Origin of the sequence: Halomonas sp. 5021, assembly GCF_036663435.1 — a bacterium.
GTDB classification, from domain to species: Bacteria; Pseudomonadota; Gammaproteobacteria; order Pseudomonadales; family Halomonadaceae; genus Vreelandella; species Vreelandella janggokensis.
The window spans coordinates 1-57164 of sequence record NZ_JAXOVU010000016.1; the positions used below are offsets into that span (position 1 = coordinate 1).

Below are 57164 nucleotides of genomic sequence, written 5' to 3' on the forward strand. Positions count from 1 at the left end.
ATCCATGCGGTAATGAATCCTAGGCAGTTGACGATGGCCGTATTATCGCTGATTTCGGAGACTTATTCAGAGTCTCCCTAGCTTCGGCCGCGTTGCTGTTTGAAATCGCCCGGGCCGACTACGATACAAGCGACGCCGAGCTAACAGCGCTGCGGGAAATGCTGCTTCAGCGCTACCAGCTCAGTGAAGCCGATGTTGACGAGCTGATGGCTATGGCGCGGGACGAAGTGGAAGACGCGGTCGACCACTACCAGTTTGTCAGCCTGATCAAGGATCACTACGGCTACGACCAGCGCTGCGAACTGGTGGCGTTGATGTGGCAACTGGCCTGGGCCGACGGTAGCGTCGATGCTCTTGAAGAACACCGTATTCGGCGCCTGGCGGATCTGCTTCACGTCAGCCACAGCGATTTTATTCGCACCAAACTATTAACCGAAGAGCGTACAAACCAGAATGGGTGATCGTCGCGAAGGCTCGACTTTAATGGATCTAATTGCGTCGTTGGAGCGCATGGAGCAGGACGCTCAGCGAGTCAGCGTTGACGATGTGGTGCATGCCGTGGGGCGTCGCTCCTTTGGTCCCCTGTTATTGGTGACGGGGCTGATCACGCTGGCACCGATCATTGGCGATATTCCCGGCATGCCCACGTTGATGGCGCTGCTGGTGCTGCTGGTATCGGTGCAGTTGCTGGCCGGGCGAGAGACCTTCTGGCTACCCAACTGGATGCTCAAGCGCTCGATTTCACGCCATAAGTTCGATAAAGGCATTTATTATCTAAAAAAGCCCGCCCGCTGGATTGATGGGTTGCTGCGGATTCGCCTGCCGTGGTTAACCGGCTATATTGGCATCCGCGTGACGGCCTTTGTGTGCCTGTTGATTGCTCTGGCTATGCCCCCCATGGAGTTTATTCCCTTTTCTGCCAACGGCGCCGGGCTGGCGCTGTCGCTGCTGGGCCTCGGGTTAGTCGCGCGGGATGGCGCTGCATTGGTGCTGGGGTTTGCGCTGTTTGGCATCACCTGCACACTCATTCTCGTTGGCCTGCTTTAATTTTTGCGCTAACAACAAGGAACCGACCATGATCGATACCCCGCCGACGCCACCCAAACCGCCCGAACAGCAAGGTCGCTGGGAGCGGCGAGTCGAAACCGCACTATGGAACTCCCGGTTTCTGGTCATGCTGGCCGTGGTGCCGAGTCTGATCGGCGCGGTCATGCTGTTCGCGGTGGGCACGGTCGATATCTTCAAGGTCGTGATGCGCACGCTGCACTACTATTTCGTGGACAGCAGCGTCGATATCCATGAAAGCCTGGTGCCCGATATCATTATCGCCGTGGATATCTATTTGATCGCCATCGTGTTGATGATATTCGGGTTAGGCATCTATCGGCTGTTTGTATCGCGTATTGACCAGGCGGAAGCGCGCTATCCTCATCATCCGTTCAACGTCGCATCGCTCGATCAGCTAAAGGATAAAATCGCCCGCGTGGTGATTCTCGCGGTGATTATTGAGTTTTTCCGCGCTGTGGTGGATATCCGCTTCGCCACCCCGCTGGAGGCGATCTACCTGGCGCTTTCAGTACTCGCCCTGGCCGCTGCGCTCTACCTGATGAGCCTGGGACACAAAAAGGAATAGTCGACTTACCCGTGCGTTAATAGATCTGCCACCATGGCATTCAGGCGTTCCTGAAACTGCCCGCCGGGCGAGGGCGGCGTTGGGTCAGCTGTCATGACGATGGTTAACGCCCGCTCGGGGACCACAAACAGCGCCTGACCGCCGAAGCCGCGGCCGTAATAGACGTCTTCGCCGCCCAACTGGGTGATAAACCAGCCATAGCCGTAACCGTCGCCCGTCCAGCGCGAGGTGCCCCGCGGCGTCCAAGAGCGCTCGACCCAGCCTTCCGGCAGTACACGCTGTTCGTTGCCGTTGCCATCAACGACGACACCGTCGTTGCGATACAGCTCGCCGATTGCCACCAGCGCACGCGGCGAGAGCTGCATATCGTTACCGCCGAAGTAGATCCCCTGAGGGTCCTGCAGCCAGGGGGGAATGGCAATATTCAGTGGCTCCGCCAACAGCCGCTGGGCCAATGTATAGGTGGACTCACCGCTGGTGTAGGTCAGTGCGGCAGACAACAGATGACTGGAACCCGTGGAATACAGCATGCGCCCGCCGGGGCGGTCGACAAATGGCCGTGTCAGCGCATCGGCTACCCAGTTGGGGCTGGCCACCCAGGCGCCGTAATTCTGGCCGGATGTGCGCTCAAGCCCTGCCTGTAAAGACAGCAAATGACTCACAGTGATATCGGCAACCTCGGGGTCCGCCCCTTCAGGCACATGGTTGCCGAGCAGCGACACCAGCGTCTGATCGGTGGATTCGATAATCCCCTCTTCGATAGCAGCTCCCACCAGCGCCGCCAGTACAGTTTTCGAGAGCGACTTGATGTTCGCGGGCGCGTCAACCCCAGGGCCACCCTGATGGTGCTCGTGAATGATCCGACCCTGGTGGGCCACCACGATGCTGTGCAAGCGTGAATAACCGCGGGCGTCGTCGCTCAGGTTGCTGAGCGCATCAGCCTTGGGCGGTGAGGGAGACGTCGGTTGGGCATTAAGGGCGGAGGGGATAAACGTGGCAGCGAAAAAAACGGCGGACATCAACAAGCGCATGGTGAAACCTCGGCAAACAGGTCACTGTTTGAACCCGACGCTATGCAAGGGTTCCAGCCCGTCCAGATAAATGAGGGGGTAGCCAACCTCTTGAATACGCAAAACCCGGGAAGGCCTGCTAGTCTGAACGGGCCAGCAATAGATTGCTTTTTAACCACGCAATTCGCAAGGAGTGCATTTATGAGAAATATTATCTACATCATCGGACTGGTAGTGGTCGTGCTGTTTATCCTGTCTTTTCTCGGTATCCGCTAATCAATTGCTTTTAGTTTCAGGGCTCGTTCAGGCGCAGTCCGCTGCGCCTTCCCCGAACATATCAAACATCAATTCGCGCCCCATGGGAGTCAATACAAACCGCCCCTGATCGTTGCGGGTCGCTGCCTGGCTGGTTTCCAACACCTGCTGGCAGGTGGTCCAGTCCGGCGCGTTCTGGCTAAGCAACTGCAGTTCCTTGCTGCTCAGGCCGCGCTTGGTCAGGGTGATGGTTTCAAGCACATGACCGTTGTCGTAAAGCATCTCGGCCACGACGGCCAAACACTGGCGTAAACTGCGCTGAACGTGATTGGCAGTGGACATGTCGCTGGGCATTTCCTTCTCCTGATGCGTTAGCCGGGCAGCACTGAGCGTCTGAAAACGCATGTTCAACGCTCTGTTCTCAATGTCGAGCTGCTGCAGTGCATTATAAACGAAAGTCGATATTAGACCAACGTCTATCCCATGTTTTTCCTGCCACGCCCCGTCATCAAAGCCTGAGCGACGTGATAAGCTCGTTATAAATTTCGCCACCCGTATTGATGAGTGAGTTAACGCGGCATGCATATCAGTGTTTTTGGAACCGGTTACGTAGGATTAGTCGCAGGCGCCTGCCTGGCCGATGTCGGCCATCAAGTCACCTGCATGGACGTCAACGCCGAGCGGATCGCCCAGTTGAATGCCGGTGAAGTGCCCATCTTCGAGCCGGGCCTCAGCAATATCGTGGCGCACAATGTCGACGCCGGGCGGCTCAGCTTTACCACCGACGCCGAGCAAGCCGTGCGCGATGGTGAGCTGGTGTTTATCGCCGTGGGCACCCCGCCGGATGAAGACGGTAGCGCTGATCTCCGCTACGTACTGGATGTCGCGCGTACCATCGGTCAGCACATGAATGATTACAAGCTTGTGATCGACAAATCCACCGTGCCGGTGGGTACCGCCGAGAAGGTGCAGGCGGCAATCAGCGAAACCCTCGCTGCCCGTGGCGTCGATGTGCCCTTTGATGTGTGCTCCAACCCTGAGTTCATGAAAGAAGGCGCCGCAATTGAGGACTTTACCCGCGGCGCACGAATTATCGTCGGGACTGAAAGTGAGCGGGTAAAAGAGCGCATGCACGAATGCTACGCGCCCTATAACCGTAACCACGAAAAACTGATGTTCATGAGCGTGCGCGCAGCGGAGCTGACCAAATACGCCGCCAACGCCATGCTGGCCACCAAGATAAGCTTCATGAACGAAATGGCCAATCTTGCCGAGCGCCTCGACGTGGATATCGAAGACGTGCGCCGGGGTATCGGCAGCGACCCGCGTATTGGCTATCACTTTATTTACCCTGGTTGCGGCTATGGCGGCTCGTGCTTTCCCAAAGATGTGCAGGCCCTGGAACGCATCGCCCGCCAGTTGGGCTATACGCCTGCGCTGCTCAGTGCGGTGGAAACGGTCAACCTGCAGCAAAAACAGACGCTGTTCACCAAACTGCAAACATCACTGGGTAATGTGGCGGGTAAAACCATCGCCGTGTGGGGGCTTGCCTTCAAACCCAATACCGACGATATGCGTGAAGCGCCCAGTCGCACGCTGATGGAAGCGCTCTGGCAGGCAGGCGCCAAGGTGCAGGCCTTCGATCCTGAAGCCATGGCTGAATGTCGCCGGATTTATGGCGAGCGCGACGACTTGCTGCTCGCCGGCGACCGCATCCAGGCAGTGAAAGGCGCGGATGCCCTGGTGATCTGCACCGAATGGAAAGCATTTCGCAGCGTCGATCTGGAATGGCTGGCCAGCCAGCTAAACGATAAAGTGGTAGTCGATGGACGCAACCTGTTTACACCAAGCGCCGCCCAGGCAGCGGGGCTTACGTATCGGGGGGTGGGGCGATAGCGTGCACTCGCACACGCTTGGTTACATTTTGGTACTTAAAAATTGACTAGAATGTTCAAGGTTGTGCTTTATCGGCCGAGTCACCAAGTAATCAGTAATGAAATAAACATATTTAACGTTAGCAACACGGTAGCCCAGCCAGGTGTAGTGGATGGGCGTAAATGAAACGGTTGCTTCACTCGTTTAAAAAAAGGCGGTTAGCGTATGGGTGCTATTTCTTCTCTCGGTATAGGGTCAGGGTTGGACCTGAACGGCTTGCTCGATCAGCTTGAAGACGCTGAACGCGAAAAGCTTGTCCCGATTGAGCAACAAGTAGAAACCGAAAATACCAAAATATCGGCCTATGGGCAGTTGGAGAGTGCGCTTTCCGAGTTCCAGGACTCGGCGAGTGCACTTGCTGACGGTTCCCTCTTCGAGAGCCTGTCGACCAATGTCAGTGGCGAATCAGTGGGCGCTGCCGCCGATGAAACGGCCATGCCCGGCAGTTACAACATTACCGTGGATACCTTGGCCACGCGGGGTACGTTGGCCTCCGAGGGTGTAGACGATGCGGAAGCGGCAATTACCACGGCTGCTCAGGATATAACGTTCGCCTTTGGCGACGGCAGTGAAACGACGGTTGCCATCGCCGCCGACAGTTCGATGGAAGATATCCGCGATGCCATCAACGCGGATGAAAACGCGGGGGTCAATGCCACTATCATCAACGATGGTACCCAAGACCGGCTGGCACTAAGCTCTCGGGAAGCCGGGGCGGATGCGTCTATCAGTAACTTCACGTTTAGCGATGCCGCCCCGTTCGCTGCTGATACAGCAAATACATTGCAGGATGGCACCGACGCTGCTTTAAACGTCAACGGCATCGATATCACCAGCCCGACCAATCAGGTCGAGGGTGCGATTCAAGGCGTTACGCTGAACCTGCAAAGCGAGGGCGATAGCACCGTTGCGGTAGAGCAGGACACTCTTGCCGTGCGTGAAGCCGTCACGTCGTTTGTCGATTCGTATAACGCGCTGAAAGAGTCAACAGGCGAGCTGACCAACTTCAATCAGGAGACCGGGCAGGCTGGACCACTCAATGGTGACAGCACGGTTCGTACCGTTGAGTCTCGCATGCGCAGCGTGCTGAGTGGCGATGTGGCGCAAGAGGGCGATGGCTTCTCGATGCTTAGCCAGGTCGGCATTTCGCTTGAGGTTGACGGTACGCTTTCGCTGGATACTGACAAGCTAAATGACGTCGTCGCTAACGACCAACAAGCGCTATCTGAATTCTTCGCGGGCAGTGGCGATAATCCGGGGCTGGCGGGTCAGGTGAATACCGCTGTGGAGCAGATGCTGAGCTCCAATGGTACCGTCACTGGCTCGATCAGCGGCAGTGAAAGCCGTATTGAATCGCTCGAGCGTCGCTACACCAGCATGGAGCAGTCCATCGGCCAGACCATCGACCGCTATCGCACCCAGTTTGGTCAATTGGATGGCATGATCGCCGAAATGAACCAGACTAGTAACTACTTGACTCAGCAGTTTGATTCACTGGATGCTCAGTTGGGTCGCTAACACGCCGTCAATACAGCAAGTTGCATTTGAAAAGCCTGCTTCGTGCAGGTTTTTTGTGGATTGAGGCCACCATAAATACCTAAATCAATAAAAAAGCGCTAAAGTTGCGCTCACTTTGACCGATAATATTTTTATTAAAATTTTGCGTTGACGTGGTGTGAGTAGCCCGCAGTGCAATGGATAGGTTTAGCCTTTTACTGAGGACTCCCAGTATGGCAACGATTACCTCTCTCGGTATTGGCTCAGGCCTAGACCTCAACAGCCTGTTGGACCAGTTGAACGATGCCGAGCGCGGCAAGCTCGCACCGATTGTCCGCCAGCAGGAACAGCAGGAAGCCAAGATTTCCGCCTACGGCAAAATTCAATCGTCCATGGATAAATTCCAGGATGCGGTTGATGCGCTGAATGATCCCAAACTCTACCAGAGCCTTTCGGCCAACGTGCGCGGTGACGAGGTTTCGGCCACCACCAGCGCGGATGCCATGCCCGGTAGCTACCGGGTAGAGGTTACTGCGCTTGCCACCGCCGGGACGCTGGCCTCTCAACGACTGATCGATACTGAAAGCGATGCCCCTCTCGATATGGGTGGTGCCACCCAGCTACGGCTCGATTTTGCAGGCCAGGAAAGCGTTAACATCGACGTAGCCGCGGGCAGCAGCCTGGAAGACATTCGTGATGCGATTAACGCCCACGATGACGCGGGTGTCAGCGCCAGCGTTATTTTTGATGGCGAAGGCTACCGCCTGGCCCTTAGCTCCAGCGAAACAGGCTTGGACACTTCGGTAACCGGCTTCAGCTTTGTGGATGCGGGGGGTGCCGCCGTTGCCACGCCACCATTCGCCAGCGATACCGCACAAAGTGGCCAGGATGCTGCGCTGACGGTTAATGGCATTGCAATTACTAGCCCCAGCAATACGATTGAAGACGCCATTCAAGGCGTGACGCTGAATCTGGGGGAGTTAAGCCTGGGAACAGGCGAAACCGCCAGCAGCACTGTAATGGTTGAACGTAACACGCTAAAAGTGCGCGAAGCGATTGGCGATTTTGTTAAAGCCTTCAATGATGTAAAAAGCACCATCGGCACCGCGACCAATTTTAACAGCGAGACAGGTGTAGCGGCGGATTTGGTCGGCGATAGCACCGTACGTACCATTGAAAACCGAATGCGTAGTGTGCTGACCAGTGGCGTGGCGGGCGGAGAGCTTGCCACGCTCACTCAGCTAGGCATTACCATGCAGAGCGACGGTATTCTGAAAATGGAAGATGCCGCCGTTAGTGACTTAGCCAAAAACAGCCCGGATGCCCTGAGCGACTTCTTTACCGGTGTGGAAGGCAACGATGCCTCTCAAGGTCTGGCCAGCAGCCTGAGCACGACGCTTGAGCAACTGATGAGCAAAAACGGTACTCTGGGTGGTGCGATCAACGGCGCAGAAAACCGCATCGATAGTTTGGGTGAGCGTTACGAGCGTATGGAGAATACCATTGAGCAAACTATTTCCCGCTACCGCACCCAGTTCGGCCAGTTGGATGCCATGATTGCTCAGATGAATAGTACCAGTTCCTACCTCACGCAACAGTTTGACGCCCTGGACGCTCAGCTAGGCCGAGATTAATCCCGTCACTAGCCATTCAGCAAAGGCGTTACCCGCAGGGCCGAAAGGCCCTGTTTGCGTCTCAATATGGCAGCAAGCGGCAAGCTTACGTTTGTTAACATTTTTCTGGCGTATTTTGGTATTTTTTTAGCATTAACCCTAAAGGTTCTCCCCGCCGTGCCGTTAATTAAAATAACGGCACACACAGTGGCCGAAAAGCGGGCCTTCTAGGCCAGTGTCCAAGCAAGGAGAATCACACCATGTCAGTGATCAATACCAACATCACCTCAATGATCGGCCAGCAGAACCTGCGTGAATCGCAAAATGGCCTACAGACCTCAATGGAGCGTTTGAGTTCTGGCTTGCGTATCAACAGTGCCAAGGATGATGCGGCGGGTCAGGCAATCGCCAACCGTATGACTTCTCAGATCACCGGTCTGGGGCAGGCACAGCGTAACGCTAATGATGGTATCTCCATCGCGCAAACTGCTGAAGGTGGTCTTGACCAGATCAATAATAACTTGCAGCGTATCCGTGAGCTGAGCGTTCAGGCGCAGAACGGTACCAACTCCGCTTCTGATATTGACTCCATTCAGCAGGAAGTAAACCAGCGTCTTTCAGAAATTGACCGTATCGCTAAAGAAACTGATTTTAACGGTACACGAGTACTAGATCAGAGTGCCCAAACTAATATCAGTATTCAGGTGGGCTCTGAAGATAATCAGACCATTGATGTTACCATTAACTCTCAGAATGGTTGGAACTTGCAGGCCGCAAACGGAACTACTGCAGCAGGTACTTTAGCGCAAGTGGGTGGTGAAAACCGTACAACAGATGCTGAAGGTTTCGACGTACTCTCTTCAGCAGCTGCAACGACTTCAGTTGACGCTAGTAATTTGGGCACTTTGTTTACTGGTGCAGATACTTCAACTGGTAATAGCTTCACAGACATCGACACTGCCTTCACAAACAGTGCAGAACTTGTGGAATACACCCAAGATAATGGCGATACAGCTTATGCGCTAAGGGACGACACTGCTGGTACTGCCGAAGGCGCATACGCGGTCACCTTTGAAAGTGATGGTTCTGTCAATATCGGTGAGCAATTGTCTGGTGGCAATCTAGCCCTAGCCTATGATTCTACCACTACACTAACCACTGCAGCAGAAACAGTATCCGTTATTGATGGCGGAAGTGATGCTCTAGACACACTTGATAATGCACTTGCTGCGGTTGACGAGCAACGTAGTCAATTGGGTGCTGTCCAGAATCGCTTTGAAGATGCCATCACTAACCTGAGTACCAACGAGACTAACCTCTCTGCTGCCCGTTCACGTATCGAGGATGCTGACTATGCATCTGAAGTGGCCGACATGACCAAAAACCAGATCTTGCAGCAGGCAGGTACTTCTGTACTGGCCCAGGCCAATCAGATTCCGCAGAACGTTTTGTCTCTGCTGGGTTAATTGGTTAGCCAATGGGATGATGGATCGATATATAACGGGGCTGCAGTGCCCCGTTTTTTATGAGATAAACCGGCAAGCGTTATAGGCTGAAGTGATCCAATGAGTCAAAAAAGCATCTCTGCTCGCGAGGTGATGTACGATTTAATCCCCAGGCTCAACGCTCTGGAAAGGCAGATTAACAACACCCTTGAAGCCATGATCACGGCAAGCCAATCACCTGATGACAAGCATCGAAACGAAAACCTGAAAATAGAGTTCGAGTTAGAGCTAACAATGATTCGTATGAATCTGCAACACTTGCTAAACCGCTACCAATCCGAATTGGAATCAGTCATCAGTGACGAGCGACAAGATGGCATGCTTGCTCTGGATAAACACGAAACCGTTGCGGTGGACAGTGCCAAGGCGTTATATGACCGCGTGCAGCGTTTACAGCAAGGCCAATAACGCAAGCAAGCCTTCCATGAGCCCAGATGAACACGAACGCGTCGCGGAGAAGTTGGAAGCATTGATTCGCGATACCCAAGCGACAATTGAGCTTGCCGAATCCCACGGCTTGTACCAAATATTCCCCGAAGACTTTCAAGCCCTGCTAGACATTGTTGATTCCGCCATAAAGCAGCAGCGCGAGCATACCCGCGCGATGTTGGGCTAGCGTCGCCGCCGCGTTTTCTCCCCAGGCGGATACAACGTTTATTGAATGCAACATTTCTCGGCACCGTGTGCTAAAGACCACCGGATCGAAGCCGATAGTAGAAAGACAGGACACAGCAACATTCTGCCAGGGTTGGCTATCACCATAATAAAGATGACAACTCAAAGGCTGATGCGATGCTGGAAAAACTCCATAAGATCAATGTGAAATACACCCTGGCGTTTATCCTGGTGGCCCTGTCGCTGCTGGGCGTCGTGGTGGTCGATAGCCTGCTTGTCCAGTCGATGCGTGAACGCATGACGGCGTTCAGTGGCTCCTTTAACCCGGCCGTTTCAGCGGTGCTCAATGCGGACCGCGACCTCTACCAGGCACGGGTGGCCGAACTTGAAGTACTGCGTGAAGCGCCGGGCAGTGAGGGGGCAAGCGCTCAGTACGACGATTACCGCGAAAATGCCGAGCAGGCGTATGACCGGATGCATGACTTCCTGGGGCTACTGGAGGCGTATCCACAGGTAAACGAGGGGCTTGAGCCGTTCGAGGATCGTTACGCGGCATGGGAGGCGGCGTCTCAGCGTGTTTTCGACCTGCATGCAGACGGCGAGCTTGACGCCGCTGAGGCGCAACTGGAAGGCGACTCGTTAGCGGCCTTTAATTCGTTGCGGGAGCTTTACAACATTGCCGGGGAAAGCGCCGATGCGCGTGGCCTGGCGCTGGAGCAAGAAACACTGGCGGCAGTGGCCGTTCAGCAGCGTTGGGTAATGGGTTTCACGGCATTGGTGTTATTGGCCACGCTGGTGATTGCCTTGATGGGGCCGAACCTGATGTCCCGGGCGCTTCGCCAGGTCAGCGGGCGCATTCGCGATATTACCGAGGGGGAGGGCGATCTTACCGCGCGTATTGATAGCCAGCGGCGCGACGAGATTGGTGAGCTGGCACGGGAGTTCGATGGCTTTATCGCGCGCATGGATACAAGCTTCCAGGCGGTGCGCGACGGTGCCCGCAATGTCAATGTGGCGTCGGACGAGATTGCCTCCGGCAGCGAGGACCTTGCGTCCAGAACCGAGGAGCAGGCGTCTGCCCTGCAAGAGACGGCGTCCAGCATGGAAGAGATGTCTTCGATCGTGCGTCAGAACAGTGAGTCGGCCAGCAATGCCGATACGCTTTCCAGTCAAGCCGCCGAAAAAGCCGAGAAAGGCGTCAAAGAGGTTCAGCACTCGGTGGAGTTGATGCGTGAACTCGAGACCAGTTCGCGCAAGGTGGGCGAAATTGTCGAAGTCATCGACTCGATTGCCTTTCAGACTAACATTCTGGCGCTCAATGCCTCGGTCGAGGCGGCGCGCGCGGGTGAGCATGGCCGCGGTTTTGCGGTGGTGGCCAGCGAGGTGCGCAATCTCGCCAGTCGCAGCGCGGATTCCTCCAAAAAGATTCGTGAGATGATAACGGATATCAGCCAGCGTATCGCCAGCGGTGCCGAGCAAGCGGTACGCAGCGGCGAGGGGATTCAGGATACGGTAGAGGCCATCCGCCAGGTGTCAGGGCTGATGAACGAGATTTCACTGGCCGTGCGCGAGCAGGAGTCCGGCATTCAGCAAGTGGGTACGGCGCTGACGCAGATGGACTCCGCCACGCAGCAGAACGTCACGCTGGTATCGCAAACCAGCGGCTCGGCTGCGTCGCTTCAGCAGGAAGCCAACCGTCTCACCCGCCTGGTGGATGCGTTCAAGCTCAGTGGTGATGCCACAGGCACTGCGTCGCCGTCACTACCTAAGCCGCCTGCCTCTCAGCAGGCGCCCCAACGCAACACGAAAAGAAACGAACCTGAGTGGGAAGCTTTTTAGATGAACTGTCGAAGACGTTCCCTGCCATCACAAAAGATTATTGGGGAATAAAAAACAGCTTTTATATTCTTTTATTCGCTGTTGATGCAAGGGTAAGATAACGTCATTAGTGCTTTTAGCTATCCAACAGGAATTACCACCATGCGACTGACACGCAAACTGACGATTACCCTTGCCACACTCTCACTGAGCATTGCCAGTGGCGTGTTTGCCGCCATGACCCAGGCCGATACGCTCCGCGTTGGCATGTCGGGCGGTTACTTCCCCTTTACCTTTGTGGAGCAGGACGAGCTCAAGGGCTTTGAGGTAGATGTCATGAACGCCGTTGGCGAGATTACTGGTGATGACATCGAGTTCGTGACGGCTAGCTTCTCGGGTCTGGCGGGCATGCTGGAGTCGGGGCGTATTGATACGATCGCCAACCAGATCACCATTACCCCAGAGCGTGAAGCCAAGTATGTGTTCACGGAACCCTATGTGTATGACGGTGCACAGGTAGTGGTAAAGGCTGGGAATGACACTATTGAAGGTGTCGAAGATTTATCCGGCAAAAGCGTGGCGGTGAACCTGGGGTCTAACTATGAGCAACTGCTGCGTGAACAGCCCAATGCCGATGAAATCGATATTCGCACCTATGAGTCCAACATTGAACAGGATGTGGCCTTGGGGCGGGTAGAGGCATTTGTGATGGATCGCGTGAGTGCGACCCAGGTCATCAAGGAGAAAGGCCTGCCTTTAGAGCTGGCGGGCCAGCCTTTCTCGACCATCCAGAATGCGTTGCCGTTTCGTGATGACGAAGCGGGCCGTGCGCAACGCGACCGGGTTGGCGATGCCCTGGCAGAGCTACGCGAGAGCGGTGAGCTGCGCAAGATATCGGAAAAGTGGTTTGATACTGATATCACTCAGCCGTAACGGCCGGGTGACTCCGTTTTACGCGGCCGTGGCATTGCCACGGCCGTTTGCTTATAAGCGATATTGCTATGCTTGACCTTGAGTATATGTGGGGATTGCTGCCGGTTCTGCTGCGCTATCTGCCGCTCACACTTCAAATGGCGACCATTGCCATGCTGTTTGCCTTGGTGTTGGCGTGTCTGCTGGCGGTGATTCGCGTGTCGAAAGTGCCGTTTTTAAATGGGCTTTCGCTGCTGTTTATCTCGTTTTTCCGCGGTACACCGCTGCTGGTTCAGCTGTTTCTTTTCTACTATGGCTTGCCGCAGCTGTTTAGTTCGTTGATCGCGATTACCGGCGTGGCTGCCGCCGTGTTGGGGCTGACACTGCACTTCTCGGCCTATATGGCCGAGTCGATTCGCGCGGCGATTGTGGGCATTGATCGCAGCCAGACCGAAGCCGCGCTTTCCATCGGCATGACCCAGTCACAACTGATGCGCCGCATTATTCTGCCCCAGGCAACCCGTGTGGCGACGCCGACGTTGATGAATTACTTCATTGACATGATCAAGGCGACCTCACTGGCCTTTACGCTGGGGGTGACAGAATTGATGGGCGCCACGCAAAAAGAAGCGTCGGGCAGCTTTCTCTATTTAGAGGCGTTTTTACTGGTCGCAGTGATCTACTGGGTCATTGTGGAAATGCTGTCCTGGGGGCAGCGTCGGTTAGAAAGCTATCTTAATAAGGCCTACCAACGATGATTTCGCTGCAAGGGATTACCAAGCGCTTTGGAGCACATACCGTCTTCCAGGACATTGACCTGAGCCTCGCGCAGGGCGAGATTATCGTGATTATCGGCCCTTCCGGAACGGGCAAGTCAACGCTGCTGCGCTGTATTAACTTCCTGGAAAAACCGGATGCCGGGCATTTGCAGGTGGGCGATTTAAACGTTGATACCCAACGCGCCAGCCGGGCCGATATTCTGGCGCTGCGTCGCCGCACGGCGTTTGTCTTCCAGAACTACGGCCTTTTTGCCAATAAGACCGCGCTGGATAATATCAGTGAGGGGATGATCGTGGTGGACAAGCTGCCGAAAACCAAGGCGCACGCGCGGGCCAGAGAAATACTGGAGCGCATCGGCCTGGCTGATAAGGCGGATGCTTACCCCGCGTCGCTGTCAGGCGGCCAGCAGCAACGCGTGGGCATTGGCCGAGCCATGGCGGCTAACGCTGACGTGATCCTGTTCGATGAACCCACGTCGTCGCTAGATCCTCAGTGGGTAGAGGAAGTTTTGAGCCTGATGAAGCAGTTGGCGGTTGAGCGCCAGACGATGATCGTGGTCACCCATGAAATGCAGTTCGCCCGGGAGGTAGCCGACCGGGTTGTGTTCATGGACGAGGGCGGTATCGTCGAGCAGGCTCCACCCGAGGAACTGTTTACCGCGCCAAGGGATGAACGGACGCGCCACTTTCTGCGCAAGATTTTGGCGCCCATGGGACAGTCAGCGCCGTAAGGCGGCTGCGCTATCGTGCCGAGTGACTACTGCTAGCAAGGCCGCATTCTGCGTGATAGACTATGCCATCCTCTCAGACAAGACCCGTGAGCGGGCAGCTGAATTGAACTGCTCGCTACACTATTTTGGTCGGCTTATTGCACAAAATTTGTCGCCAAAACAATTGGTTGTTACGGAAGCGTCGCATTGGCCGTCTCGGCTCGCGACGAACACATAGTTAATCCGTTGCCCTTTAGTGGCAACCTTATTCTCCAAGGAGATACCAGTGGCGAACAGCAAGCAAGCTCGCAAGCGCGCCCGCCAGGCCGAGAACCGTCGTGTCCTGAAAGCCAGCCAACGCAGCATGGTCCGTACCTATATTAAGCGCGTACTCAAAGCGGTTAAGACTGGCGACCATGGCAAGGCGATGGAAGAGTTCAAGGTGGCGCAGCCGGTCATCGACCGCATCGCTGATAAAGACGTCCTTTCCAAGAAGAAAGCCGCACGTCTGAAAAGCCGCTTGAACAAGCGTATTAAAGCACTGGCGGCGTAAGCCGGCAGGCGCCTTAAAAAAACCGGCTGCGGCCGGTTTTTTTGTGTCTGTGGATTGCCAAGGGAAGGATAGCGAAGGCGATGACCACGAATTCGCAGCAGGAAGGTCAGGAGCAGCCCCCGGGAAGAGGGTTGATGCGCTCGGGGTTGATTGTCAGTGCCATGACCATGCTGTCGCGGGTCATGGGGCTTGCGCGCGACGTGGTGGTGGCGGCGCTACTGGGCGCGGGGGACGGGGCCGATGCGTTTTTCGTGGCCTTCAAGATTCCCAATTTTCTGCGCCGTCTGTTTGCCGAAGGTGCGTTCAACCAGGCCTTTGTGCCGGTGCTTTCCGAGTACTCGACCCAGCGCAACAAGCAGGAAATTCGCGAGCTGCTCAATGCCGTGGCGGGCAGTTTGACCGCGATTCTGGCGCTGATTACCGCGCTTGCGATGCTGGGTGCGCCCTGGTTGATCTGGTTGTTTGCACCGGGATTTGGGCGCGACCCGGAAAAGCTCGCCATGACCGCGGACATGCTGCGCTTGACCTTTCCGTATTTGCTGCTGATTTCGCTTACCGCCTTTGCCGGTAGCGTGCTGAACACCTGGAACCGTTTTGCGGTCCCGGCATTTACCCCGGTGCTGTTGAACCTGTCGCTGATCGGCGCGGCCTTGTTGCTCACGCCCTTGATGCAAGAACCCGCCATGGCACTGGCATGGGGGGTTTTGATCGCCGGGGTGGCGCAACTGGTGTTTCAGGTGCCGTTTTTGCTGCGCCTGGGGCTGATGCCCACCCCATGGCCCAACTTGGCCCATGACGGCGTCCGGCGAATATTGAAGCTCATGGGGCCGGCGCTGTTTGGCGTGTCGGTATCGCAGATCAACCTGCTGCTGGATACCGTGCTGGCCTCGCTGTTGGCCGCGGGTAGCGTGTCGTGGTTGTATTATTCCGATAGGCTGGTGGAGCTCCCGCTGGGTGTGTTTGGCGTGGCGATTGGCACGGTGATCTTGCCCGCGCTTTCCAAGCGCCATGCTGACCAGTCAAACGCGCACTTTGCCGCCATGCTCGACTGGGCAATCCGCATGGTGCTGCTGCTGGGGCTGCCCGCCGCGCTGGCGCTGGTGGTATTGGCGGAGCCGCTATTGATCACGCTGTTCCATTACGGCGCGATGACCGATACCGATATCCAGATGGCGGCGATGAGCCTGCGCGCCTACGCCGTTGGGCTGGTGGCCTTTATGCTGATCAAGGTATTGGCGCCGGGCTTTTTTGCCCGCCAGAACACCAAGACCCCAGTGAAGGTGGCCATCTTTGCCATGGTCGCCAATATGGCCTTCAACCTGATGCTGGTTTGGTCGCTGGCCCACGCCGGGTTAGCGTTGGCCACGGCGCTGTCGGCGTTCCTGAATGCCGGGCTGCTCGGTTACCTGCTGCGCAAGGAAGGCGTGCTGGTGTTTCAGCCGGGCTGGGGGCGCTTTGCGGTGCAGCTTTTAGGCGGTTGCGCGTTGATGAGTATTGCGCTGTACGCCATTGCCCCCGAGTGGACAACCTGGCTTGCCATGAGCCTGTGGCAGCGGGTCGCCTGGGTGTCGGGGCTGGTGGCGCTGGGCGCAGGGCTTTACTTTGCCTGGCTGGGCGCGCTGGGGTTGCGGGTGCGGCATTTGAAAATGCGCGCCTGACGCTGCACGACAGCGGCCAGGTTCGTTATAATCGGTGGCTTTGCTGCCTGCTTCTTGAGCGGGTGAGCGGGCTAGCAACGGCTGAGGTGCCATGCGGGTCATTCGAGGTTTGCACAATTTAACGGCGTCTTCGCGGGGCTGCGTGGCGACCATCGGTAATTTCGATGGGGTACACCGCGGCCATCAGGCGATCTTGCAGCAATGCCGCGAGCACGCCGCGCGCTTGGGCGGCCCACTGACCGTGGTGGTGTTTGAACCCCAGCCGCGCGAGTTTTTTGCCGGTGACCAGGCGCCGCCCCGGCTGACGCGGCTGCGTGAAAAGGTCCGCCTGCTGGGGCACCACGGTGCCGAGCAGGTGCTGTGCCTGCCGTTTAACGATGCGCTGCGCAGCCTCACCGGGCGTGAGTTTATTGACCAGGTACTGATCGACGGGCTGAACGTAAAGCACCTGGTGGTCGGCGACGACTTTCGCTTCGGCTGCGACCGGCGCGGCGACTTTACCCTGCTGGAGGAGGTGGGCCGCGAACAGGGCTTCGGCGTTGAGCATACCCGCACCTTTACGGTAGACGACGAGCGCGTTTCCAGCTCGCGGGTGCGTACACTGCTGGCCAGCGGCAACTTCACCGCCGCCGCCCGCCTGCTGGGTCGCCCCTATTCGGTGGACGGTCGGGTGGTGCGTGACCAGCAACTGGGCCGCACCATTGGCGTACCCACTGCCAATCTGCCGATGTTGCCCCAGCCGCTCACGCTGCGCGGGGTTTACGCCGTTGTTGGCGAGCTGGAAAACGGCGAGCGCCATTTGGGCGTGGCCAATGTCGGCTTTCGGCCCACGGTGGGTGCCACGCGGCCGACCCTGGAGGTTCACCTGTTCGACTTCTCAGGTGATCTGTATGGCCAGCGCATGACGGTGGTGCCCTGTGCGAGGCTGCGGGGCGAGGTCAAGTTTGACGATATCGAGGCGCTGAAAGCGCAGATTGGGCGCGATCAGCGTCAGGCGCGGCGCTACTTTGCGACCGCCGCTGCTGGCAACAACGCAACATTCCCGCTGGCCTCGGCCCCGCTCGGGCGAGAGACCGCATCTTCTGATTCCTCCTTGGCGGGCGATTCCGCCGAAGATAACGACGGCTGACCGGACTATGGATTATAAGCACACGCTAAACTTGCCAGAAACCGACTTTCCCATGCGCGGCATGCTGCCCAAGCAGGAGCCAGGGCGGGTGTCGACATGGCAGGATATGAACCTCTATCAGCGCCTGCGCGAAGAACGCGCGGGGGCGCCGCTGTTCGTGCTCCACGATGGCCCTCCCTACGCCAACGGCAGCATTCATATCGGCCACGCCGTCAACAAGATCCTTAAAGATATTATCGTCAAGTCGAAGAACCTGGCAGGCTTTGACGCGCCCTATGTGCCGGGCTGGGACTGCCACGGTCTGCCCATTGAGCACAAGGTGGAAACTACCCACGGCAAGCACCTGGCACCTGATCACGCCCGCGAGCTTTGCCGCGAGTATGCCGGGGCGCAGATTGAAACCCAGCTGACCGACTTTGTGCGTCTGGGCGTGATCGGTGATTGGGATCACCCCTACCGCTCGATGGATTTCGCCAACGAAGCGGGCGAAATGCGCGCGCTGGCGGAGATGGTCGACGCGGGCTATGTGTTCAAGGGCTTGAAGCCGGTGAACTGGTGCTTTGACTGTGGCTCGGCACTGGCTGAAGCGGAAGTCGAGTACGCCGACAAGAAGTCGGATGCCATCGACGTCGCCTTCCCCGTGGAAGACGCTGACAAGCTGGCGGCAGCCTTTGGCTTGAACGCGCTGCCCAAGCCCGCCGCGGTGGTGATCTGGACCACCACCCCCTGGACCATCCCCGCCAACCAGGCGTTGAACGTCCATCCCGAGTTCACCTACGCGCTGGTCGATACCGGCGAGCGCCTGTTGCTGCTGGTGGAAGATCTGGTCGAAAGCTGCCTGGAGCGCTATGCCCTAACCGGCGAGGTGGTTGCCACCGCCAAGGGCGCGGCGCTGGATCTGATCAATTTCCGTCACCCGTTCTATGACCGCCTGTCGCCGGTGTACCTTGCCGATTACGTCGAGGCGGAAGTCGGCAGCACGGGTATTGTCCACTCCGCACCGTCCTACGGCATGGATGACTTCATTACCTGCCGCGAGCACGGTATGGAATTTGACGACATGCTCAACCCGGTGCAGGGCAACGGCGTTTATGCGGACGACCTGCCGTTCTTCGGCGGCCAGATGATCTGGAAGGCCAATCCGCATATCGTCGAAAAGTTGCGCGAGGTGAACGCGCTGATGGCCCACACGCCGATCACCCACAGCTACATGCACTGCTGGCGGCATAAAACGCCGGTGATCTACCGTGCCACCGCCCAGTGGTTTGTGGGCATGGATATCAAGGGCAAAGACGGCAAAACCCTGCGCGAGCGTGCCCTGGAAGGTATTGAAGCGACCAGGTTTACCCCTGCCTGGGGCCAGGCGCGCCTGCACAGCATGATCGCCAATCGCCCGGACTGGTGTATTTCCCGCCAGCGCAACTGGGGCGTGCCGATTCCGTTCTTCCTGCACAAGCAGACCGGCGAGCTGCACCCGCACACCGTTGAGCTGATGGAAGAAGCGGCCAAGCGCGTCGAGCAGGAAGGTATCGATGCCTGGTTCAAGCTCGACCCGGCGGAGCTGCTGGGTGCCGAAGCCGCTGATTACGACAAGGTGACCGACACGCTGGACGTATGGTTCGACTCTGGCACCACCCACCGCCACGTGCTGCGTGGATCGCATCCTCACGGCCATGAAAGCGGCCCGCGGGCGGATCTGTATCTGGAAGGTTCCGACCAGCACCGTGGCTGGTTCCATTCGTCGCTGCTGACCGGTTCAGCCATTGACGGCCACGCGCCGTATCGCCAGTTGCTGACCCACGGCTTCACCGTGGATGCCCAGGGCCGCAAGATGTCCAAGTCGATTGGCAACGTGGTCGTTCCGCAAACGGTCATGGATAAGCTGGGCGCTGACATTCTGCGCCTCTGGGTAGCTTCGACCGATTACTCCGGCGAAATGGCGGTCTCGGACGAAATTCTCAAGCGTACCGCGGACGTCTACCGGCGTATTCGCAACACTGCGCGCTTCCTGCTTTCCAACCTCAACGGCTTTGACCCGGCGACGGATAAGGTGGCTTTTGGTGACATGCTGGCCTTGGATCAGTGGGTAGTTGATCGCGCCGCGCAGTTGCAGGGGCGTATCGACACCGCCTATGACGAGTACCGTTTCCTGGATGTCTACCAGCAGGTGCATGGTTTCTGTGCCCGTGAGCTGGGCGGCTTCTATCTGGATGTGATCAAGGATCGCCAGTACACCACACAGGTTGATTCGCTGGCCCGGCGCAGCGCGCAAACCGCGCTTTACCACGTGGTGGAAGCGCTATCTCGCTGGGTCGCGCCGATCCTGTCGTTCACTGCCGAAGAGATTTTTGAGCACATTCCCGGTGAGCGTGGCGACAGCGTCCTGCTGGAAACCTATTACACCGGCCTTGAAACGCTGGATGATAACGCCGCGATGGGGCGTGATTTCTGGGAGCAGGTGCTGGAGGTCAAGCACGCAGTGAACAAGTGCCTGGAAGATGCCCGTAATGCCAAGGTGATCAAGGGAAGCTTGGCCGCCGAGGTGACGCTTTACGTGAGCGACGAGCTCAACGCGACGCTGACCAAGCTGGGCGATGAACTGCGCTTTGTGATGCTGACCAGTGAGGTAACGCTTAAACCGCTGGCTGAGGCCCAGAATGCTGAAACCACCGAGCTTGAAAGTCTGAAGGTGGCGGTGGCGCAAAGCGAGAACACCAAGTGCGAGCGCTGCTGGCACCATCGCCCCGACGTAGGTACTCATGCGGCGTATCCCGATTTATGCGGCCGCTGTATCAGCAACCTTCCCGAAGGCAGCGGCGAGATTCGTTACTATGCCTAACGCGACCAACACGCGTCCACAGCGGCCGCCGATGCACCGGCCGCTGCGCTGGCTGTGGCTGGCGGCAGCGGTGGTCGTGCTGGACCTGGCGACCAAGTATCTGGCCAGCAGTTTGTTGAGCTACGCCCAGCCGGTGGAAGTGCTGCCGTTTTTCAACCTTACGCTGTTGCATAACCCAGGGGCGGCGTTCAGCTTTTTGGCTGACCATCCCGGCTGGCAGCGCTGGTTCTTTGCGATTATCGCGATTGGCGCAAGCATCGGGCTGAGCATTTGGCTGTCGCGGATCAAGGCCGATGAAAAGCTGCTGGCCGTGGCGCTGCCGCTGATTATCGGCGGGGCGTTGGGCAATCTCTTTGATCGGCTGGTCCACGGCTATGTGGTCGACTTTCTGTCTTTTCACGCGGCGGGCTGGTACTACCCGGCATTTAACGTGGCGGATATCGGCATTACCCTGGGGGCTGCCGGGCTAATCTGGGAGTCGGTGGTGGGCGAGCGGCGACGCAAAAAAGCCCAGCAGTCCTAACCTCCCTTCAAAAGCGAGTAACGCAATGAGCGACTATTTAATTGACGACGGTATGGAAGTGTCCTTGCACTTCACGCTCAAGCTGGAAGACGGCACGGTGGTCGACTCGACCAAAGAGAAAGTGCCCGCTACCTTTCAGTATGGCGATGGCAATCTGCCGCCCGGCTTTGAGCACCCGATCAAGGGCATGGCCGCGGGGCAAGAGGGCAGTTTCGAGATTACCCCTGAACATGCGTTTGGCCAGCACAACCCACAGAATATTCAAACGCTGAAGCGTGACGACTTCGGTGATGAAACACCCGAGATTGGTATGGTGATGTCTTTTGCCGATAAAGCGGGAACGGAATTGCCTGGCGTGGTCAAAACCATCGAGGGCGACCGGATCGAGGTCGACTTTAATCATCCTCTTGCGGGGCGTACCCTTACATTTGAGGTGGAAGTGCTCGACGTGAAGCCGGTCACGACGCACTGAGAGACCACCTACTGACAGGCGACGATATTTATCCAACGGTGCTCAGCATCAAGGCGCGACTTATGCAATCACAGCAGCAAACACACCCTATCGAGATCAAACTGGCCAACCCGCGCGGTTTTTGCGCAGGGGTCGACCGTGCAATCGATATCGTCAACCGGGCGCTGGATGTGTTTGGGCCACCGATCTATGTCCGCCACGAAGTGGTCCATAACCGCTTTGTGGTGGAAACACTGCGCGAGCGCGGCGCGGTGTTCGTCGAGGAACTGCACGAAGTGCCCGATGACGTGATCGTGATTTTCTCTGCCCACGGGGTCTCTCGTGCGGTACAGCAGGAAGCCGAAGAGCGCGGCTTGAAAGTCTTTGACGCCACCTGCCCGCTGGTCACCAAAGTGCATCTTGAAGTGCTGCGCTACGCCAAGCGCGGCCAGGAATGCATCCTGATCGGCCATCAGGGTCACCCGGAAGTCGAGGGCACCATGGGGCGTTACGATACGGCCAGAGGCGGGCACATTTACCTGGTGGAAGACGAGCATGATGTGGCTAAGCTGGACGTTAAAGACCCGACTCAGTTGGCCTTCGTGACGCAAACCACCCTGTCGATGGATGACACCGCCAAGGTCATCGATGCGCTGCGCGATAAATTCCCCGAGATTCAGGGGCCACGCAAGGACGACATCTGCTACGCCACGCAGAATCGTCAGGATGCCGTGCGTGAACTGGCCGCCGATAGCGATCTATTGCTGGTGGTGGGTAGTCCTAACAGCTCCAACTCGAATCGCCTTCGCGAGCTTTCCGAGCGTATGGGCACGCCTGCTTACCTGATCGACAACGCCGAGCAGATCGAGCCCCAGTGGTTGAATGGCATCAACCGCATCGGCGTAACGGCCGGGGCGAGCGCGCCGGAAGTGCTGGTCAAGGGCGTCATCGAACGCCTGCAGACCATGGGGGCCACCGCGCCCCAGGAACTGCTTGGCCGCGAAGAAACGATCACCTTCTCGATGCCTCGGGAGCTGCGCGAGCAGGTGATCGCCAGCGGCTAATTCCTAGAAGCTAATCTAAGGCTACGTAATGCAAAGCGTATGGGTTTGCGACATACTGAAATGGTATGAGCCAACCAATACAGGAGCAACGCCGCGTGCATTACGTTTCTCATCCGCCCTCGTTACGCCACGGCCAGCGCGGCTTTACCCTTATTGAATTAATGATTGTGCTGGCCATCATCGGGATCGTGGCGGCCATTGCCTACCCCAGCTATACCCGCTACGCGCAAAAATCGCTGCGCACCGACGCCCACGCCGGGCTCATGCAGGCATCGTCTGAGTTGGAGCAGTGTTACACGCGCACTTATGCCTATGCCGCTAGCTGTCTGGAAACGACACAGTCACCTGAGCAAAACTATACCATTGGTTTTTCCAGTGAGGATGGAGACGGCGGTTATACGTTGACGGCAACGGCCAGGAATGGCCAGGATGATGGCTGCGATGCGCCGTTGACCCTGAATGCCAAGGGCACGCAAGCACCCGATGAGTGCTGGTAGGACGATGCCTCAACGCGGTTTTACCCTCATTGAACTGATGACCGTGCTGGTCATCGCGGCGTTGTTGATGCTTCTCGCGGCGCCTGCCTTTTCCACGTTTATGGCTCGCCAACAGCTGGCTGGTGATGTTAACCAGATGCAATCGGTGCTGACCTTTGCCCGCAGCGAAGCGATCAAGCAGCGTCAGCCCATCACGGTGGAATTTTCCCCGCCCAACGAACTCAACGCTGCGCGCCGCCCTGACGCATGCAACGACGCCCCGTGGTGTTACTGGGCCGAAAGTGCTCAAGGCGGCGGAGAGGCGAACGTCATGCGCGTAGGGCAAACCGACAATATTACCCAGCCCGAAGGCAGATTCTCTTTAGTGTTTGAAAGCCTGGGCGATGCAGATATCAGCGACTGCGATGACGTTGATGGCCAGTGCGAGATTACGCTCTCGGAAGACAATCTCGACCCGGTGACGCTCACCGTTCGCGTAACAGGCAGCCTGCATAAGGAGGCCGCTCAATGATGCAGCGTGGCTTCAGTCTGGTAGAAGCGCTGATTGCACTGCTGGTGTTGTCGTTGGGTCTGGTGGGCGTCGCTGCCATGCAGTTAAAAGCGTTGCAAAGCGCGACCCAAGGTTATCAGCGCTCCGTAGCCAGCGTTGCCGCCGTCGATGCTCAGGAGCGGCTTTGGGGGCGGTTGGCAATGCTTGAGCCTAGCGAAACCTGTGCGGATATCAACGTTGATGCAGTCGAACAGGCATGGGCAAACCACTGGTTCCAGAATAACGATAACACCCCTTTGCGTAATGTGATTAAAAGCGACAGCCACATTACCAACGGCAACGGTGAAGATAGGTGCCGATTTACGGTGATCCTGGCGCTAAGTGAAGACGATAATGACCAGTTCGATTACACCTTCCGCCTTCCCGAGCTTGAGGTGCAATGATGCAACAGCGCCAACGCGGGTTCACGCTTGTAGAGCTGATGGTCGCCATGGTGATCGGCACCATCATCATACTGGGTGCGGGGCAGCTGTTTCTGACCACTTTTCAAACCTTTCAAAACGTCGACAAGATCAGCCGAAAGCAGGAAAACCTGGTATTTATCGCCCAGCGCGTCACTAGCGAGATTCGTCAGTATGGACCTGGGCGCTACACGCTTGAATGCGAGTCAGAGCTAGTCCAGGAAAAAGATCAGTGCACCTGCACCGTGGCGGATACCGAAGAAGGGAACCAGCCGCTGGTCAGTTTCCGCAAAGACCTTTCCAGTGACGATTTGTCGGATTGTTCTGTGGAAGAGCACGAGTTGGGAGAGCCTGTACCGGATAACGGCGCGCTTTATCGTGTGTCACTACCAATTGAAAATAACGGTGAACCGATTGTTTTTCATATTATGAATCGGCCTGAAGTTTATAAGTGGTTTGCAGAGGCGCCGGTGAGCCAAGAAGGCAAGGGGGATGTTGTGATTGCCGGTGGTGCGTTAAGTGGAGCAGACAATATTCTTGTTGCTGAATCAACGGCTAATTCAAACCTGGGGTTGGCTAGTGTGCCTTCTCCACAACAGGGCGCTTCGCATGATTTCTATACGGATTACATCAATGCGTTTAGTAAGCTGGAAAACGTTGTGGCCACATGTAGAGCGGACGAAATAATGAATTCATCTCGTGACGCTTTTTACTGTAACGGTAATATAAATAATTTAAATGTAGCTAAGCTAAGTGGGAAAGTGATCGTAGCTGAAAATGGTATTTCAATGTCGCAAAATAATAACGAATCAGTATTTGATGTTGCGATTGTCGCAGGTGGGGTAGTTAATTTTAATGGAAGTGGTAATTCCGATGCTCTATTTAGAGGCCTCATATGGAGCGGTGGAAGCGCCAATATAAGTGTTTCAGGCGTTAGTTTTGTCGGAAGCATTATTTCTAGTGGCTCGGTTGCATTTAATAATGTTAGCGGTATTAATGCAGATTTTAGTGTTTGGGATTTGCTTTCGATCTATGGCTACGAATTTTCAATGCGTCGACAGCTAGAGCGACTGTCTGAAAATATAAATTTTGGTGACGAATGAAGCTTTTATGTCAAAAACAAAATGGCGCTGCTTTGATAATTGTAATGGCATTGCTGACTGGAGCTAGCTTGCTAGGGCTGACTGCTATGCAGACTGCAGTAGTTGGTGAGTACATGTCAGGTAACTATCGAGCAGTTGTGCAAGCTAATATGAATGCTGAATCTGCTTACTCACACGTTGTCAATGAAGGTATAGGGGCGATTATTTGGGGGGATGAATATGAGAGAGAAGCAATAGAAGAAATGAAATGGGAGCAGATCAATCAGCTTGGGGAAGTCGTTGACCGGTGTGCGACAGAAGAATCGGAGTGTTTTTATTTTCCTTTGGTTGTGGATGGTCGCAATTGCTTGGTAGCTTTCGGGGCTTTATATAATGACCGAGAAGAACGTGTCGCTGTCAGTGACCCTTACTTCATGTTTCTAGAATAAGTATTTTTAAGTAATCTTGAGGTTGTTTATTTTATCAATACTGGCGCTTGCCTTGATATTGGTGATAAAACTAAACCACGTTTGTCGCATCCCTATGATTATGCACGTATCATATTGCTATGTACGTTCAATGATGAGCCCAAAAACCATGAGTCAGTCACCCAAAACCCGTGTTCTTACCGGTATCACCACGTCCGGGACGCCCCATCTGGGCAACTACGTCGGGGCGATCAAACCCGCCATTGAGGCGAGCCAGGACCCCAACGTACAGTCGTTCTACTTTCTGGCCGACTACCACTCGCTGATCAAGTGCCAGGACCCCAAGCGCGTGCAGCAGTCGCGACTGGAAATTGCCGCGACCTGGCTGGCGCTGGGACTGGATACCGACAACGCCATTTTCTATCGCCAATCGGATATTCCGGAAATCCCTGAGCTTACCTGGATGCTTTCCTGCGTGTGTGCCAAGGGACTGATGAACCGTGCCCATGCCTACAAGGCCGCTGTGGCCGAGAACGAAGAAGCGGGCAACCAGGATCCGGATAAAGGCATCACCATGGGGCTGTTCGGCTACCCCGTGTTGATGGCGGCGGATATCCTGATGTTCAACGCCAACAAGGTACCGGTCGGGCGCGACCAGATCCAGCATATCGAGATGGCGCGGGATATCGCGGGTCGTTTCAACCATCTGTACAAAGGCGACTATTTCACGCTGCCCAATGCGGTGGTGGACGAAAAGAGCCAGGTGCTCGGTGGGCTGGACGGACGCAAGATGTCCAAGAGTTACAACAACACCATTCCGCTCTTTGTCGCCGAGAAAAAGCTGCAGAAGCTGATGCGCAAGATCAAGACCAACTCGCTGGAACCTGGCGAGCCTAAAGACCCGGATGCCTGCACGCTGTTCCAGATCTACGCCGCCTTTGCCTCAACCGAGGAAACAGCGACCATGCGCCAGCAGTATGCCGACGGCATTGGCTGGGGGGATGCCAAGAACCAGGTGTTTGAGTATCTCAACGCCCACCTGGAAAAACCCCGCGAGCGCTATAACGCACTCATGGAAGACCCGGGTCACATTGAAGCGGTTCTGCAGAAAGGGGCTGAAAGAGCGCGGGAAGAAACGGCGGTGACCATGGATAGACTGCGAGCCGCCGTGGGGCTCGGCCGTTTCAACTAGAACGAGGTGATGACGTGCGCCTGCAACGCGATAAAAGCTTACTGCTGATGGTCGATTTTCAAGCTGGTTTAGTGCCGGTGATTGATGGCGGTAGCCAGGCCATTGCCGAGGCCCATTGGCTGTATGGCGTGGCGGATGCGCTTGAAGTCCCCGTATGGCTGACCGAACAGATGCCTGAAAAGCTGGGCGGCACGGCACCGGCGCTGCTGGAAGCGCGGCAAGCGCCAACGATTTGGCAGAAGCAGCACTTCGGGGCGATGGAAGAGACGGCGTTTCGTGAAGCGCTGAGCGCCTCGGGCAGGCAGCAGGTGGTTCTGTGTGGCACCGAGGCGCATATCTGTGTCCTGCAAACGGCGATGGGGCTGCTGGACGAAGGCTATGCGGTCTATTGGCTGACGGAAGCAACGGCCAGCCGCCGGGTCGAGGAGGCCGTCTTGGCGCGCGAGCGGGCCTGCGCCCTGGGGGCGCAGGCGGTCTCGGCGGATATGGTGGGTTATGAGTGGCTTCATCGCTGCGATACCGCGTCTTTCAGCGCCGTGCATCGCCAGTTCCTGAAACCGCGTGCCGATAGGGTCGTCCGGTTTTTCTAGCGGGAACCCTTAACGATCCGATTCGCGGCGGGTGAAGACAAAGGTGTCGCCCTGGGACGCAGCGGCATCGAAGCGATATCCCGCGACATCAAAGTCTTTTAGCGCGTCTGGGTCATTGACCTGCTGTCTAATGATCCAGGCACTCATCAGGCCGCGCGCTTTTTTAGCGTAGAAGCTGATGATTTTGAAGGCGCCGTTTTTCTCGTCTTTAAACACCGGCGTAATGACTCGGGCATCCAGCTTCCTGGCATCCACGGCTTTGAAATACTCGTTGGAAGCAAGATTCACCAGTACCTTGGAACCGCTCTCGGCAATCGCCGCGTCCAGCGCTGTTGTCAGCGTGGGCTTCCAATAGGCATACAGGTCCTTGCCCGCCGGGTTGGGCAGTTTGGTGCCCATCTCCAGCCGGTAGGGCTGAATCAAATCCAGCGGGCGCAACAGACCATAAAGCCCCGAGAGAATGCGCAGGTGCTGCTGGGCATAGCGATTTTCAGCGTCGCTAAAGGTATCGGCTTCAAGCCCGGTATAGACATCGCCCTGGAAAGCCTGTGCGGCAGGTTTGGCGTTTTCCAGCGAAAACGGCGGCTGCCAGTCGGCAAAGCGTGCCGCATTCAGCCCTGCCAGTTTATCGCTGATGCCCATCAGGTCACTGATTTGCTGAGGCGAATAGTCGCGCAGAATATCAATGAGTGCTTGGCTGTCGGTCAGAAAATCCGGCTGGCTGACGTCTCGGGTGGTTGATGGGGTTTCAAAATCCAGTGTTTTGGCCGGCGAAATAACGCTCAACATGGCAGATTCCTTGGACTTCGCAGAAATAATGATCCGTATTATACCAAGCCTCGGCGTTGGCCGAGGCTATAAGGTCGATAGCGTTGTCTGCCATCAAGGGCAGGGGTTGGGCATGCGGCGATGGATATCGTCGATCGCCTCCAGCAGTTCGTCGTCGAGCTTCAGGCTTTCGCTGGCCAGGTTGCTTTCCAACTGTTCCATGGTGGTGGCACCGATGATGTTGCTGGTCAGAAAACTGCGCGAATTGACGAAGGCCAGTGCCATCTGCGCGGGGTCGAGACCGTAATCGCGGGCCAGCGCCACATAGGCGTGGGTGGCGGCGTCGGCTTCCGGCGAAGTGTAGCGCTTGAAGCGTTCAAACAGGGTAAGGCGGCCCTTGGGCGGTTTGGCACCATTCAGGTATTTGCCCGAGAGCACGCCAAAGCCCAGCGGCGAGTAGGCTAGGAGCCCGACGTCTTCGCGGTGGGCAATTTCCGCCAGGCCGACCTCAAAGGAGCGATTCAGCAGGTTGTAGGGGTTTTGGATCGAAGCCACGCGCGGCAGGTCAAGCTGGTCGGCGAGCTGCAGGGCGCGCATGGTGCCCCAAGGGGTGTCGTTCGACAGGCCGATGGCGCGGATTTTACCGGCGTCGACCAACTCTTTCAGCGCGCTCAAGGTTTCCTCGAGCGGTGTGGCATCTTCTTCTTCGTTGTGCGTATAGCCGAGCTTGCCGAAAAAGTTGGTGCTGCGATCGGGCCAGTGCAACTGGTAAAGATCCACATAGTCGGTCTGTAGGCGCTCAAGGCTTGCGTCGACCGCCTTGAAGAGGTGTTCGCGGGTCAGGCGTGGCCCGCCGCGTATGTGGTCAAGCCCAGGGCCTGCAGCTTTGGTGGCCAGGATGACATCGTCGCGTTCGCCACGCTGCTTGAGCCAGCTACCCACGTAGCGCTCTGTCAGCCCCTGGGTGTCGGCCTTGGGCGGTACCGGATACATTTCGGCGGTATCAATAAAGTTGATCCCAAAAGCGACAGCTCGATCAAGCTGCTCGTGGGCCTCGGCTTCGCTGTTCTGTTCGCCAAATGTCATGGTGCCCAGGCAAAGTCGGCTGACTTGCATTCCGGTTCTGCCCAGTGGTCGCGTTTGCATGATGGGTCTCCTAGTATGAACACAATGACCTGCGGAATGCGCGGTATTTCCAGCGCATCGCGTCGGGGTTGTTGGGCATGTTAGCGAGGCGTTCGCCAGGCAGCAAATAAGAGGGGTTGAGTCGTCGCCATGGCAGGCGTATGCTTGCCAGCCCATTGACCGGCCAAGGGCCGGTTTGTCGCGTGGTTGGTTGTCTCATAGAGAGTGACGGCTGGCCCAAGGTTTCACAAACAGGCAGGGTGGTTGGCCATGCCACAGGCATCATCTTTGTTCATTCGGCTTGAGTTTCGTCTGGCCGAAAGGCTGTTTCAAAATCGTTGGCTGTTGCCACGCTCACCGCGTACTCAGCGGTTGACGCTGAACTTGTTCAAGCGCTGCGCTGAGGCGGGCCATCCCGACGCGCTTTCCGTTTATGGCAACATGCTGTTACAGCGAAGCCTGTCGCCCCACGATAAAGCACGCGGGGCGCGCTATGTCATGGAAGCCGCCCATGCAGGCGATGTAAAGTCGCAGTATCAGGCGGCGAAAATTTATGAGACCGGCTGTGCGCAGTACCCGAGCCGCGATGATTACGCGGTGACCTGGTATGCACGTGCGGCACAATCCGGTCATTCACTAGCGGCTGAACGCCTGGCGCATGCTTACCGGGTCGGCGAGCTGGGCCTAGCGGTGGATGCCGACCAGGCTGCCTATTGGCAGAGCCTGGTAAGTGAGCCGTCCGACCCTGTTGCGGCATGATGTGCCGTCCCTTTTTTCGCAAGTGAGGTCGTCCGTGTCCGAGACGCTACCGACGGTGTTGGATATTGAAGCGTCCGGTTTCGGGCGCGGTAGCTACCCGATCGAGGTAGGCATTGCCCGTGCCGACGGGTCCACCTGTGCGTTCCTTATTCAACCGCTTGATGAATGGACCCACTGGGACCCGAAGGCTGAGTTGCTGCACGGCATCTCCCGCGATCGATTGTGCCGCGAGGGCTTTCCGGTACGTCAGGTGGCACGCTGGCTGAACGACGAATTAAGTGACGAGGGCAAGGCGTATAGCGATAGCTGGGGATATGACAATACCTGGCTATCGTTGTTGTTTCATCATGCGGGCATGCTGCCGGGCTTTCGTCTGGAAGCGCTGAGAATTCTACTGAGTGAAGATCAGCAGGCGCTATGGAGCGATACCAAGGAAGCGGTCATCGCCGAGCGCGGCATTCATCGCCATCGTGCCGGTGAAGACGCGCGGTTACTGCAACTGACTTACCAGCGCACCCAGCAGCTTTGTCAGTAAGCGTAGGCGTTATTTAACCATCCCCCTTATCTTTCAAGCGCCTCAAGCATTGCCTTGGGTGTTTCGGCGTCGAGCAGCATGTCTCGCGTTGCTTGTGCCATGAATCCCTGCTGGACGGTACTGTTCAAAAACGTCAGCAGCGGCGAGTAGAACCCGTCGACATTGAGGAGTCCCAGCGGCTTTTCATGCAGGCCCAGATACCCCCAGGTCCAGATTTCAAACAGTTCTTCAAAGGTACCGATACCGCCGGGCAGGGCAATGAACGCATCGGCATTGGCGGCCATCGTTGCCTTGCGCTCGTGCATATTGGGCACGCGTATCAGCTCGCTAAGGCCAAAGTGGGCCTGCTCGCGCTCGACCAGATGATCCGGCATCACGCCAACCACCTCGCCCCCGGCGTCAAGTGCCGCATTGGCCAGTACGCCCATCAAACCGACCCGGGCGCCGCCGTAGACCAGTGTATGACCGCGAGCTGCCAGGGTGTGCCCCAGTTCATGGGTGGCGTGACGAAAGGCAGGGCTATTGCCCTCCCGAGAGCCAAGATAAACGCAGATTCGGGACATCTTGCTTCCTTGTACTGATGGGGGCCGAGATGAAGGCTCAAGGCAGACAGGCGTCGACCTGATAGTGAGCATCCATCCATTGGCCAATCACATTGTTGCCGCAAAGGTGGTGGGCGTACTGGGTGTGCAGGCAGCGAACCTGCTGCCAGTTGCTGATGCCGCCAATACCGCGTTGGGTGAGTACGTCGGTGTAGCCGCGCTCTGCGACCTCGGCACGCTGAGCATCGTTCATCAGTGCCCAGCGAGTCTCCACATAGTCACGATGGCTCTGCTGGTAGGCGGCGAGAAAAGCGGGGTCGTCCTGTAGCTGCTGTTCCAGCGACTTGATAACGCCGACGGCTTCAATGCGCGATATCTCGACTTTGAGCACATCGGAGCACAGCCAGTAGAGCGTCGGGAAAGGTTTGCCCTCGACAACCGGGGCCATGCGCAGCACCAGTGGGGTGCCATTACCGTCGGTAGCCGTCACGGCCTCAATGCCCTTTGGCGGGCGGCCGAGCTGCTGGGTAATAATCGCCAGTTGGCGTTCGTCGGGCGCTTGATCAGTGCGAATCACCATGGGCGAGTCTCTTGCAGGCAGTCATCGGGTGTAAGGGAAGTGGTAGTGCGCAGGATTAATCCCGGACAAACTTGGTGGAGCGGCCAACGGCGCGAAAAAAGCAGCGATTGAGCTGTTCCGGAGAGGCCACATAATGCCAGGTACGCTCACAATATTCAGCCGCTCGCGCCATCAGTACATCGTACAGGCGGTTGAACGGCGCATCATAATCGTAGGGGTCGGCGCCGAACAAGCGAATATGCGGATAATCGGCAAAGCGTTCCATAAAGTAGCGCTCAAGGTCGGCCTCGACGGCGCGGTGTTGGGCGGTGTTGTCCGGGTCTAGCCAAAGGTTATAGCGGATCGCCATGGGGCACTCCTGGCCGCCCCGTTGCCGGGGCGTCGCGGTTCAGGCGGGGGCGGGCGCGTCTTGGAGATGGGCGGAGAGCGCTTCCCGCAACTCGCCTTCGATGGGCACAGTGCATTTAGCCTGATGATCGTACTGCACGAGAATGGTGTGCCCGACATTGGTTAACTTGCCATGCTGACGCGCTTCCTGGGTAACAGTAAAGGAGCTGTTGCCCAGGCGCGTCAGGTAGGTACGTAATTCGATATCATGACCATAAAACAGTTCAGCACGGTAGTCGACCTCCATCCGCGCCATGATCAGCCGCCATGCTTTGGGGTTCAGGTCGGGGGTGAATAACCTGAATAGGTCGTTGCGGGCCAACTCAAACCAGGCGGGAAGGCGAGTGTTGTTGATGTGGCCCAGGGCATCGGTGTCGTAAAACGCCGGCTCGATGGTGCGGGTAAACATGGCGCTATCCTTGTTGGTAGTAACAGGTTGTTAGTGGCGCGGAGCATCAAACAGTCGATGGACGACCTGCTTCAGGATTACCCCAAGCAAGCGCTTGGTCAAGTGTCGGCGGTGCTGGTTCACACCAGGCGAAGCCCTTGCTGGTCACGCCAAGCGGCTGCCAAGGCGCTTTTCAACGGGGCTTGCAAATGAGTTGGAAGTGCCAGATGCGCGTCTTCCAGGTGGTCAAAATGCCGGTTGCGCAGCCAGCAGTATGCCCAGGCGCAGGCTTCTGCATCGCTCTTGGGGACTGGTCGTGCGGGCATCTGGTTTAGCAGGAACACCGCTGTGCGCGGTGCCCATAGCGGAATGTCGGTGTCCTGAGCATGGCTCCAGGCATCCAGCGTGGCGCCTGTCGGCGTCTCGCTGGGTTCGCCAAGCTTGGCGACTCGCGCCGTCTCGGCGAGAATCAGTGCGAGGCGGTCGGCATCAGCCTGGCCGAGCGAACGCCATTGGCGTAATAGCGCCGGGCATCCTGCGCGGACCTTGGTATAAAAGTCATCTTGCGGCATGCTCTATAGCACCCCCGATTAGATAAGTGAGAGACATAATGGCATTTGATTTTGCCACGCCCATTGAACGACGCCACCCCAACGGGGGGTGGGCATCGCAAAAATGGCACCGGTACGCCGATGATGTGCTTCCCCTATGGGTCGCGGACATGGATTTTCACTCACCGCCCGCGGTGATAGAGGCCCTACACGCCAGGGTATCTCACGGTGTTTATGGCTACGGTGAAGTGCCTGATACGTTAACAGAAACCTTGTGCGAGTGGAGCGCTGACCACTACCTGTGGCCTATACAACCCGAGTGGCAACAGTGGCTGCCGGGCGTGGTGCCCGCGCTGCATCTGGCGGCCCTGGCGCTGACGGCTCCGGGTGACGGCGTGTTGACCGTGACCCCGATCTACCCGCCTTTTCTGGCGGTGGCCGAGCGTACCGGCCGGTTGCCTCAGCAGGCGGCATTGGCCACGCCGGTCAGCGCCGACGATAGCTGGCGGCTGGATATCGGCGCACTGGAAGCTGCGGTGACCCCGCAAACGCGCCTGCTACTGTGGTGTCACCCGCATAACCCCACTGGCCGCGTCTGGTCGCATGGCGAGCTGGCTGCACTGGCGGCATTTGTCGAACGCCATGATCTTTGGGTGGTGTCCGATGAGCTGCATTGCGATTTGCTGCTTGACGAAGGGGCGCACCACCAGCCGCTGGTCGCGGCTTTCCCGGCACTTGCCAAACGCACCATTACGCTCTGGGCACCGTCGAAGACGTTCAACCTGGCGGGCTTGACCACTGCCTGCGCGGTGATCCCCGACAAAAGCCTGCGCAAGCGCTTCGCCCAGGCCACCAAAGGCTTGTTGCCCGATGGCAACGTGCTGGGGTTGGTGGCAGCGGAAGCGGCTTACCGCCACGGAGATCCTTGGCGTCAGGCCTTACTAGGGGTTCTACGGGAGCATTGCGCGACGCTCAAGGCGAGGGTCGCGACGTGGCCGGGGGTCGAGATGAGCCCACCCGCGTCAACCTACCTGGCGTGGCTGGATATGCGCCGGGCTGGCCTGGGTGAATCGCCGCAGGCGTCACTGCTTGAGCAGGCGGGTGTCGCTCTTTCAGACGGTGCGGCGTTTGGCCACCCGGGGTTTGTGCGGCTCAACTTTGGCACCACCGCCTCGCAGTTGGAGGCGGCGTTAGCTCGTATGGATACGCTATTGGCCGGTTGAGCGATTAGTAGAGCAGGGCAAACAGCTTACGGCGATAGGTGACCGTCAGCGGGTGGTCAGCTCCCAGGGCGTCGAATACCTGCAGCAGTGTCTTGCGTGCGGCATCGTCATTGTAGGCGCGGTCCTGCTTCATGAGCGTCAGCAGCGCCTCCAGTCCGGCTTCGTACTGGCCATCCGCTACCTGACGCAGGGCGCGTTGGTATTGCGCTTCGCTATCGGTGCGGTCACCCAGGGAGGCAATTTCGTCGCTGGAAAGTGCCTGTTCGCCGAACTCGATGCTCGCCCGAACGCCGCGGGCAGACGGGGCGTCGCGCTCTTCCGGGGGCAGGTTGTCCAACAGGCTTCGGGCTTCATCGCGGCGCCCTTCGCTGACCAACGCCCGGGCAAGGCCGATCTGGTAGGGGTAGTGGTCCGGGTATTGGCTGACCAGGTTTTGGTAAATGTCCCGTGCACCAGCGTGATCGCCCTCGTTGAGAGCCGCTTCAGCCTGCTCTTCGGGGCTGGGTGGCGCGTCTTCCGGGGCTGGGAAATAGCGATTGAGCCACTCACGAATCTGTTTTTCAGGTAGCGCGCCCTGGAAACCATCGACCAGACCACCCTGGCTGATCAGTTTAACATCGGGTACTGATTGCACGCCCAACTGACTGGCAATCTCAGGGTTGGCCTGAGTATCCAGTTTGGCGAGCAGGAAGGCCCCTCCGTACTCGACCGCGAGCCGCTCCAATACCGCCATGAGCTGTTTGCACGGCTCGGAGTCAGGGGTCCAGCAGTCCATCAGTACCGGGACTTTCATGGAGGCTTCCAGGACTTGCTGGATATTACCGGCGTTGAGGTCAATGATGACGTCTTCGGGGCGAACCGGTGGCTGGTCGCCGCTGGCTTGGCCGTCCTGGCCAGATTCAGGACTGGTTAATGCTTCACCGGTGCGAGGATCAATGATGGATGACATAAACGGACTCGCGATATAAGGAAATTTGACTCCTTATATGCAGCCGCATCGGCGCGGATTCAAGGTGAATCGGCTAAAAAAGCGTGCTTGTCGCCGGACGGTGCGTTTATATTCTTTAATGATATAGAAGATGCCCGATAAAGCATTTTACGCTATCGTGAGCAATCGGTAGGCTCATCATCATTATTATCTATATCGACCAAAAGCGCCGGTTTCCCCGCCAGGCGCTTTTGGTGTTGCCAAGGTGACTGTATGTCGACAACGACTGAAACCCCCTCCTCCCCGTATCGTGTGCCACTTATCGCCACAGCGGCGGTTGTGCTGGGCGCACTGGTCATTGGTGTGGTCTTTGAGGCCAATACCGGTCTGCTGATGATCGTCGGTGGGCTATTTGGCATGGTGCTTTATCATGCGGCGTTTGGCTTTACGTCTGCGTGGCGGGTGTTCATCAAAGAGCGGCGTGGACGTGGCCTGCGGGCACAGATGATCATGCTGGCGCTGGCCGTGGTGCTGTTTTTCCCCGCATTGGGCGCGGGTACGCTGTTTGGTCAAGAGGTGTACGGCTTTGTGGCGCCCATAGGTATCTCGGTGCTGGTCGGCGCTTTTCTGTTTGGCGTGGGTATGCAACTAGGCGGCGGCTGCGCCTCGGGGACCCTCTTCACGGCCGGTGGCGGCAATGCCCGCATGGTCATCACGCTGATCTTTTTCATCGTCGGGTCGGTGATCGGCACCGCGCACTTTAGCTGGTGGCAAAGCCTGCCCGCCTTTCAGCCCGTTTCCCTGGTGAGGGTGGCAGGCGCCGGTGGCGGTATCGCCATTAGCCTGGTGCTGTTTGCCGCCATTGCAGCGTTTACCGTGGTGATGGAAAAAGGCCGCCATGGCAGTCTCGAACAAGCCACGCCAGTAGACAAGCATGGTTATCAGCGCTGGCTAGCGGGCCCCTGGCTGCTGGTGGCAGGCGCAATTGGCCTTGCGGTATTGAACTTTGCCACCCTGGCGTTGGCTGGGCGTCCGTGGGGGATTACCTCGGCGTTCGCACTGTGGGGCGCTAAAGGCTTCGAGCTGATGGGTGGCGATGTATCCCAGTGGGGCTATTGGCAGTCGCCAGGCAATGAGGCAGCGCTTGCCGCAAGCATTTGGGGCGACGTGACCACTGTCATGAATGTGGGCATCATGCTGGGGGCGTTAGCGGCGGCCAGCCTTGCCGGACGCTTTGCGCCTAACTTCAGGATTCCGCTACGCTCAATACTGGCGGCGATCATCGGTGGCCTTTTGCTGGGTTATGGGGCGCGACTGGCCTTTGGTTGCAATATCGGCGCCTATTTCAGTGGCATTGCGTCCGGCAGCCTCCATGGCTGGCTTTGGTTAGTGGCGGCATTTGTCGGCAATATGGCAGGCGTCAAACTGCGCCCGTTATTTTTCACCGGGGAAGCTGCGCGTAAGCCGACGGCCAAAACATGCTAAGAAGTCATTAGCTAGCGCCATTTTCAGGCTACTTTTCTATTTACGCCTCAACGTTGGTTGGGGCTTTTTTGTCGCTTTAAAACGCCTGTTTGCTACCTTTGTAGGGTGGGCATGTTACATTACGCTCAACGGCTGCAGACGCGCTATGTTGCTGCATTGCAATAGAAATTTGCTAAAAAACGAGACTGCTTATGACCACCGCGAGCAAACGCCCCTTATACCTTCCTTATGCCGGTCCTTCCCTACTTGAAATGCCGCTATTGAATAAAGGCAGTGCGTTTACTCAGGAGGAGCGGCTGGCGTTCAACCTGATCGGTCTCTTGCCACAGAAGGTGGAGACGATCGATGAACAACTTGAGCGCGCCTATCGGCAATATCAGCAGTGCCACAGTGACCTGGAGCGCCATATTCACCTGCGTGCCATCCAGGATGATAACGAAACACTGTATTTTCGCCTGGTGTCACAGCACCTCGAAGAAATGCTGCCAATCATCTACACGCCGACGGTGGGCAAGGCGTGTCAGGAGTTTTCCAATATCTACCGCAACCACCGCGGGTTGTTTATCAGCTACCCTGACCGCGAGCACATGGACGACATCCTGCGCAGCGCCACCAAGGACAACGTCAAGGTGATCGTTGTCACTGACGGTGAGCGGATTCTCGGCCTGGGCGACCAGGGCATCGGCGGGATGGGCATTCCCATTGGCAAGCTGGCCCTGTATACGGCCTGTGGCGGCATCAGCCCCGCGTACACGCTGCCGATCATGCTTGATGTGGGTACCAACAATAAGTCGCTGCTGGATGACCCGATGTACATGGGCTGGCGGCACGAGCGGATCGGTCAGGAGGAATACAATGAGTTCATGGCCACCTTCATTGCTGCCGTCAAACGTCGCTGGCCCAGCGTATTGCTGCAGTTTGAGGATTTTGCCCAGGCCAACGCCATGCCTTTGCTGGAGCAGTATCGTGACCAGCTGTGCTGCTTTAATGACGATGTTCAGGGTACCGCCTCGGTAGTCGTAGGGACGCTCCTGGCGGCGTGCCAGGCTCGCGGGCAAACCATTGCTGATCAGCGGGTGGTTTTCGTCGGCGGCGGCTCTGCCGGTTGCGGCATTGCCGAGCAGGTGGTGGTGGCCATGCAGACGGAGGGCTTGCCCGAAAGCGAAGCCCGCGCGCGCATCTACATGGTGGACCGAGAAGGCCTGATGACTGACGATCAGCCCTGGCAGCGCGATTTTCAACGCCGCCTGGCCCACGAGGCAGACCTGGTCGCCAACTGGAACGGGCAAGGGCTTGAAGAGACGATTGCGCAGATCAAGCCGACAGTGCTGATTGGCGTATGTGGCCAGCGCGGGATTTTTACCGAGCAGGTGGTGCGCACCATGCACGCGGGGTGTGAGCATCCTGTGATCATGCCGTTATCCAACCCGACCTCCCAGGCGGAAGCGGTGCCCGAGGATGTCATTCGTTGGACGGAAGGCCAGGCGTTGGTGGCAACCGGCAGCCCGTTTCCACCGGTGGTCTTTAACGGCCGCACCTATCCGATTGCGCAGTGTAACAACGCCTATATTTTCCCCGGCATCGGGCTTGGGGTCGTGGCTGCCAGGGCATCGCGCGTCACTGATGAAATGTTGATGAGTGCTTCGCGGGCATTGGCGCGGGAGGCGCCATTGGTCAAGGAGGGCAAGGGCGCGCTGCTGCCACCGCTGTCGCGTATCCGTGACATCAGTCAGTCCATCGCCTTTGAAGTGGCGGCCCAGGCGCAACAGAACGGTGTGGCCCTCAAGACCGGCGGTACCGAACTGCGCGCTGCCATCGATCGTGCTTCATGGAATCCGGAATACCGCACCTACCGGCGGCGCGCTTTCTAGGCTTACGTGCAAAAAAAAGCCCCCACAAGGTGGGGGCCAGCAAGCATTGGTCGGTTTCCCGATTAGGCTGCGCCAATCATGTTACGCAGCACGTAATGTAGGATACCACCATGACGGAAGTAAGCCAGTTCGTTTTCCGTATCAATCCGGCACTTGGCATCAACGGTTTTTTCGCCATCAGCAGTTTTGATGGTCACCTTGACGCTACCTCCAGGTGTTAAATCGCTGAGTCCGGCAATCGATACCTCTTCATCACCGGTTAGCCCCAGCGTCTTGCGGCTCTCCCCTTCGGGGAACTGCAGCGGTACCACGCCCATGCCGATCAGGTTGGAACGGTGGATGCGTTCGTAAGACTCGGCGAGCACGGCGCGAACGCCCAGCAGGCGGGTGCCTTTGGCCGCCCAGTCACGCGAAGAGCCGGTGCCGTACTCTTTGCCGGCGATCACGACGAGCGGCTTGCCTTCTTCCTTGTACTTCATCGCGGCGTCGTAGATCGCCATCTGCTCACCGCTTGGCACATGACGGGTTTCGCCGCCAACCACGCCATCGAGCATTTCGTTTTTGATCCGCACGTTGGCGAAGGTGCCACGCATCATGACTTCATGGTTACCGCGGCGCGAGCCGTAGGAGTTGAAGTCCACCGGCTTGACGCCGTTCTCCTGAAGGTAGCGCCCGGCGGGACTATCGGGTTTGATGGCGCCGGCCGGGGAGATATGGTCGGTGGTCACCGAATCGCCCAGCATGGCGAGTACGCGGGCGTTGTGGACGTCCTCGATGGCGTCGGGTTCACGGCCCATGCCCTCGAAAAACGGCGGGTGCTGGATATAGGTCGACTCAGGCCACTGATAGACCTTGCTTTCGGGTACCTTGATGGCCTTCCATATATCGTCGCCTTCAAACACCTCACCATATTCTTTATGGAACATCGCGGTATTGACCTGCTCGACAGCGGTGGCGATTTCCGCCTGGCTTGGCCAGATATCCTTGAGATAAACCGGATTGCCGTTGCTGTCCTGACCCAGTGGATCCTTGCTCAGGTCGCACTGGACGTTGCCCGCCAGCGCGTAAGCGACGACCAAGGGGGGCGATGCCAGCCAGTTGGTCTTGACCAACGGGTGAACGCGACCTTCAAAGTTACGGTTACCCGACAGTACCGAGGCAACGGCCATGTCCCCGTCGGAAATAGCCTTTTCGATCTCATCGGGCAGTGGACCGGAGTTGCCGATACAGGTGGTGCAGCCGTAGCCCACCAGATTGAAGCCCAGCGCGTCCAAGTCATAATTCAAATCGGCGGCCTCCAGGTAATCGGTGACGACCTTGGAGCCCGGTGCGAGGGATGTCTTGACCCAGGGTTTGGTGGTGAGACCTTTTTCGCGCGCTTTGCGGGCGAGCAGGCCGGCCGCCATCATCACGCTGGGGTTGGACGTGTTGGTACACGACGTAATGGCGGCAATCACCACGGCACCGGGGTCGAGGCTGAAATCGTGGTCATTGAGCTTAACGGCCTGACTGGTGTCATGTTCAAAGCTGCGCTCAACCCCCACGGCAGTCTGGCCGCCCTCAGAGGAAAGTTTTCCGTTGGCGGTCGGTTCCGCGTTGGTATCTTCCTGCATGAATTTTTCAAAGGCCGACGCCATGTCTTTCAGGGCCACGCGGTCCTGGGGACGCTTGGGGCCTGCGAGGCTGGCTTCGACCTCGGTCATGTCGAGATGCAGGTTGTCAGAGAAAATCGGCTCGTCGCCCGGTTCGCGCCATAGGCCTTGAGCCTTCGAGTAGGCTTCGACCAGGGCAACCTGCTCATCTTCACGGCCGGTCAGGCGCATGTAGTTAAGCGTTTCGTCGTCAACCGGGAAGAAACCACAGGTGGCGCCATATTCCGGTGCCATGTTGGCAATGGTCGCCCGGTCGGCCAGCGGCAGGTCTTTCAGGCCATCGCCGTAGAATTCGACAAATTTACCCACGACGCCTTTCTTGCGCAGCATCTCTGTCACGGTCAGTACCAAGTCGGTTGCCGTGATGCCCTCGCGTAGCTTGCCGGTGAGCTTGAAACCGATCACTTCGGGGATCAGCATGGAAACCGGTTGGCCGAGCATGGCCGCTTCGGCCTCGATACCGCCAACACCCCAGCCAAGGACACCAAGCCCGTTGATCATGGTGGTGTGTGAGTCAGTGCCGACCAGCGTGTCGGGGTAGGCAAGGGTGCGACCATCTTCCTGCTTGGTCCACACGGCTTTGCCCAGGTATTCCAGGTTGACCTGGTGGCAAATGCCGGTGCCGGGCGGCACCACGCGGAAATTATCGAAGGCCTGTTGCCCCCAGCGCAGGAACTCGTAACGTTCCCGGTTGCGCTGCATTTCAATGTCGACGTTTTCCTGAAAAGCGGCTGGGTTGCCAAATTTATCGACCATCACCGAGTGGTCGATGACCAGGTCCACCGGCGACAGCGGGTTGATCTTGGCAGGATCCTCGCCGAGCTTTTCAACAGCGGCGCGCATGGACGCCAGGTCGACCACGCCCGGCACGCCGGTAAAATCCTGCATCAGCACGCGGGCGGGACGGTAGCCGATCTCACGACTGGATTTGCCTTCTTTTTGCCAGTCGACCAGGGCCTGCATGTCATCCTGGGAAACGCTCTCGTCGTCGGCAAAACGCAGCTGGTTTTCGAGCAGAATTTTGAGTGTCTTGGGTAGCCGGTCGATGTTGCCAAGAGTGTCTGCTGCGTCTGGCAGACTGAAATAGTGGTAGGACGTGTTGCCTACCGTTAATGTTTTTTCCGTGTCAGAAAGCTTGCTCATGCGATTCTCCTCTCTATTGCTTGGCGTTGCGCGATGCGCGCCGGTCACTGTCTTCCTTTCCTCTGGCTGATCTTGATATGACGACTATCAGTATGGCTCATCCGGGTCGTTACACCCGAGCATCATGGCCCATCGTTGTTATTAGAGGTGGGTCTGTACGCCTGCGGTTTCAAGTCGCAGCGACCTTTTTGGGTAATACTGGCCTTGCAATCCCTTGTACTTGACGCCATTTCAGGCAGACTCTGTGCAAAATTATCAGCCGACTCTTTACAAGGTGGTGTCATGCAAACACGTCACGAGCGCTTAATCATTCTGGGATCTGGCCCGGCAGGCTACACGGCAGCGGTCTATGCGGCGCGCGCCAATTTGAAGCCGCTGTTGATTACCGGACTGCAAGCAGGTGGCCAGTTAACGACCACCACCGACGTGGATAACTGGCCCGGTGATGCGCAAGGCGTACAAGGCCCTGAGCTCATGGAGCGCATGAAGCTGCACGCCGAGCGTTTCAATACCGAAGTGCTTTTTGATCATATCCACGAGGTTAGCGTAAGCGATAAACCCTTTACCTTGAAAGGCGACAATGGTGTATATACCTGCGATGCGCTGATCGTGGCGACGGGAGCCAGCGCGCGTTACCTGGGCCTGCCCAGCGAACAGCAGTTCATGGGGCAGGGCGTGTCGGCCTGCGCCACCTGTGACGGGTTCTTCTATCGTAATCAAGAGGTCGTTGTCGTCGGCGGCGGCAACACCGCGGTTGAGGAAGCGCTTTACCTTTCGAATATCGCCTCCAAGGTGACCCTTGTGCATCGTCGTGACACCCTTCGCGCAGAGAAAATTCTCCAGGACAAGCTGTTTGAAAAAGTCGATGCGGGCAAGATCGTGCTGGAGTGGTTTCAGCAGGTGGAAGAAGTGCTCGGTGATAACACCGGGGTGACCGGCGTGCGGGTGAAATCGACAAAAGACGACACTCTGAAGGATATTCACGCGCCGGGGCTGTTCATTGCCATTGGGCATAGCCCGAATACCGGCATTTTCGACGGTCAGCTGGATATGAGCGGTGGCTATATCAAGGTGAAGTCGGGGCTGGAAGGCAATGCCACAGCGACCAGTGTGCCTGGTGTCTTTGCCTGCGGCGATGTCATGGATCATGTCTACCGTCAGGCGATCACCTCTGCGGGAAGTGGCTGCATGGCGGCGCTGGACGCTGAGCGTTACCTGGACGGCATTAGCGGCTGACAGACGCCCCTGGCCAGGCTAGTGGGTGCATTGGGTTGGTGAGGGCGCCACTCGCCAGCGTCCAAGTTGGCTCAAGATCAGGGTGCTGCCCCTGGAGCGGGATTTTTCGCCCTGGGGGCAGAGGATAAATCGTCCGTTGTAACCGTTGCTGTGGCCCAGCGCATCGTAGCGTATTCGCCGCCAGCCCCGACTGTAGCGAACGTCGATGCGTTCGCTGGCGGGAAATGTGCGTAGTATGTCGATTGTCGCAATATCCCCGGTTTGATCTCCACGGACCACCATCAGAGCCTGGCTCCAGTTATCGCCGCAGCGCGATGTAGTCTGTGAGTCGGCGATGGGGCATAGCGTGATCGACCGACGCTGGGTAATGGCGGTTTGCCGGGCAAAGCCCAGCGCCGTTTGCAGTCGATTGATTTCGCCGGTGCGCGCAGTCCGTTCACCCAGCGCCTGAAAGCTGGGAATGCCCCAGACAGCGATGATGCCCATGACCAGCAGGGTGACCAAGAGCTCCAGCAGGGTAAATCCCCGAGCCTTGGCAACGTTCATGCGCCATTCTGGTTGATACATATCGCCTCCTTGCACTTGACCCCTTGGCGCCCACCGTTATGCTCGTGAGCAAGCGGCAGGTGGTGAAACTCTTACCTTAGGGGCTGCCGATACTTTTTTATGTAAGCCAAAGCGGACAAAGTGTGTGAGCGATTTCTTAATTGTGGGTGGCGGCGTCATCGGCATGATGACCGCGCTGCAGCTAGCCGATGCAGGGCAAAAGGTCAGTCTGGTCGAGCGTGGCGACTGTGGACAAGAAGCCTCATGGGCGGGGGGCGGCATCGTTTCGCCGCTGTATCCATGGCGTTACGCTCCAGCGATTTCCCAACTGTCGCGCTGGTCGGAAGGCGCCTATCCAAGCCTCGCCCTGCGTTTGCTGGAAGAGACCGGTATCGACCCGGAGTACCGTCAAAAAGGGCTGCTGTACCTGAGCGTGGATGATCCGGATTCCGCGCTGTCCTGGGCGCGGCAAATGGGCAAGCCGCTTGAGCGTGTGAGTGCGGATATGGTGCGTGCCAAAGAACATTGCCTGCCACCGACCGAGGGAGCACTCTGGATGCCGACGCTGGGCAGCGTGCGTAACCCGCGCCTTGGCAAGGCGCTGCGTGCCCGGTTATCGGCGATGCCCAGCGTGACGCTGCATGAGCAGTGTGAGGTGAATGGCTTTGTACGTCGCGGCGAGCGCATTGAGGGTGTAAGCACTGCCCAGCGGACGCTGACCGCGGCGCATACGATTGTATGTGGCGGCGCCTGGGCCGGGGCGCTGCTGGAAACGCTTGAGGTCTCGCTGCCCGTCAGGCCGGTAAAAGGCCAGATGCTTGCTTATCAAACGCCGCCTGGCTTGGTAAAGCGCGTTGTGCTCAAGGACGGGCGCTACGTGATTCCGCGGGCCGACGGTCTGCTGCTGGTCGGCTCGACACTCGAGGAGTGTGGGTTCGACAAGGCGACTGATCAGGAAGCGTTGATGTCGCTTCGCCGGAGTGCGGAGGGCATCGTGCCAGCGCTTGCCGACTATCCGGTGGCGTATCATTGGGCAGGGTTGAGACCGGGGTCGCCGGATGGCGTACCCTTTATCGGCGAACTGCCCGGCTGGAAGAATATATCGGTGAATGCGGGGCATTACCGCAATGGTCTGGTGCTTGCCCCAGCGTCAACGCACCTGCTGGTGGATCAGTTGCTCGGGCGCCCACCGTTGATCGATCCGGCGCCGTATCAGATGACGCCAGAACGATTAACTGCCGGGTAGGCTATGGGTCGGTGTCGTTATCACGCTGGCTCTGCTGCTCCTGCAGGAAACGGTCGCGATGGGCGCTTGAGCAAAACCATTGCTCAGCCTCGCGCAGTGCTTCCTCTTCGGGTAAATGCACGTCGCACCAGCGGCAGCGTACCATATGGCCGCCGTCGTGCTGTTGGTCATGCTGCTGGGTAAGACGTTCACGCTGCCATTGGCGGTACATGCTGAAAAGCTTGAGACCGGCGTAGAACAACACCGCGAAAATGAGTAGCCGAATAATCAAAAGGTTCATCCTGTTAGCGCCCTCATGCAATTTGCAAGCGCGGCCTTTGCCTGCGAGCGGCCCTTGCGGGACAATGCGTATTGATGGTGTGTCTCCATTCTAAAAGATTCTCAAGAGATTTTATCGCCCATGCAAGATTTAACGCTGGTCATGGCTCAACTCGACCCCTTGGTGGGGGATATTCCCGGCAATGCCGCACGCGCCATTGAAGCCGTGCGAGAAGCGCGCATTGAGCACGGTGCCGACATTGTGGTGTTTCCCGAGTTATTTTTGTCGGGTTATCCGCCGGAAGATTTGCTGCTGCGTCCGTCCATGGAAACGCGTCTGCGTGAAGCGCGTGCCCGCATGGCCGAGAAGATGTCGCCGGACGTGCTGGTGATCATTGGGTATCCCGGTGTACGGGAAGGCCACTGTTATAATCTGGCGGGGTTGTTGTACAACGGCCAATGGGAGGCCGAGTACGCCAAGCAGGCGCTGCCCAACTATCAGGTGTTCGACGAGCAGCGCTATTTCACACCGGGCACCGAGACGCTGGTGCATGAGCACAAAGGGGTGAAACTGGGCATCGCCATCTGTGAAGACTTGTGGGATGGCGCGCCGATCAAAGCCGCGGCAACGGCTGGCGCTGAAGTGCTGATCACCTTGCATGCGTCGCCGTATCATCAGGATAAGCCCAGTGAACGTCTTCGCCTGCTCGAGCAGCGTGCTCAGGATGTCGAGCGGCCCATCGTCTACGTCAATACCATTGGCGGCCAGGACGAGCTGGTATTTGACGGCGGATCCTGTTGCTTCAACGCCCAGGGGCAGCTACAGGTGTTGGCGCCTTACTGGGAGGTCGGCTTGATGCCGGTGCAGTTACTGCAAACCAGTGCCGCGACCTGGGAGCCGCAACCCGGGGAGATAGAGCCTGAAGTTGAGCCCGAAGAAAGTCTCTATTGTGCCCTGGTAACCGGCGTGCGCGATTACGTCAATAAAAGCGGGTTTGATGGTGTGGTGCTGGGCCTTTCCGGTGGTATCGATTCGGGACTCTCATTGGCGATTGCCGTGGATGCACTGGGGCCGCAACGGGTCCAGGCGGTGATGATGCCCTACCACTACACCGCTGACATCTCCAAGCAGGATGCCGCCGAGCAGGCCCGCTTATTGGGCGTGCATTATGACATCATGCCCATCGAGCCCATGGTGGAGGCGTTCATGGGCACACTGGCGGAAAGCTTTGCGGGCACCGAGCGGGATACTACCGAGGAAAATCTGCAGTCGCGTTGCCGTGGTGTGCTGCTGATGGCGATCTCCAATAAAAAGGGCTTGATGGTCCTGACCACCGGCAATAAAAGCGAAATGGCCGTGGGCTATGCCACGCTCTACGGCGATATGGTGGGCGGCTACAACGCCATCAAGGACGTATACAAAACCTGGGTGTACCGGCTGGCGCGCTGGCGCAATACCCAGTCACCGGCGATACCCGAGCGCGTCATAGAACGCCCGCCCAGCGCCGAGCTGGCACCTGATCAGCAGGATAGCGACTCGTTACCCGATTATGACGTACTCGACGCCATTCTGGCTCGCTATATCGAAGGCGATATGAGTGCCGAAGCGATCATTGCGGCGGGCTTTGCCCGGGAGGATGTCTATCAGGTCGTCAAGCTGGTTGACCGCTGCGAATACAAGCGGCGACAGGCACCAGTTGGTGTGCGGGTCACCCCGCGTGGCTTTGGCCGCGACCGGCGCTACCCGATCGTTAATGGCTGGCAGCCCGGCGAGTAGCCGGGCATTCCGAGACCTAGTCAAGTATCGGCGGTGGTGCCAGACTCCGCTTTACCATTTCGACAGCGGAGACCGGTTTGCTGAAATAGTAACCCTGGTAGGCATGGCACTGGTGATCGTTGAGGTGGCGCCAGTGCTCCTGGGTTTCTACGCCTTCGGCGATCACGTTCAAACCCAGTGCCTGCCCCATGGCAATAATGGTTTGCACAATCGCCATATCGTCCGCGTCCTTATGCAGGTCGCGGACAAACGCCTGATCGATTTTGATCTGGTCCAGCGGCAGTCGTTTAAGGTACTGGAGCGATGAATAACCGGTACCAAAATCATCCATGGCGAAACTGATCCCCAGCGCTTTAAGCTGATGCATGCGGGCAATGGTATCGTCCACGTTACCAATTATCATGCTTTCGGTGAGTTCCAGCTTTAACCGTTGTGGCAGAGCGCCGCTCCTGGCGAGTACGCAACGTACGCTATCGACAAAATCGGGCTGCTGAAACTGTTTGGCGCTGACGTTGACCGCAAGCGTCAGATGCGCGGTGCTCTCATCGTCGGCCCAGGCAACGAGCTGCTCACAAGCGGTTTCGAGCACCCATTGGCCCATCGGTACGATCAGTCCGGTTTCTTCGGCCAAGGGGATAAAAGTCCCTGGCGATACCATGCCTTTCTGCGGATGTTCCCACCGAATCAGCGCTTCCGCGCCAATCGCCCGCCCTGTGCTATCGACCTGCGTTTGATAAACGAGTATGAATTCCTGACGTTCAATGGCCAAGCGCAGGTCGCGCTCCAGCTCGGTCCTGGCTTCTAGTTCAGCTTGCACCGCCGGGTCATAAAACCTCAGGCCGTTGGGAGCTGACTGTTTGGCAAGGTGGGCAGCCGCGTTGGCGTATTGAAAAAGGTTGTCGACGCTATGCGCTGCGTCGCCAAACAGTACTACGCCAATACTCGTGCTCAGGAAGTGCTCTTTTTCTTCCCAAAGATAAGGCTGGCCGAGAGCGTGATGGAGTTTCTCGGTAAGCAGCTCGGTTTTCTCGGCGGCCTTCAGTTGATCCGCCGGTAATCCATCCACAACCATGACAAATTCATCACCGCCTATTCGTCCAATGGTTGCGCCTTCGATACCAAGGGCCGATAACCGCCGGGAAAGTTCTTGAAGCAGGCTATCGCCTGCCCGGTGACCGCAGCTGTCATTGATGCGTTTGAAGTCGTCCACGTCCAGGTATAGCAACGCGCCGTAGGTCTCTGTCTGCTGGTTGGTGTCCAGGGAATGCTGAAGGTGCTCTTTCATTAGCTGCCAGTTAGGCAGTTGGGTGAGGCTGTCGTAGTAGGCCAGTCGGTGTACCTTGCGTTCGGCCTCACGACGCTGCTGCTCGGTTTTTCGAAACGATAGCAGTGCTGAGGCAATGCGCTTCAGTGGCCCTCGCTGACGTTGGCTAAGGTGTTGGATATCGGCAAAGTCAGGTAATGCTTGGTGCGTGTTGGAAAGCGCCAGGATGGCGTCACCAACCATCACCAGTCGACGGTTGATACGCCAAGCGGCAAAGACAGCGGCGACGACCAGTATGCTCAATAATCCTAATCCCAGCCAGGCAAGGGTAGTTATAGATCGGCTCAGGGTATGGAAGGTTTGTTGATGACGTTCACTGGCGCGTTCGGTGAGTGTTTCAAAGGTACCTTGGGTGAGGATCATGAAACGATTGAAGTTGCTTTCCGCCTCCTGCATCAAAAAACCGATGTCTGCTTGATTAAGCGTGGCGGCTTCGTTGGCCATTTGGATAAAACGCCGATATTTTTGAAAAGCGACCAGTAGCGTTTCAGCACTTTCGGCATGCATGCCATCAATCAGGCCCGAAGACGCCAAATGCTCGATACGCTCGCCCATTTCGTTCAGCTTGAGGTGAATTTGACTGTATTCGCTATAGCTATCAAACGCACTGAGCTGGTCGTTGTCGGCTTCAACGAGAACGTGGCTAAGGCGTTCGTGAAGGGCGCCGAGACGGCGCTCGAAGGTTGCCATTTCAACCAGGCTGGCAAGATCGTTTGATTGCGTCTGGTGACGGTCGAGGAACTGTTCTCGGGCAATGCCCAGGGCAAGCATGCCCAACACAAAGGCAGGAACAACGAACATCAAGACGGGCAGCAGGAAAAACACGATAAGATTTTGGGTGGGTTTCATATTCGCCTCAGCACAGAGGGCCTTGAATAGTGGGCTCCCTTCCCATTGGGAGCCTTTCTTTTGGTGAGTGCCTATCCGTGGCAATGAAGACAGGGGGCCTTTGCCTAGAAGCTTTCCCACTCTGGCTGAGGTTGTTGCTGCTGACGCAATGCGGGTCGAGAGGCGGCTGGCATAGTGTTAGCGGTGGTCTGAGACGAGGCCAAGGCCATCGTGTGGTCTGAGCCGCTAGTAGGCAGCTTGAAGATGGACATGGAGTCGATCAGTTTATGGGCATTCTGACGTAAATTGTTGGCAGCTGTGGCACTTTCATGTACGAGGGAAGCGTTCTGCTGGGTGACCTGATCCATCTCGGTAACCGCTTGGCCGACTTCCTGCACCCCGGCACTTTGTTCAGCACTGGCATGGCTGATTTCTTTCATGATGTCGGTGACCCGGCCAATTGCCGCCACGATCTCTTCGGTGGACTTGTTGGCGTCGGCGGCACGTTCATTGCCGTGCTTGACGCGCTCAAGATTGCTGGAGATCAAATCATTGATTTCGCGGGCGGCGTCGGCACTGCGCTGGGCAAGTTTGCGAACTTCTTCGGCCACCACGGCGAAGCCGCGGCCGTGTTCGCCAGCACGGGCCGCTTCAACGGAAGCGTTCAGCGCCAGGATGTTGGTCTGGAAGGCGATGGCATCGATGGTCGAGATAATCCCGGCGATTTCCTGTGAACTCTTGTTGAGATCGTTCATGGTGTCAGCCACCTGACGCACGGCGTCACCGCCTTGTGTCGCTGTACGGGAAGCACTGGTCGCTTCCTGGCTGGCCTGTTCGGAGTTGTCGGCGTTGAGTTTGACGGTGCTGTTGAGCTGTTCCATGGCCGAGGCGGTCTCTGCCAGTGCGCTGGCCTGTTGCTCGGTACGCGATGACAGGTCGTTATTGCCCTCGGCAATTTGCTCGCTGTTGCTGGCGACCGCCTGGGCTGATGCCCGAACGTCAGCGACGATGCCCTGCAGTTGACGCGCCATCTCCACCTGAGAGGCCATGATGCTGCGCTTGTCGCCCTTCTTCAAGCGCCCTTGGCTATCCAGCTCGCCACGCCCAATGGCTTCGGCAAACGCCTTGACTTCATGGGGCTCGGCGCCCAGCTCACGCATCAGCTGACGGGTCATGAAGACCGCAATAAAGCCGCCTACAAGCAAGGCGAATACAGTCAGGCCGAGCATCTGCATCTGGAAGCCGGATGCGGTATCGCGAGCGGACGCAGTGGTAGCGTTATTCAGCTGTTCCTGATAATCGATGAACTGGTTGATGCGGTTGAGCCATTCGGCATAGGCAGGCCCGGCTTCAGCCAGCAGTAACTGCTCAGCCGCTTGATAATTTCCTTGCGCATGGGCATCCAGTACTTCGTCGGTGAGCGCACGGGTCGACTCGGCTTGCTCTTCAATACGGCTGAGTATGTTTTGCTCTTCGCTGTTGTTTTGGCCCTGTAGGCTGGCGTTGTTGGCGATAACGCTCTGCATGCCTGCTGAGGCGCTAGTGTAGTTGTCCTGCAAACGCTGCATGGTGTCCTGAAGCGCAGCAATGTTGCCGTCGCCAGTGAGCACAATGTCGCGCAGCGCGATGGCGCGGTCATGGACACTGCCTCGCCAGTCAATCGCGTGACGCTGCTTTTCGCCGTTGACGTCGTTGATGACTGCGAGGTCGCGGTCAATCTGGTTGACCTGGTAGATACCAATGCCCGTCAATATCACGAGAAGCGCAAGGAGTGCCGAAAACCCCAGGGTAAGACGCGTACTGATCTTGGTTCCCGTGAACCGTGAGTTTGACAAAAGCATTGAGTTTCTCCTTAGGCACCGTTTAGATGCTTGATCATGTTGGTACGAGGATATTAGTCATTTATATAGCTTTTGTACAACTATTGGCGGCGGATTTAGCGTGGTTTTTTGTTAACTAATTGATAAGTATAAGTATAAAAAGAAAAGCCACGCGAATGCGTGGCTTTTAAAATGGCGGTTTAGCAAGAAAACTTGTACAGCTTTCTTGCTAGCTCATGTCAACGCCTGACATGGCGAATACGCGATACGCTAATCGATATGCTTGGGTACAAACCGATTGCCTTCTAGCTGGTCATGGTTGGGCGCATTGTCGCGCAGAACCGCGAGCACTTCGTTGGCTCGGTCGTCCATCTCCAGACCCTGGTAGCCTTCTATCATGGTGGCAAGTGCATCGTGAGTGGCGTTGGATTCAGGGTAGTTTTCGATCACCCAGCGACCGCGCTTAACGGCGGCAAGATAGGCGCCGCGACGCAGGTAGTAATCGGCCACATGGAGTTCATGGCGAGCGAGCAATTCACGCAGGTACACGATTCGCTGCTGAGCATCCGGTGCATACTCGCTTTGTGGGTAGCGCTGAATCAGCTCACGGAAATCGCTGTAAGCATCACGTGTGGCGCCTAAGTCGCGCTTGGAGATATCAATCAAGCGCAGGCGCTCAAGGCTGAAACGCCCTGCCTGCCAGGCAGACAAGCCCCGCAGGTAATAGGCATAATCGACCTGAGGGTGATCGGGGTGCAAGCGAATGAATCGGCTGGCGGCGGCGCGCGCTTCTTCCCAGTCGCCATTCTCGTAATAGGCGTAAATCAACTCCAACTGGGCCTGTTCAGCGTGCTCGCCAAACGGGTAGCGGGTGTCCAGCGCCTCCAGGCGTTCTACCGCGATATTGAAGCGGTTCGCATCAAGAGCATCGCGCGCCCGTTCGTAGAGTTCACGCTCGGCAACGCCAGCGTATTCGTCATCGTCGTAGGCTGTGTCGTTGTTGCCATTGCTGGCGCACCCAGCCAGTAGAGCAAAACTTAAAGCAAACACGCCAAAGCGGTTGGCAGCGGAAAAAGCGCGCATCATCATCCTCGTTGCAAACAAGCCTCAATCACCGAAAAGCGACGATGGCCATGAGTAGAAATGGTAGAATAAGTCACAGTCAGCCCACTATAAATCACCTCGGCAAAAAACGCAGGCTTCGTATTACATTGCCGGGGTGTCGTTAAAGGAAGTTATCCTATGCCTCGCAGTGTTGAAGCGACGCAACGCGTGCCAACGTCATTGGCAGGTGCCCGTTTGGACCAAGCGGCGGCCGAGTTGTTCAGTGATTACTCTCGTGAACGTTTGAAAGCGTGGATCAATGCCGGTGCGTTGACGGTCGATGGCGAAAAAGCCAAACCCAAGGCGAAGTTGCACGGTTACGAGACGCTCGTGCTGCAAGCAACACTCGAGGAAGATACGCGTTTTGAGCCTCAGGCGATCCCGCTGGATATCGTCTTTGAAGACGAGACGGTGATGGTGGTCAACAAGCCAGCGGGGATGGTGGTTCACCCGGCGGCGGGCAACCCGGATGGCACGTTGTTGAACGCCCTGTTGTATCATCATCCTGCGTTGGCGGAAGTCCCCCGGGCAGGCATCGTCCACCGGCTGGATAAAGATACCACCGGGCTAATGATGGTGGCCAAGACCCTGCCCGCGCAAACCGCTCTGGTTGAGCAGCTACAGGCGCGCACTGTTTCCCGCCAGTACGATGCCGTGGTGATTGGCAAGCCGATCGCGGGCAGCACGATCGATGCACCGATTGGACGCCATCCCAAAGATCGTAAACGCCAGGCGGTGAACGCCTCAGGCAAACCGGCGGTGACCCATTTTCGTGTGGTGGAGCGCTTTCGTGCGCATACGCACGTTCGCTGCCAGCTGGAAACCGGGCGCACTCACCAGATCCGTGTCCACATGGCCCACGCCCGCTACCCGCTGATTGGTGATCAGCTCTATGGCGGGCGCGCCAAGCTGCCGCCTGGCGCTGCTGGTCCATTAAAAGACATACTGCGCGAGTTTCCCCGTCAGGCGCTGCACGCGCGCAAGCTGCGATTTATCCACCCTGTTAGCGGCGAAACACTGACTTTCCACGCAGGCCTGCCTGATGATCTACTAATGTTGTTGGACTACCTGCGCGACGATAGCGAGACCATGCAATGAGCGATGCCATTGACCTGAAGCCCACGCTGTTGGTGCCTGATTGGCCGGCACCGGCTAACGTGGGGGCGTTTGTCACCACCCGGGAAACGGGGCCCAGCCAAGGTGATTTTGCTGCCTTCAATCCGGCTGCCCATGTCGGTGATAACGCTGACCACGTTGATCTGTGTCGTCGGTTACTTGAAAAAGAACTCGGTGATGAGCGTCCATTGCTGTGGCTCAATCAAGTCCATGGCGCGCGCGTTCAGCAGGCGTTTCAATGTGATGCGCCAGAGGCTGACGCGGCGATTGCCAATGACCGCGGCTACGCCTGTGTGGTGCTGACGGCCGACTGCCTGCCGGTATTGTTTTGCAACCGAGCGGGGACCCAGGTGGCGGTTGCCCACGCGGGCTGGCGTGGCATGGCCACGGGCGTGTTGGAAGCCACGGTCTCAGCGATGAACAGTGAACCGGACGATATTCTGGTGTGGCTGGGCCCGGCGATATCGAACGCGCAATTTGAAGTGGGCCCCGAGGTCTACGGGGCCTTTGTGGCAGCTCAGCCTGAAACGGCGGATGCGTTCGACCACAGCCCTTATCGTCTGGGGCATCACATGGCTGACCTCTACCGGTTGGCCCGCTTTCGTCTTGAGGCGTTGGGGATTCATCACATCAGCGGCGGTCACTTCTGCACTGCCTGCGAGTCACGCTTTTACTCCTATCGTCGAGACGGCGGCCGTACCGGCAGAATGGCGAGCGTGATCTGGATCAAGTAAATCAGCAGACGGTCACACTTCCCCTTGAAACCTCCTGGCGCTGACGCCATTTAACTAGTCAATCTAATCGTGATTAGCACGATGATGACAGGTTATCGGGATACGCCGTACGTCCAAACGCGCGGCCACCCCCAGGAGGAAACTATGCGATTTGATAAATTTACCGCCAAGCTTCAGGCCGCCATTGCCGAGGCGCAATCAGTGGCTGTTGGCCGTGGACACAACCAGCTTGAGCCTGCTCACTTGCTGCTGGCGCTACTGGATACCAAAGATACCGGCATCAAGGCCCTGGTCGAAAAAGCTGAGGGCAGTAGTTCGCGCCTGCGCGATGGCTTGGTTCAGCAACTTGACGATTTGCCCAAGGTCGGCCAGTTCGATGGCGAGGTGCAGCCCTCGCGGGATTTGGTCAAGCTTTTCAACTTGACCGACCGCGAAGCGCAGAAGCGTGACGACCAGTTTATTGCCAGCGAGCTGGTGCTGCTGGCCGCGCTGGAAATGAACAGCGCCATCACCAAGTTGATGAAGCAGGTCGGGCTTACCCGCAAATCGCTTGAAGCCGCCATAGATAGCTTGCGCGGGGGCGCCAAGGTGGACGACCCGAACGCTGAGGACCAGCGTGAGGCGCTCAACAAGTACACCTTGGACCTGACTCAGCGCGCGCTGGACGGCAAGCTGGATCCGGTGATTGGCCGCGACGACGAAATTCGTCGCACCATCCAGGTGCTGCAGCGTCGCACCAAGAACAACCCTGTTCTCATCGGTGAGCCCGGTGTCGGTAAAACTGCCATTGTCGAAGGTCTGGCGCAGCGGATCGTCGATGGCGAAGTCCCAGAAGGCCTGAAAGACAAGCGCGTGCTGTCGTTGGATATGGGCGCGTTGCTGGCGGGGGCCAAGTTCCGCGGCGATTTTGAAGAGCGCCTGAAAGCGGTGCTCAAGGAGCTCTCCCAGGAAGAAGGCCGGGTGATCCTGTTCATCGATGAGCTGCACACCATGGTTGGCGCAGGCAAGGCCGAAGGCGCCATGGATGCGGGTAATATGCTTAAGCCGGCGCTGGCTCGCGGTGAGTTGCATTGCGTGGGCGCCACTACCCTGGATGAGTATCGCCAGCATATCGAGAAAGATGCCGCGCTTGAGCGCCGTTTCCAGAAGGTGCTGGTCGACGAGCCGACGGAAGAGGACACTGTGGCGATTCTGCGTGGCCTTAAGGAGCGCTACGAGGTCCACCACGGCGTCGATATCACGGACTCGGCGATTATTGCCGCGGCAAAACTCTCCACTCGCTACATTACCGACCGCCAGTTGCCCGATAAAGCCATCGACCTGATCGATGAAGCAGCCTCGCGTATTCGTATGGAGCTGGATTCCAAGCCTGAGGAGATGGATAAGCTCGACCGCCGCTTGATTCAGCTCAAGATGGAGCGCGAAGCGCTTAAGAAAGAGACCGACGAGGCGACCAAAAAACGCCTGGAAGCGCTCAACAACCAGATCCACGAGTTGGAGCGCGAGTACGCGGATCTGGATGAGATCTGGAAAGCCGAGAAGGCCAGTATTCAGGGGGCAGCGCAGTTCAAGGCCGACCTGGAACAGGCCCGTATCGATCTTGAACAGGCCCGCCGCCAGGGTGACCTGGGCCGCATGTCGGAGATTCAGTACGGCAAGATACCCGAGCTGGAGAAGAAAATCGCTGAAAGCGCCGACAGCGAAACGGATACCTCAAGCCATCAACTGCTGCGCTCCAACGTGACGGAGGAGGAGATTGCCGAGGTCGTTTCCCGCTGGACGGGTATTCCGGTCGCCAAGATGCTGGAAGGCGAGCGGGACAAGCTGCTGCGTATGGAAGAGGCGCTGCACGAACGGGTAATCGGCCAGGATGAAGCGGTCGAGGCCGTGGCCAACGCCGTGCGTCGCTCACGGGCCGGTCTTGCTGACCCCAACCGCCCGAACGGCTCGTTCCTGTTTCTCGGCCCCACCGGGGTAGGTAAGACAGAGCTGTGCAAGTCGCTGGCCAACTACCTGTTCGACACCGAGGAAGCCATGGTGCGTATCGACATGTCGGAGTTCATGGAGAAGCACTCCGTGGCCCGTCTGATCGGTGCGCCGCCCGGTTACGTGGGCTACGAAGAGGGCGGCTACTTGACTGAAGCGGTGCGCCGCAAGCCCTATTCGGTAATGCTGTTGGACGAGGTAGAGAAGGCTCACCCTGATGTGTTCAATATCCTGCTCCAGGTGCTGGAAGACGGGCGTTTGACCGACGGTCAGGGCCGCACGGTAGATTTTCGCAATACCGTGATCGTCATGACCTCCAACATGGGATCGGACATTATCCAGCGTATGGGCGGAGGCGCTGGTGAGGATCAAGACAGTGATTACGAAGTGATGAAAAATAGCGTCATGGAGGTGGTGGGTAACCACTTCCGGCCTGAATTGATCAACCGTATCGATGAAGTGGTGGTGTTCCACGCGCTTGGCCAAGAGCAGATTCAGGCGATTGCCGGCATTCAGCTTGAGCGCCTGAAAGCGCGCCTTGCTGAGCACGAGTTACGTCTGGAAATCAGTGACGATGCCTTGGCACAGTTAGCCGTAGTGGGGTTTGACCCGGTATATGGTGCAAGGCCGCTCAAGCGGGCGATTCAAAGCCGTATCGAGAACCCCTTGTCCCAGGATCTGCTGGCCGGCAAATTTTCACCCGGCGACACCATTCATATCAGTGCGGCCGATGGTAAATTAGTGTTCTCTTAATATAAGGTTCTCTGCCTATCAGCCCCGCTTGACGATGTCAGCGGGGCTTTTTTTGCTTTCAAATAACCTGTTTGTCGGCTTTCGTTGGATCGAAGGTTGACAGGCTGAGGATGCTAATGGAATCTTGAGGGTTCCTGATTTGCGGGCGCGGAACCAACGGGTAATCCCCAGTCCCCGCGCGAAGGGTAGGCGAATGCCTCTACCCGCCGAAGGACTTCCGGGCTTGGGCTAACCGCCCGACCTGGCCAACGCCCCGACACGGCGAACTGCCGTGATAAGAGTGCAGGCCCTAACCGGGCCTTATGCCAGGGTTTGGCATCAGGTGCCAGCGATGGCTGGCAGCGGCATACCGCCGCACTCGACACCGTAGAATTGTCTGCGGATCGCACTCGAGACCTTCAGGGGAGAAACACTGTGGAACTGCTTTCCGGCGCAGATATGATTGCCCGCTTCTTGCAAGATGAGGGCGTCGAATACATTTATGGTTATCCCGGCGGTGCGGCGCTGCATATCTATGATGCGCTCTTCCGCCAGGACAAGGTGAAGCACATTCTGGTGCGTCACGAACAAGCGGCGACCCATGCAGCCGACGGTTATGCACGCGCGTCCGGCAAGCCCGGCTGTGTGCTGGTGACCTCGGGCCCGGGTGCCACCAACGCCGTGACCGGCATTGCTACCGCTTATATGGACTCGATTCCCATGGTGGTGCTGTGTGGGCAGGTAATGAGTCACCTGATCGGCGATGATGCCTTCCAGGAGACCGATATCGTCGGTGTGACCCGCCCGATTGTGAAGCACAGCTTCTCGATTCGTCACCCATCCGAAATCCCGGAAGTGCTAAAAAAAGCCTTCTACCTGGCGGCCACTGGACGTCCCGGCCCCGTCGTGGTCGATATTCCCAAAGACATGACCGCACCCACCGAGCGTTACGAGTACGTCTACCCGAAGAAGGTCAAGATGCGCTCCTACAACCCGGTGACCCGAGGCCATACAGGGCAGATAAAGAAAGCCGTCGAGATGATGCTCAAGGCCAAGCGCCCGGTATTCTATACCGGCGGCGGTGTCGTGCTGGGTAAGGCCAGCGACGGTCTGACCGACCTGGTCAAGCAACTGGGCTTTCCGATAACCACCACATTGATGGGGATTGGCTCGTACCCTCAAAGTGACCGGCAGTGTTTGGGCTGGCTGGGGATGCATGGTTCCTATGAATCCAATATGGCGATGCATCATGCGGACCTGATCATCGCCATTGGTGCGCGC

The 57164-nt window shown here is 57.5% G+C and carries 55 protein-coding genes (1 of these 55 running past the window's edge); 39 read left to right on the forward strand and 16 right to left on the reverse strand.

Annotated features, from left to right (window positions below; genetic code table 11):
• Nucleotides 1–41 precede the first annotated feature (41 nt).
• The 3 genes from R3F64_RS17530 to R3F64_RS17540 are packed head-to-tail and all read left to right on the forward strand — an operon-like array spanning nt 42 to nt 1633.
• A complete protein-coding gene (locus R3F64_RS17530; protein WP_442908840.1) occupies nt 42–461 on the forward strand; it encodes a TerB family tellurite resistance protein in 420 nt (139 codons plus the stop codon).
• Nucleotides 454–1047, forward strand: coding sequence for an exopolysaccharide biosynthesis protein (locus R3F64_RS17535; RefSeq protein ID WP_253026405.1), 594 nt, complete (start codon nt 454–456; stop codon nt 1045–1047). Before R3F64_RS17530 ends, R3F64_RS17535 begins: the two co-directional genes overlap by 8 nt.
• 28 nt (nt 1048–1075) lie before the next feature.
• Nucleotides 1076–1633 carry a YqhA family protein gene (locus tag R3F64_RS17540; RefSeq protein WP_253026403.1) on the forward strand — a complete coding sequence of 186 codons (558 nt, stop codon included), beginning with the start codon at nt 1076–1078 and terminating at the stop codon, nt 1631–1633.
• Nucleotides 1634–1638: 5 nt separating this feature from the next.
• Here R3F64_RS17540 and R3F64_RS17545 read toward each other — a convergent pair whose 3' ends face one another.
• Nucleotides 1639–2664, reverse strand: a complete 1026-nt coding sequence (locus R3F64_RS17545; RefSeq protein ID WP_253026401.1) for a serine hydrolase domain-containing protein — start codon at nt 2662–2664, stop codon at nt 1639–1641.
• A 282-nt stretch (nt 2665–2946) separates the two neighbouring features.
• Nucleotides 2947–3303 carry a hypothetical protein gene (locus R3F64_RS17550; protein WP_332612815.1) on the reverse strand — a complete coding sequence of 119 codons (357 nt, stop codon included), beginning with the start codon at nt 3301–3303 and terminating at the stop codon, nt 2947–2949.
• A 174-nt stretch (nt 3304–3477) separates the two neighbouring features.
• Between R3F64_RS17550 and R3F64_RS17555 the strand changes: the two genes are divergently transcribed.
• From R3F64_RS17555 to R3F64_RS17670, 24 genes are all read left to right on the forward strand, one after another.
• Nucleotides 3478–4794, forward strand: coding sequence for a UDP-glucose dehydrogenase family protein (locus R3F64_RS17555; protein ID WP_332612817.1), 1317 nt, complete (start codon nt 3478–3480; stop codon nt 4792–4794).
• Between the two features lie 204 nt (nt 4795–4998).
• Entirely contained in the window at nt 4999–6351 is a 1353-nt protein-coding gene (gene fliD / locus R3F64_RS17560) for a flagellar filament capping protein FliD (RefSeq protein ID WP_332612819.1), read from the forward strand.
• 212 nt (nt 6352–6563) lie between these two features.
• Complete coding sequence (fliD, locus tag R3F64_RS17565) at nt 6564–7964, forward strand: flagellar filament capping protein FliD (protein WP_332612821.1); 1401 nt, start codon at nt 6564–6566, stop codon at nt 7962–7964.
• A 239-nt stretch (nt 7965–8203) separates the two neighbouring features.
• On the forward strand, nt 8204–9409 hold the full coding sequence (locus tag R3F64_RS17570) for a FliC/FljB family flagellin (RefSeq protein WP_332612824.1): 1206 nt from the start codon (nt 8204–8206) through the stop codon (nt 9407–9409).
• A gap of 99 nt (nt 9410–9508) precedes the next feature.
• Complete coding sequence (locus R3F64_RS17575; protein WP_332612826.1) at nt 9509–9856, forward strand: hypothetical protein; 348 nt, start codon at nt 9509–9511, stop codon at nt 9854–9856.
• Between the two features lie 16 nt (nt 9857–9872).
• Nucleotides 9873–10064, forward strand: a complete 192-nt coding sequence (locus R3F64_RS17580; protein WP_332612828.1) for a hypothetical protein — start codon at nt 9873–9875, stop codon at nt 10062–10064.
• 176 nt (nt 10065–10240) lie between these two features.
• On the forward strand, nt 10241–11902 hold the full coding sequence (locus R3F64_RS17585; protein WP_332612830.1) for a methyl-accepting chemotaxis protein: 1662 nt from the start codon (nt 10241–10243) through the stop codon (nt 11900–11902).
• A 141-nt stretch (nt 11903–12043) separates the two neighbouring features.
• Entirely contained in the window at nt 12044–12814 is a 771-nt protein-coding gene (locus R3F64_RS17590) for an amino acid ABC transporter substrate-binding protein (protein ID WP_332612832.1), read from the forward strand.
• Between the two features lie 68 nt (nt 12815–12882).
• Nucleotides 12883–13551 (forward strand): amino acid ABC transporter permease, encoded by a 669-nt coding sequence (locus tag R3F64_RS17595; RefSeq protein ID WP_233337283.1) that lies wholly within the window; start codon nt 12883–12885, stop codon nt 13549–13551.
• Entirely contained in the window at nt 13548–14303 is a 756-nt protein-coding gene (locus R3F64_RS17600; protein WP_199284019.1) for an amino acid ABC transporter ATP-binding protein, read from the forward strand. Before R3F64_RS17595 ends, R3F64_RS17600 begins: the two co-directional genes overlap by 4 nt.
• Nucleotides 14304–14568: 265 nt before the next feature.
• Entirely contained in the window at nt 14569–14835 is a 267-nt protein-coding gene (rpsT, locus tag R3F64_RS17605; RefSeq protein WP_066316664.1) for a 30S ribosomal protein S20, read from the forward strand.
• 80 nt (nt 14836–14915) lie between these two features.
• On the forward strand, nt 14916–16493 hold the full coding sequence (murJ, locus tag R3F64_RS17610) for a murein biosynthesis integral membrane protein MurJ (protein ID WP_199284018.1): 1578 nt from the start codon (nt 14916–14918) through the stop codon (nt 16491–16493).
• A 91-nt stretch (nt 16494–16584) separates the two neighbouring features.
• Nucleotides 16585–17622 (forward strand): bifunctional riboflavin kinase/FAD synthetase, encoded by a 1038-nt coding sequence (ribF, locus tag R3F64_RS17615; RefSeq protein WP_085920108.1) that lies wholly within the window; start codon nt 16585–16587, stop codon nt 17620–17622.
• A gap of 7 nt (nt 17623–17629) precedes the next feature.
• A complete protein-coding gene (ileS, locus tag R3F64_RS17620) occupies nt 17630–20461 on the forward strand; it encodes an isoleucine--tRNA ligase (RefSeq protein WP_332612837.1) in 2832 nt (943 codons plus the stop codon).
• Nucleotides 20454–20984 (forward strand): signal peptidase II, encoded by a 531-nt coding sequence (gene lspA / locus R3F64_RS17625; protein ID WP_085920110.1) that lies wholly within the window; start codon nt 20454–20456, stop codon nt 20982–20984. The genes ileS and lspA overlap by 8 nt, the downstream gene beginning before the upstream one ends.
• Before the next feature lie 25 nt (nt 20985–21009).
• Nucleotides 21010–21456 (forward strand): FKBP-type peptidyl-prolyl cis-trans isomerase, encoded by a 447-nt coding sequence (fkpB, locus tag R3F64_RS17630; protein ID WP_085920111.1) that lies wholly within the window; start codon nt 21010–21012, stop codon nt 21454–21456.
• Between the two features lie 62 nt (nt 21457–21518).
• Nucleotides 21519–22499 carry a 4-hydroxy-3-methylbut-2-enyl diphosphate reductase gene (ispH, locus tag R3F64_RS17635; protein WP_085920112.1) on the forward strand — a complete coding sequence of 327 codons (981 nt, stop codon included), beginning with the start codon at nt 21519–21521 and terminating at the stop codon, nt 22497–22499.
• A 95-nt stretch (nt 22500–22594) separates the two neighbouring features.
• Entirely contained in the window at nt 22595–22996 is a 402-nt protein-coding gene (locus R3F64_RS17640) for a type IV pilin protein (RefSeq protein ID WP_329608995.1), read from the forward strand.
• A gap of 4 nt (nt 22997–23000) precedes the next feature.
• On the forward strand, nt 23001–23507 hold the full coding sequence (locus R3F64_RS17645; RefSeq protein WP_332612844.1) for a GspH/FimT family pseudopilin: 507 nt from the start codon (nt 23001–23003) through the stop codon (nt 23505–23507).
• On the forward strand, nt 23504–23929 hold the full coding sequence (locus tag R3F64_RS17650; RefSeq protein ID WP_085920114.1) for a type IV pilus modification PilV family protein: 426 nt from the start codon (nt 23504–23506) through the stop codon (nt 23927–23929). The genes R3F64_RS17645 and R3F64_RS17650 overlap by 4 nt, the downstream gene beginning before the upstream one ends.
• Complete coding sequence (locus R3F64_RS17655) at nt 23929–25050, forward strand: PilW family protein (protein ID WP_332612845.1); 1122 nt, start codon at nt 23929–23931, stop codon at nt 25048–25050. The genes R3F64_RS17650 and R3F64_RS17655 overlap by 1 nt, the downstream gene beginning before the upstream one ends.
• Nucleotides 25047–25478, forward strand: a complete 432-nt coding sequence (locus R3F64_RS17660) for a pilus assembly PilX family protein (RefSeq protein ID WP_085920116.1) — start codon at nt 25047–25049, stop codon at nt 25476–25478. The genes R3F64_RS17655 and R3F64_RS17660 overlap by 4 nt, the downstream gene beginning before the upstream one ends.
• A gap of 148 nt (nt 25479–25626) precedes the next feature.
• Nucleotides 25627–26649 carry a tryptophan--tRNA ligase gene (locus R3F64_RS17665; RefSeq protein ID WP_332612846.1) on the forward strand — a complete coding sequence of 341 codons (1023 nt, stop codon included), beginning with the start codon at nt 25627–25629 and terminating at the stop codon, nt 26647–26649.
• A gap of 14 nt (nt 26650–26663) precedes the next feature.
• The gene (locus R3F64_RS17670) at nt 26664–27239 is read left to right on the forward strand and encodes an isochorismatase family protein (protein ID WP_332612847.1); all 576 of its coding nucleotides are present in this window, start codon (nt 26664–26666) and stop codon (nt 27237–27239) included.
• 9 nt (nt 27240–27248) lie between these two features.
• On the opposite strand, the gene yaaA is transcribed toward R3F64_RS17670, so the two are convergent.
• A complete protein-coding gene (gene yaaA, locus R3F64_RS17675; protein WP_264824836.1) occupies nt 27249–28028 on the reverse strand; it encodes a peroxide stress protein YaaA in 780 nt (259 codons plus the stop codon).
• 93 nt (nt 28029–28121) lie between these two features.
• Nucleotides 28122–29153 carry an NADP(H)-dependent aldo-keto reductase gene (locus R3F64_RS17680; RefSeq protein ID WP_264824837.1) on the reverse strand — a complete coding sequence of 344 codons (1032 nt, stop codon included), beginning with the start codon at nt 29151–29153 and terminating at the stop codon, nt 28122–28124.
• Nucleotides 29154–29402: 249 nt separating this feature from the next.
• Here R3F64_RS17680 and R3F64_RS17685 point away from each other — a divergent pair, with 249 nt between their 5' ends.
• Together R3F64_RS17685 and R3F64_RS17690 are read left to right on the forward strand one after the other, a co-directional pair.
• Nucleotides 29403–29891, forward strand: coding sequence for a tetratricopeptide repeat protein (locus R3F64_RS17685; RefSeq protein ID WP_085920121.1), 489 nt, complete (start codon nt 29403–29405; stop codon nt 29889–29891).
• Nucleotides 29892–29925: 34 nt separating this feature from the next.
• Nucleotides 29926–30426, forward strand: coding sequence for a hypothetical protein (locus tag R3F64_RS17690; protein WP_199284008.1), 501 nt, complete (start codon nt 29926–29928; stop codon nt 30424–30426).
• A 26-nt stretch (nt 30427–30452) separates the two neighbouring features.
• Here R3F64_RS17690 and R3F64_RS17695 read toward each other — a convergent pair whose 3' ends face one another.
• The 5 genes from R3F64_RS17695 to R3F64_RS17715 all read right to left on the reverse strand — a co-directional run bounded on the left by R3F64_RS17695 (nt 30453) and on the right by R3F64_RS17715 (nt 32895).
• On the reverse strand, nt 30453–30989 hold the full coding sequence (locus R3F64_RS17695; RefSeq protein ID WP_264824838.1) for a TIGR00730 family Rossman fold protein: 537 nt from the start codon (nt 30987–30989) through the stop codon (nt 30453–30455).
• A 37-nt stretch (nt 30990–31026) separates the two neighbouring features.
• Nucleotides 31027–31548 (reverse strand): DUF501 domain-containing protein, encoded by a 522-nt coding sequence (locus tag R3F64_RS17700; RefSeq protein ID WP_332612852.1) that lies wholly within the window; start codon nt 31546–31548, stop codon nt 31027–31029.
• Nucleotides 31549–31603: 55 nt separating this feature from the next.
• Nucleotides 31604–31897 carry a hypothetical protein gene (locus R3F64_RS17705; RefSeq protein WP_085920125.1) on the reverse strand — a complete coding sequence of 98 codons (294 nt, stop codon included), beginning with the start codon at nt 31895–31897 and terminating at the stop codon, nt 31604–31606.
• Between the two features lie 39 nt (nt 31898–31936).
• Complete coding sequence (locus R3F64_RS17710) at nt 31937–32344, reverse strand: acyl-CoA thioesterase (RefSeq protein WP_186253834.1); 408 nt, start codon at nt 32342–32344, stop codon at nt 31937–31939.
• A 119-nt stretch (nt 32345–32463) separates the two neighbouring features.
• Complete coding sequence (locus R3F64_RS17715) at nt 32464–32895, reverse strand: hypothetical protein (RefSeq protein ID WP_085920127.1); 432 nt, start codon at nt 32893–32895, stop codon at nt 32464–32466.
• 38 nt (nt 32896–32933) lie between these two features.
• Here R3F64_RS17715 and R3F64_RS17720 point away from each other — a divergent pair, with 38 nt between their 5' ends.
• On the forward strand, nt 32934–34097 hold the full coding sequence (locus tag R3F64_RS17720) for a MalY/PatB family protein (RefSeq protein ID WP_332612858.1): 1164 nt from the start codon (nt 32934–32936) through the stop codon (nt 34095–34097).
• 4 nt (nt 34098–34101) lie between these two features.
• Here the strand turns inward: R3F64_RS17720 and R3F64_RS17725 are convergent, their stop codons facing one another.
• A complete protein-coding gene (locus tag R3F64_RS17725) occupies nt 34102–35046 on the reverse strand; it encodes a co-chaperone YbbN (protein ID WP_332612859.1) in 945 nt (314 codons plus the stop codon).
• Nucleotides 35047–35298: 252 nt separating this feature from the next.
• On the opposite strand from R3F64_RS17725, the gene R3F64_RS17730 reads away from it, so the two are divergent.
• Together R3F64_RS17730 and R3F64_RS17735 are read left to right on the forward strand one after the other, a co-directional pair.
• On the forward strand, nt 35299–36510 hold the full coding sequence (locus R3F64_RS17730) for a YeeE/YedE family protein (protein WP_332612861.1): 1212 nt from the start codon (nt 35299–35301) through the stop codon (nt 36508–36510).
• Between the two features lie 191 nt (nt 36511–36701).
• Complete coding sequence (locus R3F64_RS17735) at nt 36702–38381, forward strand: NAD-dependent malic enzyme (RefSeq protein WP_264824841.1); 1680 nt, start codon at nt 36702–36704, stop codon at nt 38379–38381.
• A gap of 62 nt (nt 38382–38443) precedes the next feature.
• On the opposite strand, the gene acnA is transcribed toward R3F64_RS17735, so the two are convergent.
• The gene (gene acnA, locus R3F64_RS17740) at nt 38444–41176 is read right to left on the reverse strand and encodes an aconitate hydratase AcnA (RefSeq protein ID WP_085920131.1); all 2733 of its coding nucleotides are present in this window, start codon (nt 41174–41176) and stop codon (nt 38444–38446) included.
• A gap of 282 nt (nt 41177–41458) precedes the next feature.
• On the opposite strand from acnA, the gene trxB reads away from it, so the two are divergent.
• Nucleotides 41459–42412, forward strand: coding sequence for a thioredoxin-disulfide reductase (trxB, locus tag R3F64_RS17745; protein WP_332612866.1), 954 nt, complete (start codon nt 41459–41461; stop codon nt 42410–42412).
• 18 nt (nt 42413–42430) lie between these two features.
• Here trxB and R3F64_RS17750 read toward each other — a convergent pair whose 3' ends face one another.
• The gene (locus R3F64_RS17750) at nt 42431–42979 is read right to left on the reverse strand and encodes a GspH/FimT family pseudopilin (protein ID WP_332612868.1); all 549 of its coding nucleotides are present in this window, start codon (nt 42977–42979) and stop codon (nt 42431–42433) included.
• Between the two features lie 124 nt (nt 42980–43103).
• Here R3F64_RS17750 and thiO point away from each other — a divergent pair, with 124 nt between their 5' ends.
• Entirely contained in the window at nt 43104–44204 is a 1101-nt protein-coding gene (thiO, locus tag R3F64_RS17755) for a glycine oxidase ThiO (RefSeq protein WP_085920134.1), read from the forward strand.
• A gap of 1 nt (nt 44205) precedes the next feature.
• Here the strand turns inward: thiO and R3F64_RS17760 are convergent, their stop codons facing one another.
• Nucleotides 44206–44484, reverse strand: a complete 279-nt coding sequence (locus R3F64_RS17760) for a PP0621 family protein (RefSeq protein WP_085920135.1) — start codon at nt 44482–44484, stop codon at nt 44206–44208.
• Nucleotides 44485–44604: 120 nt separating this feature from the next.
• On the opposite strand from R3F64_RS17760, the gene R3F64_RS17765 reads away from it, so the two are divergent.
• On the forward strand, nt 44605–46239 hold the full coding sequence (locus R3F64_RS17765; RefSeq protein WP_199284001.1) for an NAD+ synthase: 1635 nt from the start codon (nt 44605–44607) through the stop codon (nt 46237–46239).
• Between the two features lie 16 nt (nt 46240–46255).
• On the opposite strand, the gene R3F64_RS17770 is transcribed toward R3F64_RS17765, so the two are convergent.
• The 3 genes from R3F64_RS17770 to R3F64_RS17780 all read right to left on the reverse strand — a co-directional run bounded on the left by R3F64_RS17770 (nt 46256) and on the right by R3F64_RS17780 (nt 51294).
• Nucleotides 46256–48412, reverse strand: coding sequence for a putative bifunctional diguanylate cyclase/phosphodiesterase (locus R3F64_RS17770; protein ID WP_332612871.1), 2157 nt, complete (start codon nt 48410–48412; stop codon nt 46256–46258).
• A gap of 104 nt (nt 48413–48516) precedes the next feature.
• Entirely contained in the window at nt 48517–50232 is a 1716-nt protein-coding gene (locus R3F64_RS17775; protein ID WP_264824845.1) for a methyl-accepting chemotaxis protein, read from the reverse strand.
• Nucleotides 50233–50481: 249 nt separating this feature from the next.
• Nucleotides 50482–51294, reverse strand: coding sequence for an outer membrane protein assembly factor BamD (locus R3F64_RS17780; RefSeq protein WP_085920139.1), 813 nt, complete (start codon nt 51292–51294; stop codon nt 50482–50484).
• Between the two features lie 159 nt (nt 51295–51453).
• Between R3F64_RS17780 and rluD the strand changes: the two genes are divergently transcribed.
• The 4 genes from rluD to R3F64_RS17800 all read left to right on the forward strand — a co-directional run.
• The gene (gene rluD, locus R3F64_RS17785; protein WP_085920140.1) at nt 51454–52413 is read left to right on the forward strand and encodes a 23S rRNA pseudouridine(1911/1915/1917) synthase RluD; all 960 of its coding nucleotides are present in this window, start codon (nt 51454–51456) and stop codon (nt 52411–52413) included.
• Complete coding sequence (gene pgeF / locus R3F64_RS17790; RefSeq protein WP_332612874.1) at nt 52410–53165, forward strand: peptidoglycan editing factor PgeF; 756 nt, start codon at nt 52410–52412, stop codon at nt 53163–53165. Before rluD ends, pgeF begins: the two co-directional genes overlap by 4 nt.
• A gap of 144 nt (nt 53166–53309) precedes the next feature.
• Nucleotides 53310–55904 (forward strand): ATP-dependent chaperone ClpB, encoded by a 2595-nt coding sequence (gene clpB / locus R3F64_RS17795; RefSeq protein WP_332612876.1) that lies wholly within the window; start codon nt 53310–53312, stop codon nt 55902–55904.
• Nucleotides 55905–56318: 414 nt separating this feature from the next.
• A protein-coding gene (locus tag R3F64_RS17800; protein WP_085920143.1) for an acetolactate synthase 3 large subunit crosses the window boundary here: on the forward strand, nt 56319–57164 show its 5' portion. Its footprint extends 879 nt past the window's final position; only the first 846 of its 1725 coding nucleotides appear in the window; the start codon lies at nt 56319–56321; its stop codon lies off the right edge, out of view.

Coding starts and splice junctions, on each gene's coding strand:
- R3F64_RS17535 (WP_253026405.1), top strand. CDS start 454: ATGGGTGATCGTCGCGAAGGCTCGACTTTAATGGATCTAATTGCGTCG.
- R3F64_RS17540 (WP_253026403.1), top strand. CDS start 1,076: ATGATCGATACCCCGCCGACGCCACCCAAACCGCCCGAACAGCAAGGT.
- R3F64_RS17545 (WP_253026401.1), bottom strand. CDS start 2,664: ATGCGCTTGTTGATGTCCGCCGTTTTTTTCGCTGCCACGTTTATCCCC.
- R3F64_RS17550 (WP_332612815.1), bottom strand. CDS start 3,303: ATGCGTTTTCAGACGCTCAGTGCTGCCCGGCTAACGCATCAGGAGAAG.
- R3F64_RS17555 (WP_332612817.1), top strand. CDS start 3,478: ATGCATATCAGTGTTTTTGGAACCGGTTACGTAGGATTAGTCGCAGGC.
- fliD (WP_332612819.1), top strand. CDS start 4,999: ATGGGTGCTATTTCTTCTCTCGGTATAGGGTCAGGGTTGGACCTGAAC.
- fliD (WP_332612821.1), top strand. CDS start 6,564: ATGGCAACGATTACCTCTCTCGGTATTGGCTCAGGCCTAGACCTCAAC.
- R3F64_RS17570 (WP_332612824.1), top strand. CDS start 8,204: ATGTCAGTGATCAATACCAACATCACCTCAATGATCGGCCAGCAGAAC.
- R3F64_RS17575 (WP_332612826.1), top strand. CDS start 9,509: ATGAGTCAAAAAAGCATCTCTGCTCGCGAGGTGATGTACGATTTAATC.
- R3F64_RS17580 (WP_332612828.1), top strand. CDS start 9,873: ATGAGCCCAGATGAACACGAACGCGTCGCGGAGAAGTTGGAAGCATTG.
- R3F64_RS17585 (WP_332612830.1), top strand. CDS start 10,241: ATGCTGGAAAAACTCCATAAGATCAATGTGAAATACACCCTGGCGTTT.
- R3F64_RS17590 (WP_332612832.1), top strand. CDS start 12,044: ATGCGACTGACACGCAAACTGACGATTACCCTTGCCACACTCTCACTG.
- R3F64_RS17595 (WP_233337283.1), top strand. CDS start 12,883: ATGCTTGACCTTGAGTATATGTGGGGATTGCTGCCGGTTCTGCTGCGC.
- R3F64_RS17600 (WP_199284019.1), top strand. CDS start 13,548: ATGATTTCGCTGCAAGGGATTACCAAGCGCTTTGGAGCACATACCGTC.
- murJ (WP_199284018.1), top strand. CDS start 14,916: ATGACCACGAATTCGCAGCAGGAAGGTCAGGAGCAGCCCCCGGGAAGA.
- ribF (WP_085920108.1), top strand. CDS start 16,585: ATGCGGGTCATTCGAGGTTTGCACAATTTAACGGCGTCTTCGCGGGGC.
- ileS (WP_332612837.1), top strand. CDS start 17,630: ATGGATTATAAGCACACGCTAAACTTGCCAGAAACCGACTTTCCCATG.
- lspA (WP_085920110.1), top strand. CDS start 20,454: ATGCCTAACGCGACCAACACGCGTCCACAGCGGCCGCCGATGCACCGG.
- fkpB (WP_085920111.1), top strand. CDS start 21,010: ATGAGCGACTATTTAATTGACGACGGTATGGAAGTGTCCTTGCACTTC.
- ispH (WP_085920112.1), top strand. CDS start 21,519: ATGCAATCACAGCAGCAAACACACCCTATCGAGATCAAACTGGCCAAC.
- R3F64_RS17645 (WP_332612844.1), top strand. CDS start 23,001: ATGCCTCAACGCGGTTTTACCCTCATTGAACTGATGACCGTGCTGGTC.
- R3F64_RS17650 (WP_085920114.1), top strand. CDS start 23,504: ATGATGCAGCGTGGCTTCAGTCTGGTAGAAGCGCTGATTGCACTGCTG.
- R3F64_RS17655 (WP_332612845.1), top strand. CDS start 23,929: ATGCAACAGCGCCAACGCGGGTTCACGCTTGTAGAGCTGATGGTCGCC.
- R3F64_RS17660 (WP_085920116.1), top strand. CDS start 25,047: ATGAAGCTTTTATGTCAAAAACAAAATGGCGCTGCTTTGATAATTGTA.
- R3F64_RS17665 (WP_332612846.1), top strand. CDS start 25,627: ATGAGTCAGTCACCCAAAACCCGTGTTCTTACCGGTATCACCACGTCC.
- yaaA (WP_264824836.1), bottom strand. CDS start 28,028: ATGTTGAGCGTTATTTCGCCGGCCAAAACACTGGATTTTGAAACCCCA.
- R3F64_RS17680 (WP_264824837.1), bottom strand. CDS start 29,153: ATGCAAACGCGACCACTGGGCAGAACCGGAATGCAAGTCAGCCGACTT.
- R3F64_RS17685 (WP_085920121.1), top strand. CDS start 29,403: ATGCCACAGGCATCATCTTTGTTCATTCGGCTTGAGTTTCGTCTGGCC.
- R3F64_RS17695 (WP_264824838.1), bottom strand. CDS start 30,989: ATGTCCCGAATCTGCGTTTATCTTGGCTCTCGGGAGGGCAATAGCCCT.
- R3F64_RS17700 (WP_332612852.1), bottom strand. CDS start 31,548: ATGGTGATTCGCACTGATCAAGCGCCCGACGAACGCCAACTGGCGATT.
- R3F64_RS17705 (WP_085920125.1), bottom strand. CDS start 31,897: ATGGCGATCCGCTATAACCTTTGGCTAGACCCGGACAACACCGCCCAA.
- R3F64_RS17710 (WP_186253834.1), bottom strand. CDS start 32,344: ATGTTTACCCGCACCATCGAGCCGGCGTTTTACGACACCGATGCCCTG.
- R3F64_RS17715 (WP_085920127.1), bottom strand. CDS start 32,895: ATGCCGCAAGATGACTTTTATACCAAGGTCCGCGCAGGATGCCCGGCG.
- R3F64_RS17720 (WP_332612858.1), top strand. CDS start 32,934: ATGGCATTTGATTTTGCCACGCCCATTGAACGACGCCACCCCAACGGG.
- R3F64_RS17725 (WP_332612859.1), bottom strand. CDS start 35,046: ATGTCATCCATCATTGATCCTCGCACCGGTGAAGCATTAACCAGTCCT.
- R3F64_RS17730 (WP_332612861.1), top strand. CDS start 35,299: ATGTCGACAACGACTGAAACCCCCTCCTCCCCGTATCGTGTGCCACTT.
- R3F64_RS17735 (WP_264824841.1), top strand. CDS start 36,702: ATGACCACCGCGAGCAAACGCCCCTTATACCTTCCTTATGCCGGTCCT.
- acnA (WP_085920131.1), bottom strand. CDS start 41,176: ATGAGCAAGCTTTCTGACACGGAAAAAACATTAACGGTAGGCAACACG.
- trxB (WP_332612866.1), top strand. CDS start 41,459: ATGCAAACACGTCACGAGCGCTTAATCATTCTGGGATCTGGCCCGGCA.
- R3F64_RS17750 (WP_332612868.1), bottom strand. CDS start 42,979: ATGTATCAACCAGAATGGCGCATGAACGTTGCCAAGGCTCGGGGATTT.
- R3F64_RS17760 (WP_085920135.1), bottom strand. CDS start 44,484: ATGAACCTTTTGATTATTCGGCTACTCATTTTCGCGGTGTTGTTCTAC.
- R3F64_RS17765 (WP_199284001.1), top strand. CDS start 44,605: ATGCAAGATTTAACGCTGGTCATGGCTCAACTCGACCCCTTGGTGGGG.
- R3F64_RS17770 (WP_332612871.1), bottom strand. CDS start 48,412: ATGAAACCCACCCAAAATCTTATCGTGTTTTTCCTGCTGCCCGTCTTG.
- R3F64_RS17775 (WP_264824845.1), bottom strand. CDS start 50,232: ATGCTTTTGTCAAACTCACGGTTCACGGGAACCAAGATCAGTACGCGT.
- R3F64_RS17780 (WP_085920139.1), bottom strand. CDS start 51,294: ATGCGCGCTTTTTCCGCTGCCAACCGCTTTGGCGTGTTTGCTTTAAGT.
- rluD (WP_085920140.1), top strand. CDS start 51,454: ATGCCTCGCAGTGTTGAAGCGACGCAACGCGTGCCAACGTCATTGGCA.
- pgeF (WP_332612874.1), top strand. CDS start 52,410: ATGAGCGATGCCATTGACCTGAAGCCCACGCTGTTGGTGCCTGATTGG.
- clpB (WP_332612876.1), top strand. CDS start 53,310: ATGCGATTTGATAAATTTACCGCCAAGCTTCAGGCCGCCATTGCCGAG.